This is a genomic window from Nonomuraea sp. NPDC026600 (assembly GCF_040638335.1).
Classification (GTDB): Bacteria; Actinomycetota; Actinomycetes; order Streptosporangiales; family Streptosporangiaceae; genus Nonomuraea.
In genome coordinates this window covers 1-56510 of the sequence record NZ_JBEZYD010000055.1, presented here as the reverse complement: position 1 = coordinate 56510, position 56510 = coordinate 1, and the positions used below count along the sequence as shown (strand labels likewise).

The window sequence follows — 56510 nt, the reverse complement described above, 5'->3', positions numbered from 1 at the left end:
TTCACGAATTTCGTGCTGCTCGGCTCGTTCCTCGGCATCGGCCTGGGGTTCCTGCGCGTGGGGCGGGCGCGGCGGCAGCCGTACTACTCGCCGGTCATCCTGTTCGGCCTGGTCTTCGTCGTGCTGACCTTCCCCGTGACCGTCGACCGCAACACCGAGGGCGTCCTGTACTGGACCAGCCTGTCGACCACGGGACCGCCCGCGTGGCTGATCCTGCCGGTGATCTTCTGCGCGGCGGCGCTCGTGCTCATGGGCCCGGCCGAGCTGGTCGGGCGCTGCTTTCCCGAGCTGCCCCGCCTGGAGGCCTACCGCTACGACCTGATCGGCAGCCTCTCGGGGATCGCGCTCTTCACCGCGCTGTCGTTCCTGAGCGCGCCGCCGGTGTTCTGGGGGCTGATCGCGGCCATCGCCTACGGGGTGCTGCTGGTGCCCCGGCCGCGGGTGATCTACCTGGGGCTCGTCACCGTGCCGTCGCTGGCGGTCGTGGGGCTGCTGCTGGCCGAGACGCTGACCGCCGGGGCGTTCTGGTCGCCGTACTACAAGGTCACCTACAAGCAGTTCGAGCAGCTCGGCGTGCCCGTCACCGACATCTCCGTGAACGGCATCCCGCACCAGCAGGCCGTGCCCGCCGCTGCCCGGCTGCAGTGGGAGCGCCAGTACGGCCTGCCGTACGAGCGGGCCAGCACGCCGCCCAAGAACGTGCTCATCGTCGGCGCGGGCAGCGGCACGGACGTGGCGATCGCCCTGTCCAAGGGCGCCGCCCACGTCGACGCCGTCGAGATCGACCCCAAGCTTCGCGAACTGGGCGGCTCCCTGCATCCCGACCGGCCCTACGACGACCCCCGGGTGACCACCCACGTCACCGACGGCCGCGCCTTCCTGGAACGCACCGGCGACAAGTACGACCTGATCCTGTTCGCCCTGCCCGACTCGCTCACGCTCGTGTCCGGGGCCAGCTCGCTGCGGCTGGAGAGCTACCTGTTCACCGAGGAGGCCATGCGGGCCGCCCGCGCGCACCTCAAGCCCACCGGGACCTTCTCGATGTACAACTACTACCGCGAGAGCTGGCTCGTCGACCGGCTCGCCTGGACCGTGCAGAACGCCTTCGGGCACAAGCCGTGCGTCGACGTGGTCAGCACGGCGGGCCAGCAGGCCGTGATCACGGCGGGCGCGACGCCGTCCGCGCAGCGGTGCGCGGGGGAGTGGGCGGGCGCCGCGGCCGGTACGCCGCCGCCGACCGGTGACGACCGGCCGTTCCTCTACTTGAAGGACGGCGACATCCCGTCGCTCTACCTCATCACGCTCGGCCTGATCCTCGCGGTCAGCCTGATCGCCGTCCGCGTCGTCGCCGGCCCCTACCGGCGGATGCGCCCGTACGCCGACCTGTTCCTGCTCGGGGTGGCGTTCCTGCTGCTGGAGACCAAGAGCGTGACGGGCTTCGCGCTGCTGTTCGGTACGACGTGGGTGGTCAACGCGATCGTGTTCGCCGGGGTGCTGGTCGCCGTGCTCGCCGCCGTCGAGGTCACCCGCCGCTTCCGCACCCCGCCGCTGCCGGTCATGTACGCGGTGCTGTTCGGCGGACTGCTGCTGGCCTGGCTGGTGCCCAACACCTGGCTGCTGTCGCTGCCGCTGCCCCTGCGGGCGGTCGGGGCGGTGACGGTGGCGTTCCTGCCGATCTTCGCGGCGAACGTGGTCTTCGCCAAACGCTTCTCGGACTCGGCGGACGCCACGACGTCCTTCGGCGCGAACCTGCTGGGGGCCATGGTCGGCGGCTGCCTGGAGTACCTGGCGCTGGTGATCGGCTACAAGGGCCTGCTCATCGTGGCCGGCGTCCTGTACCTGGGCGCCTTCCTCCTGCTGCCGCGCAAGGCGGCGGCAACATAACGGCGGTCAGCCGGGTTCGTCGTCGAGGCCGGGCCGGGGCTGACCGGGCCCGCGGACGGGCGGGTTCGGGCTGGCCGGCGAGATCGGCACGCTCGCGGTGGGCGCGCGGGCGGACCTGCTCGTGCTCGACGGCGACCCCCTGCGAGATCTCGGGGTGCTCGCCGAGCCCGAGCACATCCGCCACGTCGTCCAGAGCGGCCAGGTCGTCTCCGGCTGAGCTCTGAGGTCAGCCCTTCAGCCCGCTGGAGAAGCCCTTGATCACGTAGCGCTGCAGCAGCAGGAAGATCACGACGATCGGCAGCGCCCCGAGCACCAGCCCGGCGAAGACGAGACCGTGGTCGGAGACGTACTGGCCGACGAAGGCGAACACGCTCACCGGCACCGTCTCGAATCCCGATCCGCCCAGGTAGAGCAGGGGGGTGAAGAAGTCGTTCCAGATGAACACGGCGTTGAGGATCAGCACCGTGCCGGTGATCGGCCGCAACAGCGGGAAGACGACCCTGGTGAACGCGGTCAGATGCGAGGCGCCGTCGATCTGGGCGGCGTGGGCGTAGTCCCGTGGCAGCGCGCGGATGAACCCGGTGTAGAGGAACACCGTGAACGGCAGTTGGATACCCGTGTAGAACAGGATCATCCCCGCGTGCGTGCCGATCAGCCCGAGGTCGGTCACGAGCTGGTAGAGCGGGATCATCCCGAGCTGGAAGGGCAGCACGATGCCGAGCAGGAACAGCACGTACAGCCCGTAGCCGAGCCGGCTCTTGGCCCTGGCCAGGTAGTAGGCGGCGAAGGAGCCGAGGGCGATCAGCGCGACCAGGCTGACCGCGGTGATCACGGTGCTGTTCATCAGGGACGGGCCGAGCGCGGCGGCCGACCACGCCTTGGTGAAGTTGGCCGTGGTGGGCGGGGCGGGCAGCGCCAGCGGTGTCTGGGCGATCTGCGCCGGGTCCTTCAGCGACAGCGTGATCAGCGCGTACACCGGGAACAGGAATGCCACCGCCACCAGGATCATGACGATTTCCAGCAGGAACGTCCGCCTCATTGGGCCACCTCCCGGCCGCGCAGGTAATAGACCTGCACGAGCGACACCGCGGCCACGAACAGGGCGAGCACCAGGGCGATCGCCGTGCTGTAGCCGAACTTGCCGAACACGAACGCCTGCTTGTACAGCACGGTCGACAGCGTCTCGGTGGCGTAGCCGGGGCCGCCGTTGGTCGCCGCGAAGATCTGGTCGAACAGCTTGAGACCGCCGATCGTGGAGAGCATCAGGTTGATCGTCAGGGCCGGGGCGAGCAGCGGCCAGGTGACGTAGCGGAAGCGTTGCAGCGTTCCCGCGCCGTCGATCATCGCCGCCTCGTGCAGCTCACGCGGCACGCCCTCGAGCCCGGCCAGGAAGATGACCATCGAGTAGCCGGCGTACTGCCACACGACCGTGGCCGCGATCGACCACAGCGCGAGCGACGGGTCGCCCAGCCAGTCGATCTGCAGCCCGAGCAGCCCGTTGAGCCCGGCGGACGGGTCGGGGTTGTAGATGTACTTCCACAGGAAGGCCACCATGACCGGGCTGACGACGACCGGCGCGAAGAAGATCACCCGCAGCAGCGCCCTGCTCTTCAGCTTGGCGTGCACGCCGAGCGCGAGCAGCAGTCCCACGCCGTTCTGCACGACGACGATCGCCACGGTCAGCAGCAGCGTGTTGCCGATCGAGTCCATGGCCTGGTCGTCGTGCAGGAGCGCCTGGAAGTTCGCCAGCCCGACGAACGACTTGTCCGCGCCGATGCCGCTCCAGTCGGTGAAGGCGTAGAGCATGCCCGCCAGGCTCGGATAGAGCACGACGGCGGCGTACACCACCAGGGCGGGCGCCGCGAACAGCCACGAGGGCGAGAGCGCGGCGAACCGCCGCCGCGGCTTGCCGGCCGCGGCGGTGGGTCGTCCGACAGGCGTCGCTGTCGTGGTCATCTGCCGGGTCATTTGGCGTAGGCCTCGTCCATCTTCTGCAACGCCTCGTCGATCTTGATCTTGCCGGCGAGCAGGTCCTGGATGACCGCGAAGTGGACCGGCTGCACCTCGGCGTTCGGCCAGCGCTGGTCCATGAACGGCACGGCCTTGTCCTTGGTGAACGGCAGGAACGACTGCACCGCGGGGTCGATGCTGGAGGAGGCGTCCTGGGTGAGCGGGATGGCCGCGATGGCCTTGGCCCAGCGGTTGATGTTCTCCTGCTTGCCGAGGAAGTCGATGAACGCCTTGGCCTCGGCCACGTTCTTGCCCTTGGCGGCGGCGCCGAGGCCGACCACCACGCCGGCCGGGATCCATACCTGGGCCGCGTCGTCCGCGCCGGGGACCGGGAACATCGACAGGTCGTCGGGGCTGGCCGCCGCCTTGCGGAAGTCCGGCAGCACCGCGGACACCTGGATGGCCATGCCCGCCTTGCCGGTGGCCACCATCGAGATCTGCTGCTCGAAGGTGGTGCCGTTCGGCTTGTCGTTGAAGAAGCCGCGCTTCTGCAGCTCCAGGTACATCTCCATCGCGTCGCGCCAGCCGGACTTGGCGAAGCTGGTCTGGCCCGCCGCCTGCTTGTCGTCGAAGGTGGGGTCCTTGGCGTACACGGTCGAGGGGACGAGGGCGTAGGTGATGAGCTGGGTGACCCACGGCGTCTGCGCGCCCAGCGCGATCGGCGCCTTGCCGGCCTTCTTCAGCTTGTCGCAGACCGCCAGGAACTCCGTCCAGGTGGTCGGCGGCGCGTCGACGCCCGCCTCCTGGAACACCTTCTTGTTGTAGATCGCGCCGATGACCGAGGAGCCGGCCGAGTAGATGTAGGTCTTGCCGTCCTTCTGGAAGGCGGGCTTGAAACCGGTCGGGATCGTCTGGGTCCACGCCTGGTCGGACAGGTCGGCCAGCAGCCCGGCCCCGGCGATCTGGTCCATCGACATCGCGCTGCCGTTGCCCGGGTAGACCACGTGCAGGTCGGGCGAGTTGCCCGCGCCGAGCTGGGTACGCACCGAGGTCATCACCTGGTCGGTAGGGGCGAACGAGGTGGCCAGAGTGACGCCCGGCTTGGCCTGCTTGTAGGCCGCGACCAGCTCGTCCATCGGCGCCTTCTGGTCGGCCACGCCGACGAATCTCAGCTCGGTGGCGGACGCCTGCCCCTGACCGGTGGAAGCGGTGGTCTGGGGCTTGGTCGAACACGCGGTCGCCGCGGCGGCGACCGCGAGACCGCCCATCATGCGGAAGAACTGGACGCGGCTCAGCCTGGCATCGCGCAGCTCGGTCATGCTGTCTCCTCGGTCTAACTCGGAATGGGGGGTCCCCCGAGGGTGCCCGGCAGGGCAGATCTGACCGCCGGACCCGAATGCGAACGTTTTAATAACGGTCGTCGTGAAGTACGTTATATCTAACGTTAAATCGTGTGAAGTTGTGAAGGTGCGAGGAGACTACGAGTCGTTCCGCAGGGGTGTCAAGGGTGTGGGCCGCGCTACGATGCGCTGGCGTCGAAACTGGGAGAGCGCAGGTGAAGTCACGTCAGCACGCGGACAGGGGAGTCGCCAGGCGCCAGGCGATGGCGGAGCATCTCATGCGGCACGGCTCGGCCTCGGTGAGCGAGCTCGCGGAGGTCTTCCGCGTGAGTGTGATGACCGTGCACCGCGATCTCGACGAGCTCGAGCTCCAGGGCATGGTGCGCAAATACCGTGGCGGCGCCAGTGCCCAGGCGTCGAGCGTCTTCGAGAGCAACATCGCCTACCGGCTGACGGCCCAGATCGAGGAGAAGGAGGCGATCGCCCGGCATGTGGTGGGGCTGATCGAGCCGGGTAGCTCGGTCATGATCGACGACTCCACGACCGCGCTGGCCGTCGCCCGGCATCTGGCCGAGGTGGCCCCGCTGACCGTGGTGACGAACTTCCTGGAGGCGATCAAGCTGCTCGCCCCGGTGCCCGGCATCCAGCTCATGGCGCTGGGCGGCGAATACCATCCGACGCACGACTCGTTCCTGGGCGTCGGCTGCGTCGACGCGGTCGAGGCGATGAACACCGACACGGTGATCGTCTCCACCTCGGCCATCTCCGACCGGCACGCCTTCCACCAGGAGCAGGAGATCGTGCTGGTGAAGCGGGCCATGGTGGCCGCGGGAACGCGGTGCGTCCTGGCGGTCGACCACACCAAGCTCGACCGGGTGGCCCTGCACCGGGTGGCGCCGCTGGAGAAGTTCGACGTCATCGTGGTCGACGCGCAGGCGCCGGCCGAGGCCGTCAAACGCCTGCGTGAGCGGCGGTACAACGTCGAGGTGGCCGGCTAGCCCGTCTTCACGGTCCGCCTCCCCGCTGTACTTCGGCTGGGGTCCTTTGGGGGGTGAGGTGGGTGATCGTTGGGGTCCTTGGTGAGAGGGCGGCGATCGCTCATTGCGAGGCGAGCGCGGCGAAGACTTCGTCCAGGAGGTCGACCAGGTCCAGCTCGCCCTCGGAGGCGGTCCAGTGGTCGAGGGCGACGTTCAGGCAGTCGAGTGCGGCCGAAAGCCGGCGCAGCGAACCCGGCACGCCGGTCTACGTCGAGCCGTACTTCCCGGCTCGACGGCCCGAGGGGACGAGCCAGGAAGAGGCGTTCCGCTGGTTCCTGGACACCCCGGGCGTCCCGGTGCCCGCCGATCGGGTCAAGGAGCTGGCCGACACGGCCGTCCGCGCCTGATCAGCGGATGATCCGCGCCCGAGCCCGGAACAGGGCGGCCACGATCGCCTCCTCGCGGTCGGGGTCGAGGCGGACCATGGGGACGGAGCAGCTGGGGGCCTCGTTCGGCCGCCCGGTCGGTGAAGGTGTGGACGGTGCGCGCCTCCAGAGTCTCCGGCAGGAGCGCGTCGACCTCCTCCCAGGGGCGCCCGGCGAGGATCGCCTTGCCGAGTCCGGTCGCCCGTGACGGCAGGCGCCGGCCGGGCCGACTGACGATGGTGAGGGAGTGACGGGAGATGTTCGACGTGTTGCGTCATCGATCACCTCTTGACGGGTGTGGAAACACACACTTAATGTCTCGGCTACAAATATAGACGCCGTCTCCATATGTAGACAAGAGGTTTGCTGTTGATGTCCCCCGCTTCCCCGCGAGTCGCCGCCTCCCTGTCCGGGTTGCTCGCCTTCCCCGTCACGCCGTTCACGGAATCGGGGGACGTGGACCTGTCCCGCTTCAGGACGCACCTCACCGACGTGCTCGCCGCGAAGCCCGCCGCGATCTTCGTCGCCTGCGGGACCGGGGAGCTGGCGTCGTTGACGGGCACCGAGCACCAGGCGGTGGTCAGAGCCGCCGCCGAGCACGTGGCCGGGGCGGTCCCGGTGCTCGCCGGGGTCGGGGGCGGCACGCGGACGGCCGTGGAGTTCGCTCGTGCCGCGCAAGCCGCCGGGGCCGACGGCCTGCTGGCGCTCCCGCCGTACCTACAGGTCGGGCCGCCGGCCGGGCTGGTGTCGCACTACCGTGAGGTGGCCGCCGCCACGGATCTGGACGTGATCCTCTACCAGCGTGGCACGGCTGTCTTCACCCCCGCGGCGGTGGCCGAGCTCGCCGAAGTGGACAACATCGTCGCCCTGAAGGACGGGCACGGCGACATGGAGCTGCTCCAGCTCATTCAGACCGCGACCGGCGGACGGCTGCCCCTGCTGAACGGCATGCCGACCGCCGAGGTCTTCGCCCGCTCCTACGCCGGCCTCGGCGCCCGCGCCTACTCCTCGGCGACGCTGGCCTTCGTCCCGGAGGTCGCCGTCGCGTTCTTCGAGGCGTTCGAGAGCGGGGACGACGCGACCCAGCAGCTCCTGCTGCGCGAGTTCTACGCCCCCCTCACCGAACTGCGCAATACGACTCCCGGCTACGCCGTCTCCCTCGTCAAGGCCGGTCTGGACATCCGCGGCCGCTCCGCCGGGCCCGTCCGCTCGCCACTGGCGCAGGTCACCCCGGAGCACCGCGAGCAGCTCGCCCGCATCATCGACCGCGGCCTCGCCGCTCTCAGCGCGACGCCTGTCGCATAGCACGTCGCCTGCCCGCCACCCGGAGCAGGCGATCTCGGAGGAACCATGATCACCACCCCTCGCCGCCGTCAGGCGGCGTCCGCCCTCTTGGCCCTCGGCACCCTGCTGTCAGCCGGCGCCTGCTCGGTCGCGAACAGCGGCCCGGAGCCCTCGTCGTCCGGCGCGGCGAACACCGTCCGCATCGTGCTGCCCGAAGAGCCCCCGACCCTGGAGCCGTGCGACGCCTCCCTCACCGCGACCGGGCGCGTCACCCGGGCGAACATCACCGAGGCGCTCACCGAGCGTGACCCGGGCACCGGGCAGCTCCAGCCCGCGCTGGCCACAGAGTGGAAGCAGGGCGCGCCGACCGAGTGGACCTTCACCCTGCGCAAGGGCGTGAAGTTCCACGACGGCACCGCGTTCGACGCCAAGGCGGCCGCCTTCGCCATCGACCGCGCCGTCGGCTCCAAGGTCGACTGCAACGTGAACGGTTACGTCTTCGGCGGCATCAAGCTCACGGTGACGGCCGTGGACGACGTGACCCTCAAGGTGACGACGGCCAAGCCGGACCCGATCCTCCCGCTGCGGCTGTCCTTCGTCGAGATCGTGCCGGCCACCACGAGCGCGACCGGCAAGGTCCGCGAGCCCGTCGGCACCGGCCCTTACAAGATCGCCAAGTGGGACGCCGGCCGCAGCCTGCGCCTGGAGCGGTTCGCCGGGTATTGGGGCAAGGCGCCGGAGTTCGCCGCGGCGGAATACGTCTGGCGCGGCGAAGGCAGCATCCGCGCGGCCATGGTCAAGAGCGACGAGGCCGACCTCGCCGTCGGCCTCGCCCCCGAGGACGGCGCCGGCGACTCCGCCGTGCAGTTCCCCAACAACGAGACCTCCTACCTGCGCATCGACGCCGCCAAGCCGCCGCTCAACGACCTCCGCGTGCGCCAGGCGATCAACTACGCCATCGACAAGGACGGGCTCGTCGCCTCGGTCTTCGCCGGGCTCGGCAAGCCGGCGGGCCAGCTCGTTCCCGAGGGCGTGACCGGTCATAGCTCCGCCATCCAGCCCTGGCCGTACGACGCGGCGCAGGCCAAGAAGCTGATCGCGGAGGCCAAGGCGGCCGGCGTCCCCACGGACACCGCCATCACGATCATCGGCCGGAACGGGATCTACCCCAAGGCCGCCGAGGCGATGGAGGTCGTGCAGAACTCGCTGAACGAGGCCGGGCTCTCGGTGAAGATCCAGATGCTCGACGTGAACGCCTGGCTGGAGTACCTGCTGCGCCCGTTCCCCAAGGACGCCGGCCCCACCCTGCTGCAGGCCCAGCACGGCAACCAGGCCGGTGACGCGGCCTTCACCATGGGCCAGATCTACGGCAGCAAGGGCGCGCAGAGCAGCTTCGGCACCCCCGAACTGGACGACCTCATCACCGCCGGCGAGCAGGCCTCGGGCGAGGCGCGCCAGACGGCGTTCGCCAAGGCGCTGGACCACCAGAACAAGGACGTCGTACGGGACGCGGTCATGGCGCACATGACGGGCATCCTCGCGCTGTCGAAGAAGGTCACCTACAAGCCCAACGCCGCCACGAACGACGAGATGCGCCTCGCCGACATGCACCCGGCCGGCTGAAAGGAACAGGTGTGCTGACCTTCCTGCGGCGTCGCATCGCCTCCAGTGCGATCCCGCTGGTCGTCGTGATCCTGGGCGTGTTCTACCTGGCGCGCCTCACCGGCGACCCGTCGAATCTCTACCTGCCCCTCAGTGCCACTCCGGAGATGCGGGCGGACTTCGCCGCCCGGCACGGGTTCGACCAGCCGCTGCTCGTCCAGTTCGGTGACTACCTGACCCAGGTGTTCCGGATGGACTTCGGCGAGTCGCTGCGGACCGCCGAACCCGCCGCCGACGCGGTGCTGCGGGCCTTCCCCGCGACGCTGCAGCTGGCGGGCGCCACGATGATCCTGGCGATCCTCGGCGCGATCGTCGTCGGGAGCTGGGCGGCCTACCGCCCGAACTCCCTGGCCGATCGGGTCGCCAGCTTCACCTCGACGACCGCGGCCAGCATGCCGGACTTCTGGTTCGCCATCATGGGCGTCCTGGTCTTCGCCGTGGCACTCGGCTGGCTGCCCACCTCGGGCACGGAGAGCGCGGCCGCGTGGGTGCTGCCGGTGCTCACCCTGCTGATCCGGCCGTTCGGCGTGCTCGTGCAGGTGGTGCGTGGCGCGATGGTCACGGCGCTGTCCGCGCCGTACATCAAGGTCGCCCGGAGCAAGGGCGCGGGAGAGCTGCGGGTGGTCTTCGGCCACGCGTTGCGCAACGCCGCGCCGCCGGCGCTCACCGTGGCCGGCGACCTGACCGTCGGGCTGGTCAACGGGGCCGTGGTCGTCGAGACCATCTTCGGCTGGCCGGGCATCGGCAAGCTGATGATCACCTCGATCCTGCAGCGCGACTTCGCGGTGCTGCAGGCCGCGGTCCTGGTGACCGCGATCACCATCTTCGCGCTCAACATCGTCATCGACGCCTGTTACGCGCTCCTGGACTCGCGGGTCCGCCAGGGGGTGACGACATGACTTCCGTTGACACTCCTGCCGCGTCGCGGGTTACTTGGTGGCGGCTGCTGCTGCGGGACCGGTTCGCCTGCGTGGCGGTGGTGATCCTGCTCCTCGTGGCCACCTCCGCGCTCATCGGGCCGCTACTGCTCGGCGATCTGGCCGTGAAGCAGAACCTGCGGGCGGTCAACCGGCCGCCGTTCGGCCTCGACGACGGCTGGGCGTTCCTGCTCGGCAGCGACTCGCTCGGCCGCAGCCTGCTCGCCAGGCTCATCGTGGCAAGCCGCACGACGCTCTCCGTAGCCGTCCCGGCGGTCGTGGTCTCCCTCGTCGTCGGGTCGATCTGGGGGATGTGGGCGGGCTATCACCGAGGCTGGCGGGAGAACGTCTCCATGCGCGTCGCCGACGTCATCCTCAGCTTCCCCTCGCTGCTGCTGGCCGTGGTCGTGCTGTACGTCTTCTCCCCGAGCGCCGGGAACATCGTCCTGGTCCTGGCGATCGCGCGGATCCCGATCTACCTGCGCGCCGCCCGGGCGGAGTCGGCCGAGCTGCAGAGCCGGCTGTTCGTCGACGCGGCGCGCACCTTCGGAACCAAGAGCTGGGCGATCATCAGCAGGCATGTGGCACCGACCGTGCTGCCCACCCTGTTCACCGTCGCGACCCTGGACTTCTGTTTCGTGATGCTGACCGAATCGTCGCTGAGCTTCCTGGGCATCGGCATCCAGCCGCCGGACATGAGCTGGGGCCTGATGGTCGCCCAGGGGCGGCAGGTACTGCAGAGCGCCTGGTGGATCGCCGTCTTCCCGGGACTCGCCATCGTGGTGACCACCGTCTCGGCGACCGTCCTCGCCTCCTGGGCACGCCTGGCCATGGACCCCGGCCAGCGGTGGCGGCTCACCCTGCCCCGCTCGCGCCGCGAGAACCGCCGCGAAGCCCGTCACAAGAACAAGGAGGTGCGGGCGTGAGCGAGTCGAACGGGTCCCCGGTGCTGGAGGTGGATCGGCTGTCGGTCGACATCCGAACCCCTTCCGGGACGGTACGCGCCGTGCGCGAGGTCAGCTTCTCCGTCCGCTCCGGCGAGACACTGGCGCTCCTGGGCGAGTCGGGCTGCGGCAAGAGCATGACGGCGCAGGCCATCGTCGGCCTGCTCGACCCGGTGGCTCATGTGGCCGGCGGCGCCGTACGCCTGGACGGGACCGACGTCCTCACCCTGTCGCCGTCACAGCGCAGGCGACTGGCCGGTCCCGGCCTGGCCATCGTCTTCCAGGACGCGCTCACCGCGCTGAACCCGGTCCAGACGGTCGGCGCCCAGCTCGCCGAGCCGTTCAGGATCCACGAGCGACTTTCGCGCCGCGCGGCGCGAAAGCGAGCCGTCGAGCTGATGGAACGGGTGGGCATCCCCGAGGCCGGTGCCCGAGTCGGCGCCTATCCGCACCAGTTCTCCGGCGGCATGCGCCAGCGGCTGCTCATCGCGCTGGCGATGGCCCTGCACCCCAAGGTGCTGCTCGCCGACGAGCCCACCACCGCCCTCGACGTCACCGTGCAGGCCCAGATCATGGAGCTGCTGCGCGAGCTGCGCACCGAGCAGCAGACCGCGCTGATCCTGATCACCCATGACCTCGCGGTCGTGGCCGAGCAGGCCGACCAGGTAGCCGTCATGTACGCGGGCAACATCGTCGAGACCGGCCGGGTGGCGGACGTGTTCGCCCGGCCGCGCCATCCGTACACCCAAGGGCTGCTCGACTCGGTGCCGGCCGAGGTGGCCCGCGGAACCACCCTGAAGTCCATCCCGGGCAGCCCGCCCGACCTGCACTCGGTGCCCTCGGGCTGCGCCTTCCGCGCGCGCTGTCCGATGGCCCGCGACGTGTGCGCGGAGCAGCGCCCCGTCCTCGTCGAGGCCGGACCCGGGCGCCTGTCCGCCTGTCACCATTGGAGGGAGCTGACCGATGACTGAGCCCGCCACGCCGACCCTCGCCACGAAGGAGACGGCCGTTCCCCTGCTGGACGTGGCGGGGCTGAGCAAGAGCTTCCACGTGGCGCGCGGCCCCTCCGGCCGCAACCGCCTGCGCGCCCTCGACGGAGTCGACCTGCGGCTGGCACGCGGCGAGACGCTGGGCCTGGTCGGGGAGTCCGGCTGCGGCAAGTCGACCCTGGCCCGGGTGCTGCTCATGCTGGAGCGCCCGGACCAGGGCCACATCAGGTTCGAGGGCACGGACCCGTTCACGCTGCGCGGCAAGGAACTGCTCAAGTGGCGCCGCCGGGTCCAGATGGTCTTCCAGGACCCGTTCGCGTCGCTGAACGCCCGCCTGTGCGCCGAGGACATCATCGCCGAGCCATGGCGTACGCACCGTGACCTGGTGCCGGCGAAGGAACGCGGCAGGCGGGTGACCGAACTGCTGGAGATGGTCGGGCTGCGGGCGAGCGACCTTCGCCGTTACCCGCAGGAGTTCTCCGGCGGCCAGCGCCAGCGGCTGGGAATCGCCCGCGCGCTCGCCCTCGAACCCGACGTCATCGTCTGCGACGAGCCGGTGTCGGCGCTCGACCTGTCGGTCCAGGCGCAGGTGCTCAACCTCCTCACCGACCTACAGGCCAGGCTGGGCGTGTCGTACGTGTTCATCTCCCATGACCTGTCCGTCGTCCGCCACGTCGCCGACCGGGTCTCGGTCATGTACCTCGGCAGGATCGTCGAGACGGGCCCGACGAAGCAGGTGTTCGATCAGCCACGGCACCCCTACACCGCCGCGCTGATGTCGGCGGCACCGGTGCTCGACGTCACCCCGGGAGCGCGGCGCGACCGGATCCTGCTCAAGGGCGAGGTGCCCTCCCCGCTCGACCCGCCGTCGGGGTGCCGGTTCCGTACCCGCTGCTGGAAGGCGCAGGACATCTGCGCCCAGCAGGCGCCGCCCCTGGAGCCGTCGGGCGACGAACCGCAGCACGCGGCCGCCTGCCACTTCCCCCTGGAGGAGACGGCCGCCCGGTGAAGTGCCCAGGATGCGCCGCCAAGCGCCGGCGCATCCTGGACGCACGGTCACCGGGAACCCTCGCTCGTGGCGCCCGTCGCGCTGTGTGAGGGGTCCTGTCACACCCCCGAACAGCGTTCCCCGGCACAGCTCGCCTTCCCGCGCGGCGGGCGGCGACGGCACAGTGGACGCCACAACGGCAAGGACCAGGGGGAGGCCCTCGTGCGAGCAACCTTGATGTACGGCGCCGGCGACGTGCGCGTGGAGAACGTGCCCGACCCGGTGCTGCGGGAACCGGCCGACGCCGTGGTGCGGGTGCTGCGCTCGTGCGTCTGCGGCAGCGATTTGTGGCCGTACGGCGCGATGCCGGCCGCGGAGCAGGGCCGCCGCATGGGGCACGGCGTCGGGGCGACCGGTTGCCTAATATCCGTTTAACGGAGTATGTTGATCGCCGTTGCCGAGAAGGTAATGGAAGTCAGGGCTCGGCCTGCCAAAGGCTGCCGGCTTTCCTCGCTCTTGTCGCGGCCATTGTGCCGCGCGGGTCGCGCATGTGCGCGTCCGCCTGATCTGGAGATTTCATGCGTCGTGTCACGTGGTTGCTTTCGCTTGCCCTCCTGTCGGGGTGCGCCGCCGAACCGGCCGCCGCTCCCGTTTCGCCGAAGAGGTCGGCGGATCCGCGGCCCAGGATGGAGCAGATCAAGGCCGACTGCATGAAGCAGCGCGGCTTCAAATACCTCGCTTACATCAAGCCGGCGAGGCCGGAGCCCGATCAGAGCACGTACGAGGCCATGAAGACCTACCGCCAGAAGTACGGTTTCGGGGTTTTCGCCCAGTACGTCTACCCGCAGGATCCTTTGAGCGGCAGCATCGAAACTGCCCGGAAGGAGGTCGCCGATGACCCGAACATGGCACTCGTCGGCAAGCTGAACGACTCTCAGCTCGATTTCTACAACAAGGCGAAGAATAACTGCGCTGTCAAGGCCACCAAGGAGGTCCTCCACAAGGAGGTGGACTCGGTAATGGACGGACTCAACCTCATGAGAGATGCCAAGGAGGAGTTGGAGGCCGCCGAGATCGATGGCGATCCCGAGCTGATCTCCCTCGCCTCCGGCTTGGCCGACTGCCTCGTCGGCAAGGGGCGGCGGGTGCCCTCGACCAAGCCGATGGCGCTGGCCGAGAGAGGGTTTACCGCTTTCTGGGACCTGACAGATACGTTGCGCGACAAGAAGTCCGAAGGTCAGCCGCTGGAAATCACTCCGGCGCAGGCCAGGCCGTACCTGGATCGGGAGGTCAAGGAGGCGCTGGAGGACCTGGAGTGCGGCAAGGGCTTCTACACCCGCTACGCCCCGAAGCACGCCTCGATCGAAGCCCGGGTGTGGGGAGAATACGGTCCGTTGCTCGGACGCTGATTCGGACGAAGGCACCCCCTTTTGTGCTCACCGTAGAGCTGCGGCTACGTTTACGGAAACGTCTCACTTCTACGTATCAGTAGCGCTCCACAACGTCACGCCTTCACGGGCCGCCTCCCCGCCGTACTTCGGCTGGGGTCCGTTGGGGGGTGATCGTTGGGGTCCTTGGTGAGAGGGCGGCGATCGCTCATCGCGAGGCGAGCGCGGCGAAGGTTTCGTCCAGGAGGTCGACCAGGTCCAGCTCGCCCTCGGAGGCGGTCCAGTGGTCGAGGGCGACGTTCAGGCAGTCGAGCGCGGCGGCGGCCCGTACGGACTGGGCCAGGGTCACGGGCCGCGGTGAGTCGCCGCGTGCGGCGAGGGCCTGGGCCAGGGCGGGGCACCAGCCGTGCTGCTTCTCCAACTGGCGCGAGCACAGGGCGGGGGTGCCCCGGACGAGGTGGGTAAGCGCCAGCGCGCCGCCTCGGTCCTGGTGGTAGTGCTCGATGACCGTGTCGAGCGCGCGCCGCAGCGCCGTCCAGTCGTCCTCGTCGGCGGGGCGGGCACGCAGCGCGTCGGCGACCCGTTCGGCCTGGGCGTCGAAAGCGCCGAGGACGGCTTCCTCCTTGCTGCCGAAGTAACGCAGGAACGTGCTGCGCGACACCCCGGCGGCCGCGGCCAGGTCGTTCACGGTGACCCGGTCGAAGCCCTCGCGGCGGAACAGGTCGAAGGCCACCTGGGCCAGCTCGACCCGGACGGCGGCCCGTGCGATGTCTCTCGTGCTCGTACGCGCTGCTCCGCTCATCCCGCGATTCTACCTCTCACCTGACCCCGGATCGCAGTAGTGAAGCACAGGCGCTAGTCTGACACTGAGTTCCACAATCGACCCTTCGGCTCATGAACTGGAGACCCGACACCATGACCCAGACTCTCGGCCTCATCGGCAGCGGCATGATCGGCGGCGCGCTGGCCCGCCTCGCCGTCGCCGCCGGCCTGAACGTCGTCCTGAGCAACTCCCGCGGCCCCGAGACCCTCGCCGAGCTGGTCGCCGAACTCGGCGAGCACGCCCGGGCGGCCACGGCGGCCGAAGCCGCGCAGGCGGGTGACCTGGTGGTGGCGACCGTCCCGCTGAAGGCCTACGACCGGCTGCCCGCCACGGTCCTGGCGGGCAAGACCGTCATCGACACGATGAACTACTACCCGGACCGCGACGGCCACCTCGCCGACCTGGACGCCGGGACACTGACCTCCAGTGCCCTGGTGCAGCGGCATCTGGCCGGCTCCCACGTGGTCAAGGCGTTCAACAACATCGACTTCCACCGCCTGTTCACCCTCGCCCGCCCCGCCGGCGCCTCCGACCGTGCCGCCCTGCCCATCGCCGGCGACGATGAGGCCGCCAAGGCGCGGGTGGCGCGGCTGCTGGACGCCCTCGGCTACGACGCGGTGGACATCGGCGCGCTCGCCGAAAGCTGGCGCAGCGAACCCGGTACGCCGGTCTACGTCGAGCCGTACTTCCCGGCTCGACGGCCCGAGGGGACGAGCCAGGAAGAGGCGTTCCGCTGGTTCCTGGACACCCCGGGCGTCCCGGTGCCCGCCGATCGGGTCAAGGAGCTGGCCGACACGGCCGTCCGCGCCTGATCAGCGGATGATCTACCCACTGAACTGACGGTCGGCATGCTGTTCAGGTTTGCGCGATACGGCCGGCGTGACAGGGCCGCAGCGGCTGGTCGCGGCCCTGCTGGGGTTCGCTCGCATCGCGCCTCGCCCCGTCGTGAGGTGGCCTTCGACATCACCGGCAGGGGTGACAACTGTTACGATTCACCCCGGAGCTGGACGGGACGCCTGGGGGGTTGATGGCAGCCAGGCCGCGCCGGATCACCTCGATCGATGTGGCCCGGGAGGCCGGGGTCTCGCAGACCACGGTCAGTTACGTGCTCAACAACGTGCCGCACCAGAAGATCTCCGAGGAGACGCGGCGCCGGATCTTCGCGGCGGTCGACAAGCTCGACTACGCCCCCTCCGCCGCCGCGCGCACCCTGCGCCGGGGTCGCAGTGACCTCGTGCTGGTCGTCCTGTCCGACGTACCGCTCGGCGCCACGCTGGCCCAGATCGTCGAGCACCTCACCGACGACCTCGAACGGCACGGCCTGACCGCGATCACCCGCCGCGAACGCCGGCTGCCCGTGACGGCGCTGGCCCGCGAGCTCGAACCGATGGCCATCGTCTCGTTCACCCCCATCTCCGCGGAGGATCAGGCGAGCCTGCGGGCGGCCGGTATCCGGGTCGTCAGTACCCGGCTCGACGGTGGCGGGGAGAACATCCTGACCGTCCCCCAGACCGAGATCGGCCGCCTGCAGGCCGGACACCTGGCCGCCACCGGCCGCCGTCGCCTCGGCTACGCGGCGCCGGACGACCCACGCGTACGCGAGTTCTACGACCTGCGGCTCGACGGCGTCCGCCAAGCCTGTGCCGAGCTGGGGCTGGAGCCGCCGGACGTACGAGACGTCCCGCTCGACACGGCCACGGCCGCCGGGGTGGCGCGGGCCTGGCACGCCGCGGGCGTCGACGGCGTCTGCGCCTACAACGACGAGACCGCGTTCGCGCTGCTGGCCGGGATGCGGTCCGCGGGCCTGACCGCTCCCGGCGACCTCGCGGTGATCGGCGTGGACGACATCCCGCTGGCGCCCTTCGCCGTGCCGCCCCTGACCACGGTCAACCAGCACACCCAGACCGTGGCCGGGCACCTGACGGAGATGATCCTGCGGGCGGACGGCGCGCGCTCGCCGCAGTCCCCGCGGACCGAGACCGCGAGCCTGGTGATCCGCGAGTCCGCCTGACCCGGGTGCGGCTCGGGGCACCGAACGGTAGCCGTTGTGGACGGTGCGCTCAGGCTGCCGCGGCTTGGAGCGCGGCCAGGAGTCTGGCGAGAGGGAGGTGGGCCGCCGACGTCTCCCGAACGGCCGCCTGAATCGTCCGTACGGGCTGCGGCCCGCGCACCCGGCGAACCACGACGCCGGAATGGCGGTTGGCCAGCCCCATCCTCGGGATCAGGCAGACCCCCAGGCCGGCGGCGACGAAACCCTGTGCCGTGAGGTAATCGTCGCTTTCGACGACGACCTGCGGGGCGAAGCCGGCCGCCGCGCAGCCGGCCAGCAGGACGTCCAGGCAGGGCCCGGGCGACTCGCTACCCACCCACGACTCGCCCGCCAACTCGCCCAGCTCTATGATCTGCCTGCCCGCCAGCCGGTGTCCTCTGGGCAGGACGGCGCGGTACGGGTCGTCGAGCAGGTGGACCAGGCGGATGCCCGCGTGGACGCGGTCGCGGGGAGCGACCACGATGGCCAGGTCGGCCTCGCCCCCCGCCACCTCCGGCAGCGGGTCGCCGGGGTCGGTCACCCGCAGATCGACCCGTACACCAGGGTGTTCCCGGCGGAAGCGGGCCAAGGCGGGCGCCATCAAGGTCGCGCCCGCGGTGGCGAAGTAGCGGATCGCCAGCCGTCCCGTCCGCCCGGCCCGCAGGTCGGCCAGCGTCGCCTCGGCCTCCGCCAGTTGCCGGCCGATGACGGCGGCGTGCTCGCTGAGCAGCCGCCCGGCCGCCGTGGGCCGGACACCGCGGCCGGCGCGCTCCAGCAACACCATTCCTGCCTCCTTCTCCAGCACGGCCACCTGCTGGCTGACCGCGGAGGGGGTGTAGCCCAGGTTGGCGGCCGCCGCGGTGACCGATCCGCTGGTGACGACCTCGCGCAGGAGTTGCATCCGTCGCACATCAAGCATGTAGCCAAGCTTAAAGGTTCGCCACAAAGCTTCACTTGTCCTGCGAGGTCATCTTCAGGCAGCCTTCCTCGTGGAAAGGGGGCGAACAGTGACCAGGGGATCGTCGGCGCGGATGGCCGTACTCGCATTGCTGTGGGGATCGGCCTTCCTGTGGATCAAGCTCGCGCTGGACAACGGGCTGACCCCGGCGCAGATCACCGTCATCCGCGCCGCGCTCGGCGCGGCCGTCCTGCTCGGCCTGGCCTGCCTGGCCCGGCAGCGCCTGCCACGCGACCGCACGACCTGGGGACACCTCGTCGTGGCCGCCTTCTTCTGCAACGCACTGCCGTTCTTCCTGTACGCCGTCGGAGAGCAGAGCGTCGACTCGGGAGTGGCCGGGGTGCTGAACGCGACCACCCCGTTGTGGTCCCTGCTGATCGGCCTGATCATCGGCACCGAGCGCGGGCTCCACCGGCTGCGGCTGGCCGGGCTGCTGATCGGGTTCGCCGGCACGTTGCTGATCTTCGCGCCCTGGCACGAGAGCGGCCTGCTGAGCTGGGGAGCACTCGCCCTGCTCGGGGCGTCGGCCAGTTACGCCGTCGCGTTCGCGTACATGGGTCGCAAACTGACCGGGCAGGGCACCGAACCGCTCGCCCTGTCCGCGGCCCAGCTCATCACCGCGACCGGGCTGAGCGCCCTGGCTCTGCCCGCGACCGACATGGCCCCGACGAGTCCCAACTCGACCGCGGTGTTCGCCGTCGTCGTGCTCGGCATCTTCAGCACCGGGATCACCTTCTACCTCAGCTACCGGCTCGTCGCCGACGAAGGCGCCACCAGCGCGGCCACGGTCGGCTACCTCCTGCCGATCGTCTCCATCGCGCTGGGGACGATCGTCCTGGACGAAAGACTCGACCTCCGCGTCCTGACCGGAATGCTGGTCGTCCTGGCCGGTGTGGGCCTGGTCCAGAGACACAAACGCCCCACCGTCGCAGAGGACGTACCAGTCAAGTGATCACGAGCTCCCCGTGGCGGATGCCCGACTTCCGCATCCTGTTCACCGCGACGGCGCTCAGCCAGCTCGCCACCAACATCGGCTACGTCGCCATCCCGCTCATCGCCGTGACCGCCCTCCACGCGGGACCCGGCCAGGCGGGGGCACTGGCCGCGTCGAGCACCGCCGCCTTCCTCCTCATCGGCCTACCGGCGGGGGCGTGGGTGGACAGGATGCGCCACCGCCGCGTGCTGATCCTGGCCGACCTGGCCCGGGCCGGGCTGCTCGCCTCCATCCCCCTCGCCTGGTGGCTGGACGCTCTCACGTTCGGGCAGCTGTACGCCGTCGTCCTGCTGACCGGCTGCGCCACCGTCTTCTTCGACGTCGGCTCCCAGAGCGTGCTGCCGCAACTGGTCGGCCGGGACGGCCTCGTGCAGGCCAATGCCGCCGTGATGACCCTGATCGCGGCCGGCAACGTGGCCGGGCGGGGCGCGGGCGGTGGGCTCGTCCAACTGCTCACCGCGCCCGTGGCAGTGGCGTGCGCGGCGGCCGGCTACCTGGCGTCGGCCCTGCGGCTCTCCGCCATACGCCGCACCGCGGGCGCGCCCGCCGCCGAACGGCCCACCCGGCTGGGCCCCCAGATCGCGGAAGGACTGCGGCACGTCCTCGGCAACGCCGAACTACGCGCCCTGGCTCTCACCGGGACCCTGACCAACCTCGGCTCGCAGATCGTCAACACGGTGCTGCCCATCCTGTTCGTCAACGAGCTAGGACTTACGCCGGGTGCGCTCGGGCTGTTCTGGGCGGCTGGCGGAGCCGGTCTGCTGCTCGGCGCCCGGTGCGCGCGCCCCATCGCCGCGCGTCTCGGCCACGGCCGCACGCTCGGTCTGGCCGGCCTGCTGCTGGCGCCGGCGGGGCTGCTGGTGCCGCTCATCGACCGCGGCCCATGGCTGTGGCTGGCCGGGGCCGGCTGGCTGCTGGCCATGACCAAGACGGGCATGGACAACGTCCTCGGTGTCAGCATGCGTCAGCGGATGACGCCCGACGGCCTGCTCGGCCGCATGAATGCCACCTTCCGCTTCCTGCTCACCGGCGCGCTGGCGGTCGGCGCCGCGGTGGCGGGCCTGATCGGTGAACTGAGCACCGTGCGCGTCACCCTCTGGGTGGGTGGGGTGTTACTGGCGATCGCCTTCCTGCCCGTTTTCTTCTCCCCGCTCCGCGCCCGCCGCGAACTGCCGGCCGGGATCCCGGCCGCGAGCAGCTGATCGCGCGTGAGTAGCGGCGTGGACCCGCTGGGCGCCGGTTGGGGGGCCGCGGCGGTCGCGGTGTAAATCGTTTCAATGGCCTCTTGCGCTCGCCTCAGGGCGGCGACTACGTTTGCGGAAACGTCTTACTTCTACGTATAAGTGATGAAATGAAAGACGTCCGCAACGTCGTGGTCGGTGCTTTCGCGTAGTCCTCCGAGCTCAGGGAACCCCTCATGAACCTGGAAAGCCTTGTCGCCGCGCTCTCCCTGGAGCAGAAGGTGAGGCTGCTCACCGGCGCCGATTTCTGGTCGCTCCACCCCGAACCGGCCGTGGGTCTGCGCCGGTTGGTCGTCTCGGACGGACCGGCCGGCGTCCGTGGCGAGATCTGGGACGAGCGCGACACCTCCGTCAACGTGCCCTCGCCCACCGCGCTCGCCGCCACCTGGGACGAGGCCCGTGTCGAGGCGATCGGCCGCCTGCTGGCGGCCGAGGCGCGGCGCAAGGGCGTGGACGTCCTGCTCGCCCCCACGGTCAACCTGCACAGGTCCCCGTACGGCGGGCGCCACTTCGAGTGCTTCAGCGAGGACCCGCTGCTGACCGCCAGGATCGGCGTCGCGTACGTGCGGGGCGTGCAGAGCGGGGGAGTGGGCGCGACGGTCAAGCACTTCGTCGCCAACGACTCCGAGACCCAGCGGATGACTCTCGACGCCCGGGTGGACGAACGGACGCTCCGCGAGCTCTATCTGGCCCCCTTCGAGGCCATTGTCCAGGAGGGCGAGGTGTGGGCGGTGATGGCCGCCTACAACGGGGTGAACGGCGCGACCATGACCGAGAACCCACTGCTGCGTGACGTCCTGCGCGACGAGTGGGGGTTCGACGGGGTCGTGATGTCCGACTGGTTCGCCACCGGTTCCACGGAGGCGGCCGCCAACGCCGCGCTCGACCTGGTGATGCCCGGGCCGTCGGGTCCATGGGGTGAGGCGCTGGTGGCGTCGGTGCGGGCGGGCGCGGTGCCGGAGGCGGCGGTTGACGAAAAGGTGCGGCGAATCCTCCGCCTGGCCGCCCGCGTCGGCGCCCTGGACGACACCCCCGACCCTGCCACCACCACCGGCAGCGGTCCCGCCGCGCTCGATTCCGCCCAGGTCACCGGCTTCGCGGGGGCTCCAAGAGGCGGGGAAGCGTACACGGAAGAGCGGGTCGCGGCGGAGGTGCGCGCGGCTGCGGCGGCCGGGTTCGTGCTGGTCCGTAACGAGGGCGGGGTACTGCCGCTCGACCCCGCCGGGTCGCGGCGGGTGGCCGTCCTGGGGCCCAACGCGGAGGTGGCCAGGACCCTCGGGGGTGGGAGCGCCACCGTGTTCCCGCCGTACACGGTCTCCCCGCTGGACGGTCTGCGGGCCGCGGCCGGTGACGGCGTCGAGGTGACACACGCCATCGGCGTCGTCGCGCACACCCGCACGCCGATCGCGCGGCCTCCCTGGCTCGCCCTGCCCGATGGATCGGGCGGTGGCACCGACGGGCCGGGCCACTGCGCTGAGGTGCGCTACCTCGACGGCGACGGGTCCGTGCTCGCCGTGGAGCCGCGCGACGGAGGCGCGTTCAACTGGGTGATGGGCTCCTTCCCCGAGGCCGTCGCGCGCGAGCGGCTCGCCGCGATCGAGGTCCGCGCCCTGATCAGGGCCACGGAAGCGGGTACGTACCTGGTCGGCTCCTCGGGGCTCGGCCGTCACCGGCTCATCGTCGCGGGGCGAGAGGTCTACGACGTCGTGCTCACGCTGCCGCCGGGCGCCGACATCGTCGAGGGCATGCTGACGCCGCCGCAGCGGACCCACCCCGTACGGCTGGCGGCGGGCGAGAGCGTCGAGGTCACGCTCGTGCACGACCTCGTCCGTGAGGAAGGCCTGCTGCCCGGCCCCACCCTTCAGCTCAACCTGGAGCCGCCGCACGGCACGGACGAGGAGGAGATCGAGCGGGCCGTCGCGCTGGCCCGCGATGCCGACGTCGCCGTGGTGGTCGTGGGCACCAACGAGGAGGTCGAGAGCGAGGGGTTCGACCGGACGAGCCTGGCCCTGCCGGGACGGCAGGACGAGCTCGTCCGCCGCGTCGCCGCCGCGAACCCGCGCACCATCGTCGTGGTCAACTCCGGCGCCCCCGTCCTACTGCCCTGGCACGACGAGGTGGCCGCGGTCCTGCTCACCTGGTTCCCGGGGCAGGAGTACGGCAACGCGCTGGCCGACGTGCTGTTCGGAGGAGTGGAGCCCGGCGGGCGGCTGCCCACCTCGTGGCCGCTCCGGGAGGGGGACCACGCCGCCACGCAGCCGGTCGACGGCGTGCTCGCCTACGACGAGGGGCCGGCGATCGGCTACCGCGGCGAGGTCGAGGCCCTCTACCCCTTCGGTCATGGCCTCGGCTACACGACCTGGGAGTACGGCCCCGCGAAGGTTCGCCAAGACGGTGCGACGGCCGAGGTCACCGTCCTGGTGCGGAACACCGGTGACCGGCCCGGACGCGAGGTCGTGCAGGTGTACGCGAGCCGCCCCCACAGTGCCGTCGAGCGTTCGCCGCGCTGGCTGGCCGGGTTCGCCACGGTCGACGCCGCGTCGGGCGAGGAGGTCGCGGTGACGGTGACCGTCCGGCGGCGGGCCGTCGAGCACTGGGACGTCGCGGCGGGCGGCTGGGCCGTCGAGCCGGGCACCTTCCGGCTGGAGGTCGGCTCCTCCTCGGACGCGAAGACCCTCTCCGAGGCGCCGGGCCTCATTTTCGAGCCTCGGCGATCGTGATCAGGAAGAGGTCGTCGGAGCGGTCAGGCCGACCAGATCGGCGCTCACCTGCCAGAGCCGTGCCGCGGCCGCCTCGTCGTAGCTGCGCTGGGAGGATCTCTTGGGCTTGCCGTTGGCGAAGTAGCGGCCCGTCACCTGCTCGAGCTCGGGAGCGGACGCCACGTGGATCGACGTGGCGGCGCCCCGGGCCGGGGTTTTCATGAAGGGCCGGATGAACGGGACGACCAGTCGCTGGAAGAGGGCGGGATCCTCGGCTCCCCAAGAGGTGTTCACCATGCCGGGATGCAGCGCGTTGGCGGTGACGGAGGTGGCCCGCAGTCGCCTGGCCAGTTCGTAGCTGAACAGGACGTTGGCGAGCTTGGATTGGTTGTAGGCGGTTCCGCCGGAGTAGGACTGTTCGCCCTGGAGGTCGGCGAAGTCGATTCGTCCCAGAGACTGCACGTTGGAGGCGACCGTGACCACGCGGGCGGGGGCGCTCCGCTTCAGCCGGTCGAGGAGCAGGTTGGTGAGCAGGAACGGCGCGAGATGGTTGACGGCGAAGGTGTGTTCGAGCCCGTCGGCGGTGACGTGCCGGGTGTGCCAGTAGCCTCCGGCGTTGTTGATCAGCACATCGATCCGGGAAAGGCTCTGGAGTAACTCCGCGGCCAGCCGCCGCACCTCCGACTGGGCGGACAGGTCCGCGACGAACGCGTCCACCTGCCCGCCGCCGGCCGCGCGGATTTCGCGAGCCGCGCCCTCGGTGCGCCCGCGGTCCCGGCCCACGATGGCCAGCCGCGCGCCCATCGTGGCCAGACCCAGGGCGGTCGCCTTGCCGATGCCTCCGGTGGCGCCGGTGACCAGCACGGTCCTGCCCGCCATCGGCCCGCTGTGGATCTGTTCCATGTTCGTGCCTTTCTCCTGATCGCCACCGCTCTCGTACTTAGTATGAACGCTACAGTACTAAGTACGAAAATGCTATCGATCGGGAGCGAAATGCCGCTCGCGGGCCGGAGCGACGAGGCATTCCAACTGGCCCGACGCGCTCACGCCACCGGCTGAGTGCGGGCGGCGTGGGAGGTGGCCACCTCGACGAGGCGCGGCGCGAGAGCGGCCGCCTGGGCGCGGATCTCCGGTACGGCGGTCGTCTCGTACAGAGTCCCCCGCAGCAGGGGGCCCAAGGCGAAGAGGCGTCCGCTCGGCTGCCCGGCCACGTCCAGCACCGCGCCGTCCGGAGTGGCGTCGAGGCCGAGCCGGAGCGGGTCGGGCCGGGCCGTCCCGGCGGTGATGAGGTTCGCGAGGAACGGATCGGTGGTGACGTCAGCGCTGGGCCCCGTGGCATTGACCAGCCAGCCGACATCGAGGTCGGTCATGGTGCCGTCCAGATCGGCACGGACGCGCAGGCCATCGGCGGCGGGCTTGGCTTCGACCAGGCTGCCACGCAGCAGCCGCAGCCGGCCGCGGGCGCGCAGGTCGGCGATGGCGGCAGCGGAGGCGGGCGGGATGCGATGCCGGTGAATCTCCCAGTAGCGCGCCACCCGCCGCAGGGTCACGCTGAGGGCCACGTCCACCATGGTCAGCCCGGTGCCGAGCACCAGCACGGCTGCGCCGTCGCCGATGCCGGTCAGCGCGCCGCCCGCCCATGGGTCGGTGACGTAGCGAGGGTGCGCGGTCAGGCCGGGCACGGGTGCCGGGCTCCGGTTGCCGAGGGCCAGGACGACCGCGTCGGCGTCGACGCGCCGGCCGTCCGCCAGCCGTACAGCGTGATCGTTGTCCAAGGCGACGGCCGTGGCGGTGACGCGGTGGAGCGGGCGGGCGGGCGGATCCTCCGCGGCGGTGAGCACCTCGCGCAGGTAGCGGCCGTAGAGGGCTCGTGGCAGATAGCCGGAGCCGTTCACGTCCACGCCCGCATTGCGGGCCCAGGTCAGCAGATGATCCGGCTCGCCGTCGAAGGCGCTCATTCTGTCGGCGCGGGTGTTGAGCAGGTGATGCGGGTCGGTGGTGGCGTATGCCTGGCCGAGGGCGTGCCGGCCGTGCTGGTCGAGCAGGGTGACGGCCATCGGCGTCCCAGAGGTGCGGGCGAGTCGCAGGAGGTGGATCGCGGTCAGAGCGCCGCTCGCGCCGCCTCCGACGACCGCGACCGATGGTGTACGCATAAGCCTACTATACCTACAGGATATACAGGATATATGGCGGAGACGCGGATCAGCCGGACGGCTCTGTAGCGGTGGGGTCAGAGGCGTCGACCCAGGTGAGCACGGTGAACGGCACGTCGCTTGAGGGATGGTGGACGCGCCGGGAGGTGATCCGGTACGCGATGCTCAGGCAGGGCGGCCCGACGGGTACCGGCACGATGCCGATGTCCTGGTGGATGCGGGTGAGCATGCCGTCGCAGGGTCCCCCGACGCAGATGGCGTTCGGCCTGGGTTTCATCCCGGGCCGAACCTTAAGGCGGGCGCCTTGTCTGTCACCTGGCAGTCCTCCGGAACCGTGGCTAGTCTCTTTGAGACTACTCAGTGCCTGCTGATCTTCGCCGTCGGCCCTATCCTGGGTATGTGGACTCTCGTGGGTTGTCGCTCACCGAATGGGTCGTGCTCGCGCTGGTCGCAGAGGGATCCACACACGGCTTCGCCGTCTCCCGGCTCACCGCGCCCACCGGCCCTGTCGGCACGATCTGGCAGGTGCCGCGGCCTCGTGTCTATCGCGCGCTCGACCGGCTCGCCGAGCTGTCGCTGATCGAGCCGTCAGGGACGGAGCCGGGCCGGGGCGGCCCGCAACGTACATTGTTCACCGTCACCGCATCGGGGCGATCCGCCGTGGACGAGTGGCTGATGCGGCCTGTGGAGCGCATCCGCGATATCCGCACCGAGTTCCTGGTCAAGCTCGCCCTGCTCGAACGGATCACGACGGACTCACGGCCGCTGCTGGAAGCGCAGGCGGAGCGGATCAAGCCGATCATCGCCGGCCTGCGCGAGCAACGTGACCAGGCACGCGGGTTCGAGCACGCCGTGGCCTCCTGGAGATATGAGACGGCCGAAGCGGCCCTGCGCCTGATGCGGACGGCCGGACGGTGAGCGGGGGCCGCCGTGAGGCGATGGGACGGCGGATGCGCGCGAGCAACCCGAGTTCCTGGGCTATCGGGCACCTGTGAAGGCGTTGATGCCGCGCAGGGTCATGCGCTCCGTACGGTGTGATCGGCCGCGTACACCCAGGCGCGCAGACCTGATGCCAGCGGGACGAGGGCGCGCTGGTAGTCGTCGACCTCGTAGTCGTCGGCTGCGGCGAGCTCGTCGGTGCTGAGGTGAAGCGCGGTGCCCTCGATGATGTCGGCGGGATCGCCGGTGGCGCGCAGGATCGGGTGATGCGTGGCACCGCTGACCGCGATGACCCGCGGGTCGGTGATCTCCACGGTGGACAGCCGATAGCCGGGCAACTCATCGGGAGTGCCCGTGACCTCACGGCCGAACAGCGACAGTTGCACGTCCCGCTGGCGCAGCGTGCCGTAGGAGAACAGGACGACAGGATGATCCACCATGTGACCATCATTCCAGAGCCGTGATCACCGGCGTTCCCGCCCTGCCGAGTGGTTCGCCGCCTGACCGGTCGCGAAGAGACGCAGGGGTGGACGCGGCCGGCGTTTGACCGGTAGCGCCCACCCCTTTTCCCGGTCCGCGTTTCCCAAAACAGCCCGGGAGTTCATCGGCTACAACTGGGTGCAGACCGCCTTCACCTCGGTGTAGGCCGCCAGCACCTCGTGGCCCATCTCCCGGCCCCACCCGGACTGTTTGTAGCCGCCGAAGGGCAGGGCCGCGTCGAAGACGTTGTAGCAGTTGATCCAGACGGTGCCGGCGCGGATCTTGCCGGCCAGCGCGTGCGCCTTGGAGATGTCGCGGGTCCAGATGCCGGCGCCGAGCCCGTAGGTGGTGTCGTTGGCCTCGGCGGCGATCTCGTCCAGGTCGGAGAAGGGCGAGGCGACCACCACCGGTCCGAAGATCTCCTCGCGGACGACCTTCATCCGCGGGTGGGCGCCGATGAGCACGGTGGGCTGGACGAAGAAGCCCTGCTGCCCGTGCCGACCGCCGCCGACCACGGTGTGGGCTCCCTCATCACGTCCGGAGTCCAGGTAGCCGGTCACCCGGCGCAGCTGCTCGTCGGAGACCAGTGGCCCCATCTGTGTGTCGGGTTCCAGCCCGGAGCCGAGCTTGATGCCGCGGGCGATGTCGGCGACCCCTTCGACCACCTGGTCGAACCGGTTCTCGTGGACGAACAGCCGCGATCCGGCCACGCAGCACTGGCCGTGGTTGAAGAAGATGGCGTTGGCCGCGCCCTGGATGGCGAGGTCGGGATCGGCGTCGTCGAAGACGATGTTGGGGCTCTTGCCGCCGAGCTCCAGGCTGACCTTCTTCAGATTGCCCGTGGCGGCGTGCACGATCAGCTTGCCGACCTCGGTGGAGCCGGTGAAGGCCACCTTGTCCACGCCGTCGTGGGCGGCCAGCGCGGCCCCGGCCGTCTCGCCGTACCCGGGCAGGACGTTGACCACGCCGTCGGGCACCCCGGCCTCGGCGATCAGCTCGGCCAGCCGCAACGCCGACAGCGGTGTCTGCTCGGCCGGCTTGAGGATCACGGTGTTGCCGGTGGCCAGCGCCGGGCCGAGCTTCCAGGCGGCCATCAGCAGGGGGAAGTTCCACGGGATGATCTGGGCGATCACCCCGATCGGCTCGCGCAGGGTGTAGGCGTGGAAGGCCGCCCCCGGCAGGTACGGCACCGACAGCGAGATCGTGTTGCCCTCGATCTTGGTCGCCCACCCGGCCATGTAGTGGAACAGGTCCGCGGCCAGCGGCACGTCGGCCACCCGGGCGACCGCCAGCGGCTTGCCGTTGTCCAGCGATTCGAGCTGGGCCAGTTCCTCGAGGTGTTCCAGGATCAGGTCGCCGATCCGCCAGATGATCCGGCCCCGCTCTGAGGCCGTCATGCGCGACCACGGGCCCTCGAACGCCTGGCGGGCGGCGCGTACCGCCCGGTCGACGTCCTCGGCATCGGCTTCGGCCACCTGGGCCAGCATCTGACCGGTGGCGGGGTTGGGGGTGGCGAAGGTCTTGCCGGAGGCGGCGTCGACCCATCTGCCATCGATGAAGAGCTGGCGCGGCGTCGAGATGAAGTCCTCGACGCTCTTTTCCAAGGTAACCGTCATCGGCGTCGGCTTCCTGTCGTCCGAGGCGCGTCGGTCCGTACGTGGTGTTCGGGGCGTCCGGACGGCGCAGTAGTACCAATGAGACTACGTACCGCGCGAGAAGACAAGAGCCGCATAATCATACGCAGTACGCATCAACCCATCCTCCTGGCATATGCCATAGACAAGAGGACAAAGGCTTGCAGATGAGCGGTACGGCCGCCCGGCTCGCCCCGCGTCTCAGTCCTTCACCGCCAGGATCAGGTCGGAGGCCTTGACCACCACGATCGCCTCGCTGCCCGCCGAGAGGCCCAATTCCCGCGCGGCCTCCACGGTGATCGAGGCCACCAGTCGCACCCCGTTCGCGTCCAGCTCCACATTGGCCGTCGCCTCACCATGAGTGATGGCGGTGACCCGCGCCGGAATCTTGTTACGCGCGCTCAACCGCATGACACTCTCCCTTGATCGACATCATTCCTCGCCTGCTCTCCTTCCCTCCCTTCGTGCGAATCACGGTCATGGCGAAACCGGCCTCTTCCCATGAGTGGCCTCTTGGGCGGTCTTACCGCGCGCTGATCACTCCGCTCGTCCACGCCTCGCCATCCATGCGGACACGATGCCGAGGACCCGGGTGGTCTGGGGCGCTGGGCATGGACAGGGCGTGCGCGATGACATCCGCACCGTGGGGACCGGCTGCTGACCTCGTCCGTACGACCTGGCGTCTCTAGTACACGTCGCGGACGTAGCGCTTGTCGGCGGCGAGCTTCTTGACGTACGCGGCGGCGTCGTCCTCGGTCAGTCCGCCATGGGCGGCGGCGATCTCACGCAGGGTGTGGTCGACGTCCTTGGCCATCCGGCCGGCGTCTCCGCAGACGTAGAAATGGGCCCCGTCCTGAAGCCAGGACCAGAGCCGGGCACCATGTTCGCGCATCCGGTCCTGGACGTAGACCTTGGCGCGCTGGTCACGGGAGAAGGCTAGATCCAGCCGGGACAGGGTGCCCTCTTGCTGGAATCCGGCGAGTTCGTCCTGGTAGTAGAAGTCGGTGGCGCGGTGCTGCTCGCCGAAGAACAGCCAGTTGCGTCCGTGATCACCACGGGTACGGCGTTCGTCGAGGAAGCCGAGGAAGGGCGCGATGCCCGTGCCGGGGCCGACCATCACCATCGGTGCGGCGGGGTCGGCGGGGGGCCGGAAATGGGGTGAATGCTGGACGAACACCGGCACGAAGCTGTCGACCGGGGCGTCGGCGAGGTGGGCCGAACAGGCGCCGTTGCGTCGGCTGCCGTGCTGGTTGTCGAATCGGATCACCGACACCGTCAGACGGATCTCGCGAGGGCTGGTGAGCGGGCTGGAGGAGATCGAGTAGAGGCGGGGCTGCAGGCGCTTGAGGATGTCGGCCCATTCCTGGGCGGTGCCGCGGACGGGGAACTCGGCGATGACGTCGATGGCCTGCCGTCCCCAGATCCACTGCGCCAGTTCGTTCTTGTTGTCCGGGCGCAGGAGTTTCTTGAGATGACGGTCCTGGGTGCGCTCGGCGACGAACCGCAGCAGATCAGGGGTGATTCTGGTGATGTCCCGTTGGTGGTGCAGGGCCTCGCCGAGCGGCATCGGGCCGTCGGCGGCGGTGACGGCGGCGGCCGGGTCCAGGCCGGTGACGGCCAGCCACTCCGCGACGAGGTCGGGGTGGTTGACCGGCCAGACGCCCAGCGCGTCACCGGCCTCGTACGGCAGGGTGGCGTCGCCGGTGTCGAAGACGAACTGCCGTACCTCCTTGGCCGCTCCGGGCAGGCTGAGGAGCCGGTTGCCCGACAGCCGCGCGGTGAGCGGCGCGTTCTTGCTGTACCGGGCCGGGCCCGCCGCGCCGCCCGGGACGGTCACGGTCCCGGCGGAGACAGGGCTCCCGGCGGTGGCAGGGCTCCCGGTCATGTCCCCGGCCGTGCCCGCGATGGTGTCCGCGCCGGTCGGCGCCGGGGGTGTGGCAAGTGCCCGGAGTACCTGGTCGAGCCACTGCCGGGCGGGTTGCTCGTCGTCCGGTTCGCAGTCCACGCGAGGGACCAGGCGTACGGCGCCGAGTTCTCCCATGCGCTGGTCGAGACGGCGGCCGTGCGCGCAGAAGTCGTCGTAGCTGGAGTCGCCGAAGGCCAGGACCGAGTAGCGGATGCCGTCCAGGCGGGGTGCTTCGGGTGCGGTGAGTGACTCCCAGAAGACCGTGCCGTTGTCGGGGGCGTCGCCGTCACCGAAGGTGCTGGTGATGATGAGCAGGTCCGCGCCGTGCGGGAGGGCGGCCGGTGTGCACTCGGCCATGCTGAGGATGGTCGGGGCCCGTTCGGTCTCGCTCAGGTGGCGGGCGGTGGCGAGGGCGAAGTCTTCGGCGTTGCCGGTCTGGGAGGCCCACAGGACGACCAGTTCGCGTTCTTCGCGGTCGGGGGCCCGCCGCGCCCGCGCCGGGTCGGAGGTCCCGGCCCGGCCCGCCGGTGTCCGGGAGAACATCCCGGCCAGGGTGCCGTTGATCCACAACGCGTGGTCCGGGGCGAAGGGTGCGAACTCCGGCAGCACCGGCACGGTGGCGCCGTCGGACGGTGGCGCCGCGCCGAGCCCGGCCAGGAAGCCGGCCAGGTAACGGCGCTCGTGGTCGGCGAGCACGGGCGGGGAGGCGTCCGCGAGTCCGAGCAGCCGGGCCAGGTCCGCCACGGCGCCGCCGCCCGGCGGGGTATCGGCCCACGGCGTGGCGGGGCGTTCGGCCAGGTCGTCGCTGCCGCCTGTGGTGCTGGGCGCGGCCGCGACCCGGGTGAGGGAGACCGCGCACACCTTGAACTCGGGCTGGAAGGAGATGGGGTCGACCGCGTCGTTGGTCACGGCGTTGATGCTGAGGTACTCGCCGAACAGGTCGTTCCAGTGGAAGGGCGCGAAGCAGTCACCGGGCCGCACCCGGTCGGTGACGACGGCCGGAAGCACTGCCTGCCCGCGCCGGGAGGCGACCCGCACCGCGTCGCCTTCGCCGATGCCGAGGGTGCCGGCGTCGCGCGGATGGATCTCCACGAAGGGCCCGGGGTTGAGCTTGTTGAGCTTGGCGACCTTGCCGGTCTTGGTCATGGTGTGCCACTGGTGCTGGAGCCGGCCGGTGTTCAGGACGAAGGGGAAGTCGTCGTCGGGCAGCTCCGCCGCCGGCAGATGCGGGCGGGGGAAGAACACCGCCCGGCCGCTCGCGGTCGGGAAGGACAGCCGGGGCGGGCTACCACCCGGGCCCTCGGCGAGGTCCTGGCTGACGCCGTCGTTGAGGTAGCGGATCGGGTTGCGGTCGCCGCCATCGGCGGAGGCGCTGGGCCACTGCACCGGCGTGGCACGCAGCCGGTCGTAGGTCACGCCGCGCAGGTCGTAGCCGGTCTTCGGGTTCCAGGCCCGCTTGATCTCCTCGAAGATCTCCTCGGCGCTGCCGTAGTCGAAGGCGTCGGCGAAGCCCATCTCGCAGGCGACGCGGGCGATGATCTGCCAGTCCGGCAGGGCCTGGCCGGGTGGGTCCACGGCCGGTCGCAGCAGGGTCAGGTTGCGCTCCGAATTGATCATCACTCCTTCGCCCTCGGCCCACAGGGCGGCGGGGAGCACCACGTCGGCGTAGGCGTTGGTCTCGGTCTCGGCGAAGGCGTCCTGGGTGACGACGAACTCGGCGGCCTCCAGCCCTTGGATGACGCTCTTGCGGTTGGCGACCGACGCGACCGGGTTGGTGCAGATGATCCAGCACGCCTTGATCTCGCCGTCGGCCATACGGGAGAACATCTCGATGGTGCCCTTGCCGACGTCGGTGCGCAGCGTCCCCGGCGCGATCCCCCACAGGTTCTCGACGAAGCGGCGATCCTCTTCCACCAGCACCGAGCGCTGCCCAGGCAGGCCCGGGCCCATGTAGCCCATCTCGCGCCCGCCCATGGCGTTGGGCTGGCCGGTGAGAGAGAACGGGCCGCTGCCCGGGCGGCAGATCGCGCCGGTGGCCAGGTGCAGGTTGCACAGCGCGTTGGTGTTCCAGGTGCCGTGCGTGCTCTGGTTCAGACCCATCGTCCAGCAGCTCATCCACTCGCCGGCCGCGCCGATCAGCTGGGCGGCGCGGCGGATGTCGGCTTCCGGGACGCCGGTGATCTCGGCGACCTTCGCGGGCGGGTAGTCCCGCAGGAACGGTGGCATCGCCTCCCAGCCCTCGGTGAACTCCGCGATGAAGTCCTCGTCGACGTGCCCGTTCTCGACCAGCAGGTGCAGCAGCCCGTTGAGCAGGGCCAGGTCGGTGCCCGGCCTGATCTGCAGGTGGAGGCCGGCTTTGGCGGCGGTGGCGGTACGCCGGGGATCGACCACGATGAGCGTGGCGCCCGCCTTCACCCGCTCCATCAGCCGCAGGAACAGGATCGGGTGGCAGTCGGCCATGTTGGCGCCGATGACGAAGAAGACGTCCGCGTGCTCGAAGTCCTCATACGAACCGGGCGGGCCGTCCGAGCCCAGCGACAGCTTGTACCCGGTGCCCGCGCTGGCCATGCACAGCCGGGAGTTGGACTCGATCTGGTTGGTCCGCACGAACCCCTTGGCCAGCTTGTTGGCCAGGTATTGTGCCTCCAGCGTCATCTGGCCCGACACGTAGAAGGCCAGAGCGTCCGGGCCGTGCTCGTCCAGGATCCCGCGCAGCCGCCGCGCGGTCGCCGTGATCGCGGCGTCCATGTCGGCGGGCGCGGGTACGGCTCCGCGATCCGCCCGCGCCAGAGCAGTGGTCAGCCGGCCCGGGGCGGCGAGCAGGTCGGCGCTGGTCGCGCCCTTCGTGCACAGTCGGCCGAAATTGGCGGGGTGGGACTTGTCGCCGGAGGCCTTGACGACCCTGCGCCGCCCGGCCGCGTCCTGAGCGACCTCGAGCACCATCCCACAGCCGACACCGCAGTAGGAACAGACCGTCTTCACGGTCGAGATGGCGCTACGCGGGTCGGTCGCCGTCACCTGATCCCCTTCTGGTCACCGCCCCGGGCGGCGGTGGGCACCTCACGCACCGCACCCTAAGAAGGCCCTGTTACGCGGTTGTCACAACCGCCTCCCTCGCGTGGTTACATCCGCCCCACACGTGCAGCATCACGTTCATACCGGGTATCCCGTATCACGCCATGACCTGTTACAGCGCGAAATCAGAGCTCGGCGTCATCGACCCCTCGAGCGGCCATCCCAGCAAGACCCCGATACCGGAGTGCTACGCGGGTATGCGGCGGCTGAGCAGGGCCAGCAGGCCGATCATGATCAGCCCGAGCGCGGTCAGCCCGGCCCGGTCGGCAAGGGTTTCGGCGTTGGCCACCACCCCGAAAGCGGTGTGCGCCACCAGCGCCCCGCCGGCCAGGGCGAGGCTGTGCCGGTCCGTCCACCCGGAGCCCGTCGTCCAGCGGCGTACCAGCCATCCCGCGAGCACCGCGAGGATTGCCGCGACCAGCATCGGCACCGCCACCCAGCCGCCCTGGGTGAAGGCGGGCTGCGTGGCCCCGCCGAAGGGGAACAGCAACGCGAGGTAGCCGAACGCGACGATGCCCCCGAAGACCCCCACAGTCCACGAACCGGGCGCCGCACTCGTACCGGCGGCCGGAGCGGATGCGTTTGGGGCGGCGGGAACGAAGCGCAGTGCCGCTGCCGCGAGCAGCGCCACAACCGCCAGGCAGCCCACCACCACCGCTACCGGAGCTTGGTAGCCGGGGTCGATGAAGCCCGCCACACTCCACCGCAGCAGGGCCCCGCCCAGCACGAACACCACCCCGGCCACCACCAGCCCCGTCCCCTTCAGGTACGGCCGGTCGCGCAGGCTGGGAAACATCAGGTCGGCCAGCAGGATCGGCAGCGCCACACTGAACACGGCGTGGTAGGGCAGGTTGAGTTCGGCGACGATCGGGGTGATCACCGCGAGTAGCAGCGCGGCCCACCGGCCGCGCCCGCTGGGGTCAGATGTGGTCATGCCGCCACGGTGCCGCGCGCCGGGCAACCGCCGCTGCTACCCGAAGACCGGTCCGTGGCCACTTCGGTCCTCTTCCGTCGCCCACCTCGGTTATCTGCTGGCTGTTACTTCCAGACTTTGGTCGCTTACGCACGGGTCGCCGGCGGGCTAGCATCTGCGGTCATGTTCGTGGCCAGCGCGGAGGACGTACGGCCCGGTTGGATTCGGTCGCGGCGTGACTGGGCGGTCGGGGCGGGCGGTTTCGTGCTCGCGCTCGCCGGGGCGGTCGCGGTCGTCTGGGGAGATCTGACGGGTGGCACACCAGGCTGGTACCTGGTGGCCGACGTGGCGGGTGGTGCGCTGGCCTGTGCGGGCTTGTGGGTGTGCCGCAGGTGGCCGGTGGCCATGGGGCTGGCCGTCATCGCGCTGTCAGTGCCCGCGGCGGCCGCCTCGGTGGCGGCCGGGATCGCCGCGCTGATCGCGGCCCTGTATCGACGGCCGCCCGCCGCGATCGCCGTGGGAGCCGCGGGGGTGGTGGCGACGCTGGTCAGGTTCGCCTGGCGGCCGCCGGGGCTGGCGCCCTATCCGGTGTGGGCGCTGGTGGGCGTGCTGTTCGGGGTCGCGCTGACCGGCTGGGGCATGCTGGCGCGTACTCGACGGGAACTGGTGTTCTCGCTGGCCGAGCGGGCTCGGCGGGCCGAAGCCGACCAGCGGCTGCGTGCCGAAGAGGCGCGCCGGGCGGAGCGGATCGGCATCGCGCGGGAGATGCACGATGTGCTCGCGCACCGGCTGTCGCTGCTGGCGGTGCACGCCGGGGCGCTGGAGTTCAACGCGGGGGCGACGCCGGGCGATGTCGCGGCGGCCGCGGGGGTGATCCGGTCGAGCGCGCACCTGGCGTTGGAGGAGCTGCGTGCGGTCATCTCGGTACTCCGTGACGCGCCGCCGTCTGATGACGGCTCGTTGACGCGTGGCCGGCCGGATCTTGTGCCGCTCGTGGAGGAGTCCCGGCGGGCTGGGATGCGGGTCGAGCTGTGCGACCACGGGCTGCGGTTGGCGGATCTGCCGGACGCCACCGGCCGTGCCGCCTACCGCATCGTCCAGGAAGGTCTCACCAACGCTCGCAAGCACGCGTCCGGCCTGCCGGTCACGGTCCTCCTGTCCGGTACGGCGGGCGCCGAGCTGAGGGTCGAGGTACGCAACCCGTCGCCTGGCCAGACGGCATCCGGAACGGACACCGAGCCAGGCGGTGGGATCGGAGGACTCGTGCCCGGGGCCGATCTCGGGCTGACGGGGGCCGGGGCGGGGTTGGCAGGGCTGGCGGAGCGGGCGGTGCTGGCGGGTGGGCGGTTGGAGTGCGGGCCCGTGGTGGGCGGCGGGTTCCGGCTGGTGGCATGGCTACCATGGCCGGTGTGAGTGACTCGCCGCCGATCCGGGTGCTGATCGTCGATGATGACGCGCTCGTCCGTGCCGGTCTGACGCTGATGCTCAAAGGGGCGGCCGATCTCCTCGTGGTGGGGGCGGTGGCCGATGGTGGTGAGGTGCAGGCCGCGGTCGACCAGTACGCGCCCGATGTGGTGCTGATGGACATCCGGATGTCCGGGCTCGATGGCATCGAGGCGACTCGGCGACTGCGCGGTCGGCCCGGTGCGCCCGAGGTGATCGTGCTCACCACGTTCGACGCCGACGAGCACGTCTTCCGGGCGTTGCGGTCGGGGGCCAGTGGGTTCCTGCTCAAGGACACCCCGCCGGAGGGGATCGTCGATGCCATCCGCCGGGTCGTGGGCGGCGAGCCGATACTGTCGCCGAGCGTCACCCGGCGGTTGATCGCGCACCTGGTGCCCGAGGAGGAGAGTCGCCGTCGTGCTGACGCCCGGATGGTGCTGGCGCGGCTCAGTGAGCGTGAGCATGAGGTGGCGCTGGCGGTCGGCCAGGGTAAGCCGAACGCGGTCATCGCCGCCGAGCTGCACATGAGCGTCGGCACCGTCAAGGGCTACATCTCCCGCATCCTCACCAAGGCGGCCCTGGACAATCGGGTCCAGCTCGCCCTGGTCGTCCACGACGCGGAGAGCTCGTCATGAGGGACGTCGAGAGCTCGTCATGAGGGCTGTGTGGAGGCTCGCAAGGTGAGTTCGATGGGGTGGATCCGTTCGGTCCCCGCCGGGCTCGTACCCCTCAGCAGGTCGAACAGCAGTTCCGCGCACCGTACCCCCGCCTCCCTGGGCCGCAGGTCGATGGCGGTGATGGGTGGGTCGGCCTGGAGCATCGCGGGGCTGTCGACGCAGGACGCGAGCAGCAGGTCGCGGCCCTCCTCGCGAAGGAGCGGCAGCAGGTCCGTGGCCGATCCGGCGGGACCGCAGACCAGCGCGTCGACGCGCGGCTCCAGCGCGAGCAGGTCGCGGGCGGCCTGGTGGACCTCGCCCGCCGAGCAGTCGAAGGGGACCGTGCGGACCAGCGGGTCCACGCCGTGGCGGGTGCACCAGTCGCGGAAGCCCCGGTGTACGGAGGCGGCCCAGTCGCTCATGTCGCCGGCCACGATGAGCGCGGGACGGGTCGCGCCGGAGGCCCGCAGGTGGTCCATGAGCCGGCCCAGCATCTCGGCGTGTTCGGAGCGCACCACGCCGTCGGCCCGCCCGGTGCCGGTGAAGCGTTCGCAGGTGACCGTGGGCAGGCCGGTGTCCATGAGCTTGGCCACGATCGGGTCGTCGCCGAGGGGGTCGCCGAGGACGAGGCCGTCGACGCGCGGGGTGCGGCGGCCCGAGGTGATCAGCGTGACGTCGTAGTCGTTGTCGGCCGCCCCCCGCACGACCCCGAACACGAACGACATGTAGTAGGACGAGCGGGTGAGCACCTCGGGCACGTGCAGGCCGATGGTGCCGGTGCTCGCGCGGCGCAGGTGCCTGGCCGACCCGTTGGGTACGTAGCCGAGCGCGTCGGCCGCCTCCATCACCCGGGCCCTGGTCTCTTCCGACACCCTGCCGGAACCCCTGAGCGCGTCGGACGCGGTCGTCTTGGAAACCCCTGCCGTCTTGGCGACCGTGAGGATAGTGGCCGGCTCGTCTGCGCGCACGCCCCGATGTTAGCGCCACCGTTGTTCTGTTTCCGCCACGTATCGACCTGGCCAAAGGTCTTGTCCTCGCCCTGACACGGAAGTATGTTGACCCGCATGCCGGAACGTTCCGGCAGTGCGATGAGCAGTGCAATGAGCAGGGCAGCGAAAGGGGCGAAAGCCGGATGGCAGCTGGACGGCGGGTTCTCGGCGTCGGGGAGCGGTCTCATCCGCTCGACCCGCTCAGCGCGCAGGAGATCGAGGACGTCAAGCGGATCATGACGGACGACGGCGTGCTGGCCGTCACCGGCCGGGTGGCCTACCTCGGGATCGAGGAGCCCCCGAAGGAAGTCGTGCTCGGCGCGGCCCCCACGGCCCGGCGGGCCCGCGCCCTTGTGCTCGATCTGGCGAGCGAGCAGGCCCAGGACGTCGTCGTCTCGATCACCGAGGGACGGGTGGCGGAGCGCCGGCCGATCGACCCGATCACCGACGGCCAGGTTCCCATGCTGGACGAGGAGCACGAGCTGGTCCGGCAGGTGCTCGGCGCCGACGCCGGGTGGGCCGAGGCGCTGGCCACGCGTGGCCTGGACGACACGGCTCTGGTGTGGCTCGCCGCGCTGTCGGCGGGCAGCTATGGTCTGCCGGGCGAGGAAGGCAGGCGGATCGCCCGCGTCCTGGCCCACCTGCGGCCCACTGAGGAGAGCCTGCCCTGGGCGCACCCGATCGACGGCCTGGTGGCCTTCGTCGACCTGCTCAAGGGCGCGGTGATCGAGATCGTCGACACCGGCGCGCAGCCCATCCCCGCCGAGGCGGGCGACTACCACCTGGAGCGCGAGCACCGCACCAGCCAGCGGCCCATCCACATCACCCAGCCGGAGGGCCCCAGCTTCGGCATCGACGGCAACCTCGTCACCTGGGAGAAGTGGAACGTCCGCCTCGGCTACGACATGCGCGAGGGCCTGGTCCTGCACCAGATCGGCTTCGACGGCCGGCCGATCGTCTACCGGGCGTCGGTGGCCGAGATGCTGGTGCCGTACGGCGACCCGAGCCCGATCCGGTTCTGGCAGAACTACTTCGACACCGGCGAATACCAGCTCGGTAAGCTGGCCAACTCGCTGGAGCTGGGCTGCGACTGCCTGGGCGAGATCACCTACTTCGACGTCATCGTCACCGGCGGTGACGGCTCGCCCCAGGTGCTGCCGAACGCGATCTGCATGCACGAGGAGGACTACGGCGTGCTGTGGAAGCACACCGACCCGGCCAACGGCTCCCGCGAGACCCGCAGGCAGCGGCGGCTGGTCATCTCCTTCTTCGTCACCGTCGGCAACTACGACTACGGCTTCTACTGGTACCTCTACCTGGACGGCACCATCGAGCTGGAGGTCAAGGCCACCGGCATCGTGTTCACCGGCGCCTATGACGAGCGGGCCGCACCGTACGGCTCGCAGGTGGCGCCGGGGCTGGCCGCGCCGTACCACCAGCACCTGTTCTCCGCGCGGCTGGACATGATGGTCGACGGCCCGGCCAACGCGGTGGACGAGGTGGAGGTCGTCCGCCTGCCCATGGACGAGGGCAACCCGTACGGCAACGCCTTCGGCCGCAAGGTCACCCGCCTGCGCACCGAATCGGAGGGGCGGCGCGACGCGGACCTCGCCACGGGCCGGACCTGGCACGTGGTCAACCCGGCGGTGACCAACCGCCTGGGCGAGCCCGTCGGCTACGCGCTGTACCCCGAGGGCCTGCCCACCCTGCTCGCCCACGAGGACTCCTCGATCCGCGCCAGGGCGGAGTTCGCCACCAGCCACCTCTGGGTCACCAGGTACCATCCCCGGGAGCGGTATCCGGCCGGTGACCTGGTCAACCAGCATCCCGGTGGCGCCGGTCTGCCCGCGTACACGGCGGCGGACCGCGACATCGACGGCCAGGACATCGTGCTGTGGCACACGTTCGGGCTGACCCATTTCCCCCGTACCGAGGACTGGCCGATCATGCCCGTCGACACGTGCGGATTCACCCTGAAGCCCGCCGGCTTCTTCGACCGCAACCCCACGCTCGACGTCCCGCCGAGCAGCCAGGGCTCCTGTCACTAGAGATGAGGCGTCATGCGATACAGACTGGCCGGTAGCGTCGCGGCACTCGCGTTGGCCACTTCCGCCTGCGGCGGCGGGACGGCGGCGGCCCCGCCGGGCACCGCCGCGACCGGCTCGACGGCCGCCCCCGGCTTCCTGGCCGTGGCCGACGACAAGCTGCCCGCGGGCGGCGCGCTCAACGTCGCGGTGCACATCGACAGCGGCGCGGCGACCGGGCTCGACCCGCAACTCGCCGACGTGGCCACCTCCTGGCAGCTCATGTCGCTGGTCTACGAGACGCTGGTCACCGTGGGGCCCGACTTCACCCCGCAGCCGCGGCTCGCCGAGAGCTGGGAGAACCCGACCCCGACCGAGTACGTGTTCCACCTGCGCAAGGGCGTCGCCTTCTCCAACGGCAGGGAGATGACCGCCGACGACGTGGTGGGCAGCCTGAAGCGGCTGCTGGCCGCCAAGTCGGTGTGGCGGGGGCAGCTCGGCCCGGTCGAGAAGGTGGCCAAGGTCGACGCGGCCACGGTCAAGGTCACGCTGGCCAAGCCGTACACGCCGTTCCTGGCGGCGCTGGCCAACGTGCCCGCCGCGATCCTGCCGATGAAGGAGATCGAGGCCAAGACGCTCGACCCGGCCAAGGAGATGCTCGGCACCGGGCCGTTCAAGGTGCAGGCGCACCGCCAGGACGTGTCCTGGAATTTCGCCCGCAACGAGCATTACTGGGACAAGGGGAAGCCGGCCGCCGACAGCCTGACCGTCACGATCGCGCCCGAGGAGGCGGCCCGCGTGGCCGCCGTGCAGAACGGCAGCTCCGCCCTGGCCGCGCTGGGCAACGTCGACTCCGCCGCGATGCTGGCCGGAGCCGCGAACGTCCAGGTCGCCACCCAGGCCACCACCGACTTCTACTACCTGATGCTCAACTCCAAGAACCCCAAGTTCGCCGACCCCCGGGTCCGCCAGGCCCTGAACATGGCCCTGGACCGCAAGCAGATGGCCGAAGTGGCGCTCGGCGGCCAGGGCAGGCCCACCGGCGTCACACCCGCAGGCCTGCCCGGCGCCTGCGACCCGGCCACGCTGCCCTCGGCCACCGCGGGCGGCGCCGCGAAGGCCAAGGAGCTGCTGGCCCAGGCGGGCGTCGCGAACCTGTCGTTCACGCTCAGCATCTACTCCACCGAGCCGGCCCCCGCCGTCGCCCAGGTGATCCAGCAGAACCTCCAGCAGGCCGGCGTCGCCGTCAAGATCGAGCAGATGGACGAGGCGAGCTGGTCGGGCAAGGTGTACGGCAAGGTGCCCGCGACGTTCGACGCCGCGCTGTCGTGGTTCGCCGGGTACGCCGACCCCGGCATGGTCACCACCTGGTGGAACCCCGACGTGGCCGGCTTCAACGTGGGCTTCATGCAGGCCGACAAGGACCTCAACAAGCTGATCGCCGCCGCGACCGAGACCCCGTCGGGCGCCGAGCGCGACAAGGCGCTGGCCGCGGTGTGCGCCAAGGTGGACACCGACGCGCAGATGATCCCGCTGGTCACCCGCCCGGCCACGGTCGCCTACCGCGCCGACGCGGTCAGCCCGAGCCTGTACGCCACCGAGGGCTACGGCAACCTGCTCCGGCTGGTCGCCGACGCCCGGGTCAAGAAGGGCTGACGATGCGGCTCCTGCTGTGGTGGGCGGGCCGGGCGCTGAGCTCGGCCGTCACCCTCCTCGGCATCTCCGTCCTGATCTTCGCGGCGCTCCGGCTGATGCCGGGCGGGTTCGCCGAGACGATCCTGGGCCCGTTCGCCACCCCTGAGCAGAAGGCCGAGCTGGCCGCCAGGTACGGGCTCGACCAGTCGGTGTTCGCGCAGTACGGGCACTGGATGGCGGCGGTCGGCACCGGGGACTTCGGCACCTCGATGATCAGCGGGCAGCCGGTCGCGGGCGAGCTGTGGACCAGGCTTCCGGTGACCGCCCAGCTCACCCTGCTCGCCGTCGGCGCCGCCCTCCTGACGGGGGTGCCGCTCGGCGTGCTGACCGCGCTGCGCGCCCGCCCCGGAGGCGGCGGCGCCGCCGGGCGGCTGCTCAGCGGGCTGGGCGTGAGCGTCCCCGAGTTCGCGCTGGGCAGCCTGGTGGTGTTCGTGGTCTCCCGGTACGGCCTGCAGACCAGCGGCTATCTGCTGCCCGCCGCGGTGCTGTCGATCTTCGCCATCTCGGCGACGGCCAGGACGACCCGTGACGCCGTGCTGAACGTACTGGTCGAGCCGCACGTCACGGCCGCCGTCGCCCGGGGCGAGACGCCGTGGTTCATCGTCAGGCACCACATCCTGCGCAACGCCGCGGGACCCGTGCTGACGCTCACCGCGACGATCACCGCCTACCTCCTGGGTGGCGCGCTGATCGTGGAGTACCTGTTCAACCTGCCGGGCATCGGCTCGTACATCGTCCAGGCCGTGGGACGCAGGGACTACGCGGTCGTGCAGGCGGGCGTGCTGCTGGCGGCCACCGTGTTCATCGTCATGAACGTCCTGATCGACCTGCTGGTCGGCCTGGTCGACCCGAGGCTCGGGAGGCGCGCGTGAACAGGACCACGCGGGTGAAGGCGCGGCGGCTTGATCCGCTGTCGCTGACCGGCCTGGGCTGCCTGCTGCTGCTCGTACTGGTCGCGCTCGGCTCGCTGGTGCACGCCGGCGGGGACCCCGACGCGATCGTCGGGCCGAGGCTGCGGCCGCCGGGGCCGGGCTGGTGGCTGGGCACCGACAACCTGGGCCGCTCGATGCTGCCGCGCGTCATGGAGGGCGTCGGCACCACGCTGCTGCTCTCCTCGGCCGCCGTCCTGGTGACCGCCGCGCTCAGCGCGGGCTTCGGCATCCTCGCCGGATACCGCGGCGGCTACCTGAACGAGCTGGTCATGCGGGTGGTGGAGCTGCTCTACTCCTTCCCGGCCATCGTCCTGGCGATCCTGGTGGCGGCGGTCGCCGGGCCCGGCCAGCTCGCGGCGGTGGCCAGCATCGTGCTGGTCACGATCCCGCTGATGATCCGGCTGGTACGAGCCGCCGCCGTCGCCGTGGCCGAACGCGACTACGTGACCGCCGCGGCCATCAGCGGCGCGGGACTGCCCCGGATCCTCGGCCGCCACATCCTGCCGAACGTGGCCGGCACCATCGCGGTGCAGGGCACCTACGCGTTGTCGGTCGGCATCTCGGTCGAGGGCGGTCTCAGCTTCCTCGGCTTCGGCGTGCAGCCGCCGCAGGCGTCGCTCGGGGTGCTGATCCGCCAGGGTGGCACCTACATGATGGCGGCCCCCTGGCTGATCATCGGGCCCGGCGTCGTGCTGGTGCTCGCCATCCTGTCCATCAACGTGCTGGGCGACGGGCTGCGCGACCGGTTCGAGCCGAGGGAGACGAGGGCACTGATATGAGCGCGCTGCTCGAAGTGGACGGCCTGGAGGTCGACTACGGAACGGCCCGCGCCCTCGACGGCGCCGACCTGCGGGTGGCGGCGGGCGAGGCCGTCGGGGTCGTGGGCGAGAGCGGGTCCGGCAAGTCCACGCTCGGCGCGGCGATCGGCCGCCTGCTGCCCCGCCAGGCGGTGGTCACCGCGGGCACGGTGCGCGTGGCCGGCGAGCCGGTACTGGACCTGCCGCCCGCCGCGCTGCGGCGGCTGCGCGGGCAGCGGCTCGGCTTCGTCTTCCAGGACCCGATCGCCTCCCTCGACCCGACCATGCGGGTCGGCAAGCAGCTCAAGCTCGTCCTACGAGCACAAAGCCGCGACGGTCGTGACGGCGGTCGAGGCGGTCGCCGAGGTCGGGTTGACGGGGATGTGGCTTTTCACCTGGGGCGGGTCAAGCTCGACGACCCGCGCGTGGCGGCCGCCTACCCGCACCAGTTGTCCGGCGGCATGGCCCAGCGGGTGGCGATCGCGCTGGCCATGGCCGCCTCGCCCGAGCTGCTGGTCGCCGACGAGCCGACCGCCTCGCTCGACAGCCAGGTGCGCGAGGAGGTGCTGAACGTGGTGTTCTCGCTGGCCCGCGAGGAGGGCACGAGCATCGTCTGGCTCAGCCACGACCTGCCGGCCGTCGCCCGCAGATGCGACCGCGTGGCGGTCATGTACGCCGGGCGCGTCGTGGAGAGCGGCCCCGCCGCCGAGGTGCTCGGCAACCCCGTCCACCCCTACACCGCCGCCCTGGCCAGATCGGCCCCCGCAGCGGCCACCCCCGGGGTGCGGCTGGAGCCGGTGCCCGGCCGCCCGCCGGTCCTGACCGGCCCCTCGGCCGGCTGCGCGTTCGCGCCCCGCTGCCCCTTCTCCGAGGACCGCTGCACCACCGAGCGCCCCGAACCGGTCCGCGTCGGCGCCCAGGACGTGCTCTGCCACCGGGCCGCCGAGCTGGAGGTGATCGCGTGATCCTCGATCTCACCGACGTCACGGTCTCCTTCACCACGGGCCCGCCGCTGCGCCGCACCCGGCTGGACGCCATGCGCGGCGTCTCGCTCCGCGTCGCCGAAGGCGAGACGCTCGGCCTGGTGGGCGAGTCGGGCTCGGGCAAGACGACCACCAGCCGGGTGGCGCTCGGGCTGCAGCGGCCCACCTCCGGCACGGTCAGGTTCGACGGCCGCCCCTTCCCCCGGCGGCGCAAGGACCTGGCCGGACGGATGCAGGCCGTGCTCCAGCACCCGCACTGGTCGCTGAACCCGAGGATGCGCATCGGCCAGAGCGTCGCCGAGCCGCTGGCCGTCCTGGGGAAGGACGCCGGTTCGCGGGTCCCCGAGGCGCTCGAACAGGTCGGCCTGGAGCCCGGCTTCGCCGACCGCTACCCGCACGAACTGTCCGGTGGCCAGCGGCAGCGGGTGTCCATCGCCCGCGCGCTGATCACCCGGCCGGGCTTCATCGTCTTCGACGAGGCCGTCAGCGCCCTGGACGTCTCCGTTCAGGTGCAGATACTCAACCTGCTCAAGGACCTCCAGGCGGAGTACGGCTTCGCCGCGCTGTTCATCTCCCACGACCTCGGCGCCGTCCGCTACGTGGCCGACCGGATCGCCGTCATGCGCGGCGGCGAGGTCGTCGAGACCGCCGACGCGGTCACCTTCTACTCCGCACCCGAACATCCGTACTCACGACAACTCCTGGAGTCCCTGTGACCCTCGCTCCCGTGTCGGCCTTCGCCGCCGGCGTGCCCGGTAACTCCGACCTCACGCTGACCCCGCAGCCCAGCCCGGGACGCGGCTCGGTCGCCTTCGACCTGCCCGGCGTGTACGTCGGCACCGCGGAGTACGGCGAGGGCCCCACCGGCTGCACCGTCGTGCACGTCCCCGCGGGCGCGCGGACCGCCGTGGACGCCCGCGGCGGGGCGGTCGGCCTGAGCGGCGGCTACGACTACAACCACGCCATCTGCCTGACGGGCGGCTCGGTGTACGGGATGTCGGCGATCGCCGGGGTCAGCGAGGAACTGCTGGCCGGCCGGAGCAACCGGACCAAGTGGGATGAACTGCAACTCGTCTCGGGTGCGGTGATCTATGACTTCTCCACCCGGGACAACGCCGTACACCCCGACGGGCGACTGGGCCGCGCCGCGCTGCGCGCCGCCGTCGAGGGCGAGTTCCCCGTGGGCAGGTGCGGCGCCGGCCGCAGCGCCAGCGCGGGCAAGGTCGAGTTCGACAGGGCGGAGTTCGCCGGGCAGGGCGCCGCCTTCGGCACCTTCGGGGCGGTCAAGGTCCTGGTGGCGACGGTGGTCAACTCCGTGGGCGTGGTCGTCGGCCGCGACGGGACGATCCTGCGCGGCAACTACCACGCCGGCGAGGACGCCAGGCGCCATCCGAGCGTGGACTACGCGATCGCCTCGGACGCTCCGGCCGTCATGGGCAACACCACACTGACGGTCATGATCACGAACGTACGGCTGGCCGACGTCGAGCTCACCCAGCTCAGCCGCCAGGTGCACGGCTCCATGAACCGCGGCATCCAGCCGTTCCACACCCAGAACGACGGCGACGTGCTGTTCGCGCTGACCACCGACGAGGTCGAGCTGGGCGGGCTCAAGCCGGCCGGGCTGGGCGCGCTGGCGTCGGAGATCGCCTGGGACGCCATCCTGAGCAGCGTGGAGTAGGCGGGATGTACAGCTTCCCGCGTTTCGCGGCACCAGGTCCCGCGCACGTGGCGCGGCTGGTACGGGAGAACCCGTTCGCGCTGGTGATCACCGCGACCGGCGGCGTACCCGTGGCCACCCACGTGCCCGTCATCGTGGAGAGCGGCGGCGAGTCCACGTTCGTGGGCGCGACGCTGCTCGGCCACATGGCCAGAGTCAACCCGCACTGGCGGGCCTGGGACCCGGCTGCCACCGCTGATGGGTCCGCGCCCAAAACGCCCGAGCCCAAAACGCCCGCGTCAAAGGCGCCCGAGGTGCTCGTGGTCTTCTCCAGCGCGCACGGCTACGTCTCGCCGACCAGCTACGCGGTCGACCCCGCAGTGCCGACCTGGGACTACGCGGCCGTCCACCTGACCGGCCTGATCGAGCCGTACCCCGACCCCTTGGACGTCGTGCGGCGCACGGTGGAGGCGATGGAGTCGCCGCGGACGCCGAGCTGGCGGCCCAGCCCGGCCTCCGAGGAGGTCTTCGCCAGGATCGTGTCCGGCGTGGCGGCCTTCCGCGTACGGGTCACGGCCGAGCAGAGCGTGTTCAAGCTGAGCCAGGACAAGGACGACGAGCAGCGCCACCGGGTCCACCGCGACGCGGGCGCCGCCGTTGCCGCACTGATGGACGAGGTGGACCCCAGATGACGTTTCCCTCCTATACCTCCTCCTGCCTCGACGCGGCGGGACGCGGCAGGCAGTTCGGCGCCCGCTGGCGCGAGGCCGTACACGCCAATCTCGACGGCTATCTGCGGCTGTTCGAGGTGAGCGGTGCTGACCAGGGGCGGGTCAGAGAGCTGGGCGAGCAGGCGCTCGACAGCACCGCCGCGTGGGCGCCGGAGCTCGCCGAGGAGATCGGCGGCATCGCGGCGGGGTGCGGCCTGGAGCCCTGGCAGGTCGCCGTCGTCAACGCGCGCACCGAGATCCTGGCCGCGCTGCGCCACGACGGGGAGGGCGAGTGCTCCACCGCCGTCGTGCTCGGCGGCGGGCTGCCGCCGCGCACGACGCAGACCTGGGACTGGCACGACCACCTGCGCGACGCGCCGCTGCTGTGGGCGTACGAGCCGCGCGAGGGACACAAGGTACGGACCTTCACCGAGTTCGGGGTGCTGGCCAAGATCGGCGTGAACAGCGCGGGACTGGGCGCGCACTTCAACATCCTGCGCCACGAGTCGGACCACGCCGACGCCGGCGTGCCCGTGCACGTGGTCGCCCGCCGGATCCTGGACGAGGCCGCCACCCTGGAGCAGGCCACCGAGATCGCCAGGTCGGCCAAGACGTCGGCGTCCACCGTGATCACCGTGGTCACCGAGGAGGGCGCCAGGTCGCTGGAGATCTGCCCGGACGGCGTCGCGGTCGTCGAGGCGGACGCCGCCGGCGTACTGCTGCACGCCAACCACTTCCTGGACGGCGCGCTGAGCGCGGGGGAGCGGCTGGGCACCGAGCGGCCGGGCACCTACGCCAGGCTCGAACACCTGGAGGAGCGGACCGGCGAACTGGGCGACCCGGACGCCACAGCCAGGGCGCGGGCGATGACCTGCCACGCGCCGGTGGCGCCCGTGTGCGCGCACGCCGACCCCGCGCTGCCGCTCGACCAGCGCTGGGAGACGCTCGCGGTGATCAGCCTGGACGTGGCCGCGGCCGAGATGCGGGTGCACAAGGGCAGGCTCTGCCAGGTCACCGGTTCGACCTGGCAGACCTTCTGAACCCGTCAGTGGAACGCGGGCACCCCGGTCAGCGCCTTGCCCACCACCAGCGTGTGGATCTCCGAGGTGCCCTCGTAGGTCAGCACGGACTCCAGGTTGACCGCGTGCCTGATCACCGGGTACTCCAGGGTGATGCCGCTCGCGCCGAGCAGCGTGCGGCACGTCCTGGCGATGTCGATCGCCTCGCGCACGTTGTTCAGCTTGCCGACGCTCACCTGCTCGGGGGTCAGCTCGCCCCGCTCCTTCAGCCGCCCGAGATGCACCGCCAGCAACAGGCCCTTGCCCAGCTCCAGCGTCATGTCGGCGAGCTTCTCCTGGGTGAGCTGGAAAGAGGCGAGCGGCCGGGCGAAGATCTCCCGCTCGGCCGCGTAGGCGAGCGCCGTCTCCAGGCAGTCGAGCGCCGCGCCCATCGCGCCGAACACGATGCCGAACCGGGCCTCGTTCAGGCAGCCGAGGGGCCCGGACAGGCCGCGCGCGCCGGGCAGCATCGCCTCCTGCGGGAGCCGCACGCCGTCCAGCACCAGCTCGCTCGTCACGCTCGCGCGCAGGGAGACCTTCCGCTTGAGATCGTGTACGGCGAAGCCGGGCATGCCCGCGGGCACCAGGAAGCCGCGGATGCCCTCCTCGGCCCGCGCCCAGACCACGGCCACGTCCGACACCGAGCCGTTGGTGATCCACATCTTGGTGCCGTTCAGCACCCAGTCGGAGCCGTCGCGCTTGGCCGTCGTCCGCATGCCCGCCGGGTCGGAGCCGAAGTCGGGCTCGGTGAGGCCGAAGCAGCCGATGCGCTCACCGGCCGCCATCGCGGGCAGCCACTCCTGCTTCTGCTCCTCGCTGCCGTACTTCCAGATCGCGTACATGGCCAGCGAACCCTGCACCGAGACCAGGCTGCGCAGGCCGGAGTCGGCCGCCTCCAGCTCCAGGCAGGCCAGGCCGTAGGCGACGGCGCCGAGGCCCGCGCAGCCGTACCCGTCCAGGTGCATGCCGAGGACGCCGACGGACCCGAGCGAGCGGGCCAGCTCGCGGGCGGGCAGCGCGCCCGCCTCGAACCAGTCCGCGACGTACGGCCGGATCTCCCGGTCGCACACCTGGCGGACGGTCTGGCGGATGTCGCGTTCCTCGTCGGTGAGCAGAGCGTCGATGGCGAAGAGGGCGGAGGGGTGCATTTCTACGCTCCCTGTATTTTGGATCCAATATTGATTATCCAATATGACACAGTTAAGGTGCGTTGACCATGGACATCCTGAACCTCGTGGACGGCCGCTGGATCGAGGGATCCGGTGCGGAGTTCACCGACACCAACCCCGCCCGGCCGGAGGAGGTCGTCGCCCGCGGCCACGCCGCCTCATCCGAGCAGGTGGAGCAGGCGATCCGCGCGGCCCGCGCCGCCGCCCCCACCTGGCGGGCCACCCCGCACCACGAACGCGCGGCCGTGCTCGCCGCGGCCGCCACCCTGATCGACGACGCCGCCGAGGAGTGGGGCCGCGAGCTGAGCCGCGAAGAGGGCAAGACCCTGCCCGAAGGCGTGGCGGAGGTACGCGGCGCGGCCAGGATCCTGCGCTACTACGCCGCCGAGGCCGACCGGGAGAGCGGCGAGATCTACGCCTCCCCGCGCCGCGGCGAGAACCTCCTCGTCATGCGCAAGCCGGTCGGCGTGGCCGGGGTGATCACCCCGTTCAACTTCCCGATCGCCATCCCCGCCTGGAAGCTGGCGCCCGCCCTCACCTACGGCAACACGGTCGTGTGGAAGCCGTCCTCGCTCGTCCCGCTGCTCGCCACCCGCCTGGCCGGCGCGCTCGTCGACGCGGGCCTGCCCGCGGGCGTGCTCAACCTCGTGTACGGCGAGGGCGACGCGGGCGCGGCGATCATCGGCCACCCCGGCGTGGACGTGGTCTCCTTCACCGGGTCCACCGAAGTGGGCCGGGCCGTCATCGCGCGCTGCGGCGAGCTGGCCAAGCCGGTGCAGACCGAGATGGGCGGCAAGAACGCCGCCGTCGTCCTGGCCGACGCCGACCTCGACCACGCGGCCGAGCAGGTGTGCCTGGGCGCGTTCCGGTCCACCGGGCAGAAGTGCACGGCGACCTCCCGGCTGGTGGTCGAGGAGTCCGTCGCCGACGAACTGCTGCGCAAGGTGGCCGCCAAGGCGGAGGCGCTGGTCGTCGGCGACCCGCTCGGCGCCGGGGTGGACATGGGCCCGCTGGTCAGCGCCGCGGCCAGGGACCGGGTGTCGGCGGGCGTGCGCGACGCGCTCGGGCAGGGCGCCACCGTGCTGGCGGGCGCCCGTCCGTACACCGGCGGCGGCGATCTCGCGGCCGGCTGGTTCACGCCGCCGACCGTGCTCGCGCTGCCGGGCACCGACGTGGACCTGTGGAGCAGGGAGCTGTTCGGCCCCGTCGTGGGCGCCGTGCGGGCGTCGGGCCCCGAGGAGGCGCTGCGGCTGGCCAACCACAGTGAGCACGGCCTGTCGGCGGCGATCTTCACCAGGGACCTCGGCGTGGCCCTCCAGGCCGTCGAACACCTGGAGGTCGGCGTGCTGCACGTCAACTCCGAGTCGGCGGGCACCTTCCCCTGGGTGCCGTTCGGCGGGCGCAAGCTCAGCGGCTTCGGGCCCAGGGAGCAGGGGCGCGCGGCCCGCGAGTTCTTCACCCAGACCGTGACCGTCTACCTCGGCGCCCCGGCATGAGCGGCTCCCTGTCCGGGCTGCTGGTCGCCGACTTCAGCCGGGTGCTGGCCGGCCCGTACGCGACCATGCTGCTGGCCGACCTCGGCGCCGACGTCGTCAAGGTGGAACGCCCCGGCGCCGGCGACGACACGCGCTCGTGGGGACCGCCGCACGCCGGGGGAGTGGCCACCTACTTCCTGGCCGTCAACCGCAACAAGCGCTCGATCGCCCTCGACCTGCGCGACCCCGCCGACCTGGAGGTGGCCCGCGCGCTGGCCGCCCGCGCCGACGTGCTCGTCGAGAACTTCAAACCGGGCACCATGGACCGGCTGGGCGTCGGCTACTCCTCCTTGAGCGCCGCCAACCCCGGGCTGGTCTACTGCTCGATCACCGGGTTCGGCGCGGGCAAGGGCGCGGAACTGCCGGGGTACGACCTCATCGCGCAGGCCGTCGGCGGGCTGATGAGCGTGACGGGCGAGCCGGACGGTCCCGGCACGAAGGCGGGCGTGGCCCTCGTCGACGTGATCACCGGACTGCACGCGGGACTCGGCGTGCTGGCCGCGCTGCGCCACCGCGACGCCACCGGGCAGGGACAGCGGGTGTCGGTGTCGCTGCTGTCGTCTCTGCTGTCGGCCCTGACCAACCACGCCTCCGGGTACGCCGCCGCCGGCGTGGTGCCGAAGGCCATGGGGAACCGGCATCCGAGCATCGTGCCGTACGAGGTGTTCCAGGCCGCCGACCGGCCGATCGTCATCGCGGCCGGGAACGACCGGCAGTTCCGCGCCCTGTGCGAGGTGCTGGGCCGGGCCGACCTGGCGGAGGACGTGCGCTTCGCCGCCAACACCGGCCGGGTCGCCTGCCGGGAGGAGCTCGTGGGCGAGCTCGACCGGGCCCTGGCGGCGCGCACCGCCGACGAGTGGTTCGCCGCGCTCACCCCGGCCGGGGTGCCGTGCGGGCCGATCAACACCCTGGACGCGGCCTTCGCCTTCGCCGCGGAACTCGGGCTGGAGCCACTGGCCGGTGATCAGGTGGCCAACCCCATCGGCCTGGGCGCGACGCCGCCCGAGTACCGCCTCCCGCCGCCCTCGCTCGGGCAGGACGCGGACTGGGTCCGTGAGATATTGGGGCAATGACCTCGGTAGAAGGGCACCGCAGGCCGCCCACGGCCCAGCAGTTCGTCCTGGAGGAGCTCAGGCGGGCGATCACCACGGGCCGCCTGCGCCCAGGCGACCCGATCAGGCAGGAGGCGCTGGCCGAGGAGTTCGACGTCAGCCGGGTCCCGTTGCGCGAGGCGCTGAAGACCCTGGAGGGCGAGGGGCTGGTCACCTACAAGGCGCACCGCGGCTACTGCGTGCAGCGGCTGTCGCTCGACGACCTGCGCGAGGTATACCTGATCCGCGAACTGCTCGAGGCCGAGGCGGTCCGCCGCGCGGTCGAGCACCTCACCGACGCCGGCCTGGAGGCGGCCGAACGCGCGCAGGCCGAGGTCGAGCGGGCCGCGGCGGCGGGCGACGTGCTGGAGATGGCCGAGGCCAACCGCCGCTTCCACATGACCATCTTCGAGTGGTCGGAGTTGCCGCGGCTGGTCCGGCTGATCAGAACGCTGTGGGACTCCACCGACGCCTACCGGTCCCTGTACTACGGCGAGGAGCCCAACCGGCAGCGGGTCATCGAGGAGCACCGCGCCACACTCGACCTCCTGCGCCGCCGCGACGCGGAGGCCGTGGTGCTCGTGCTGGCCGCGCATCGCGCCCACGCGGTGACCGCCATAGAGGCGCGGTTGTCCCCTGGTACGGTCGGCTGACCGGCGGGTTCGGCGCGGCGGACTTCTGATCCGACGGTCGCAGGTTCGAATCCTGCAGGGCGCGCTTTGATCATGGTCTGACCTGTGGTGATGCGGGATCGGATGCGTTCTAGAATTTTCGTCTAGCGTTTGTGTGCTCCGTGCGTGCTCGCCCGCACCAACCCCGCACACACCATGATCCATTCACCGTGCGCCTCACCACACCCCGCCTCATCAACCTCTCTCGGCGGCTTCATCCGACCGCACGAGATCGACATAGCCAGCGCGCGATCGGAGCAGACGGCGGGAGGAAGAACACCCCGAGGTCCCCCCGCCCGATGATCTTCCAGTCATCTCGCGTGCCCCATCAGCAGAGCGCTCCACATGGCATCTGCCGCATGGAAGGACCAGCGATCACTCTCATGAATGACGCTCTTCCCGTCTCGGAGAGCCGTCCGGCGGATGAACCGCAACCCGCCGAGCGTGATCAGTTCGTAGAAGACCTCATCGCAGTCGCAGGTCCACTGCATAACCCGGCCGTCCGGCTCACCCCCGCGTGGAGCGTTCCACGCCAGCTCCTCGCAGTGCGACTGCACGGCTGACACATGCGGCGCCGTGCAATAAGGGGGAAACCGCCAGTGACCGACCACCCAGCTCACCCCTTCACCCCACGCTCTCTGCGCGCGACCCCCGCCGCCACGCCTTCCCCTGCGCAGACAGGCACGACCTGACCCGTGAACGTCTCCGCCCAGACCGCGCACTGCCCCGCACCCAGCAAGCGCACGCCCCACCTGAGCGAGACCTGCTCGACCAGCCACAGACCCCGCCCATGACAGTCATCACCACCGGACTCACGCGCCTGAGGAACCGTGTCCGCCCCGTCATCGGTCACCTCAACGCGGACGACCTCGGCATCAACGGCGACGACATCCACCGTCACCACCCCGCCATGAAGCCCGGAGGCGGTATGGAGCAGCGAATTGGTGACCAACTCGCTGATGATCAGCAGCGCATTCTCCATGTCCCGATGCCCTGCCGCCGTCAGCATCTCCTCGACGCAGTGACGAGCCACCGCCACCGAATGCGCCACCCCCGGCAACACGAATTCACCAAGAAAGCGCTCGTTCACAACGCCACCCCCGTCCCCAACGCCGCTTGCTGGAACGCCGCACGGCGAGCAGCCCGTTCAGGCTCCGCAGCCACGTGACAGGCGTAGAGCGCCCGCTTTCGCGAACTGTCCCAACCCACGCGCCACCAAAACCACGAACCGTCGCACCACACGACCAAGCCCACCCAGGCCGACACCACGGCCAAGCCATAACCAGCATGGACATCAGCCCTGATCGAGTAGACCTCCCCTAGGACGCGTCGCAGCTCTTGAGCAGCGGTCATCGCCGGAGGCGATACGGCCACCTTGTGCATTCCGTATGTAGCCACGGCACTACCTTTCGGACACGTGATGCCGATGCGGACGTAAGCACATGAACACGAAAAGTCATGGTCCCTGGTCATGGGTGCCTAACGGTCTCGATCGCGTCACCCATCCTGTACGTTGACAGTCAAATTCGCAATGTCAATCTTTGACTGTTCCGATTAATGAGTGAATGTCCGACGCCGATAGATGGCTCACAGTCACAAGCGATAGCGTGGGAGTGCCATGATCAGCGACAGACACAGTCCTACGGTTCGCCGACGCCGTCTCTCAGCAGAGTTGCGCCGTCTCCGAGACCAGGCCCAGATGACCTCCACCGAAGTCGCCGAGACTTTGGAATGGTCGCGGGGGAAACTGAGCCGCATTGAGAACGCTCAGTGGCAGCGCCCCAATCCGCGTGACGTTCAAGACTTGCTTGACGTGTACAGAATCACTGACGTCGAGCAGCGAAACGCGCTCATCACTCTCGCCAGGGAATCCCGCCAGCAGGGTTGGTGGACCGCCTACAAAGATGTCCTCGCAGGTAGCTACATCGACCTGGAAGCTGAGGCGTCTGTCCTCCGCACCTTTGAACCGCTTGTGATCCCGGGGCTTCTCCAGACCGCCGACTACGCGGAGCGGACCATGCGGGCCGCTCTTCTGCGTGATCCTGAGGAGATTCCCCGCAGGGTGGCGCTACGCATGAACCGCCAAAGTATCCTGACCAAGGATCGACACCCGGCATTTCATGCGATCATCGATGAGGCCGCGCTGATACGCCCGATGGGCTCTGCCGCCATCCAACGCGCCCAGCTACAGAAGCTTGTCGAAGTCGGCTCGCTGGAGCACGTCACACTTCAGATCATGCCACTAAGCAGTGGGATGCACCCTGGCCTTGCCGGCCAGTTCGTGATCATGGACTTCCCGGACGATCCCCCAATCGTCTATATCGAGACAGGAACTGACGGCTTGTATCTGGAGAAGCTCGACGAGCTTGCCCGTTATACACTGGTTTTTCAGCACCTTTGCACAACGGCGCTCGCCCCGGAAGCATCGGTTGCCTACCTGTCCGACATGATCAGCAAGCTTAAGTGAGGCAACTTCCCATGGATCCCGTTTGGCGGAAGAGTTCACGAAGCCAAGGATCGACCGACAATTGCGTTGAGATCGCCCCAATCGGGGACATGATTGGCATCAGGGACTCTAAGGATCGACAAGGCCCCAAGCTGATCTTCACAAGGTCCGAGTGGGATGCCTTTGTGCAAGGAATCAAGGCCGGAGAGTTCGACTACATAGCGTAACTCTCGCGGGCCACCCTGAAAGCCGAGGTTTAACCATGGCCTCCGGTACTACATTCAGAGATCTTGAGATTTTGGCCTGCGACGCGGTGTAGTTGATTCATCGTCGGTGTGTGACCTGTTCTCTCACCTACGATCTGGTCGTGTCCTGGGATGCGGAGCTGACCGCGTTGACCGAGTGGGTCGCTGGGCCGATGTTCACCCGGCCTGAGCCGCGCGTGACCTTTCCTGACCTGGTTCGGAGCCTGCTGGCCGATGTGCCGCGGAAGAATTGCTGGCAGTTGGCCAATCACATCGGGCACGTCAAGGCTTACCGGTTCGAGCATCTGCTGAACGGCGCCAAGTGGGACGCCGATGCCCTGCGCGATGAGGTGCGTTCCTATGTGCTGGGCCACCTGGGCCGGCCGGACGGGGTACTGATCGCCGATGACACCAGCGCGATCAAGAAGGGCGACTAATGCCGATCTCGGCATTAGTCGCCTTATGACGAGCACGTCGTAATGCCGATGAGGCTTGTGTTGCTGCATGTCACGTGTGGTGTCACTTCGCGATACTCGTAATAATTCTTGCCGATTTGGGCGTAACTATCGCCGGGGTGGGGCGTCTTGTCAGTGGGGGTGTCCTCGACAAGACGGAGGCGTTCATGGGGCGGATTGTGGTGGAAGGGCCGCTGGCCTCGTTCGCGGATGGGCTGCGCGGCTACTTGGCTGTCGGGGGGTATGCGCTCGATACGGTACGTGATCACGTCCATTTACTCGCCGAGCTGAGTGATTGGCTGTCGGCTCGGGACATGACGGTCGGAGATCTGACCGAGTCGGTCGCCGAAGAGTTCCTGCGGGCCCGTCGTGCTACCGGTCTCCGGATCGGTGTGACGGAGCGGGCGCTGGCACCCACGTTGAGGTATCTGCGGAGCCTGCAGGCCGTGCCGCAGCCCAGTTCTCGGGCGCCGGTGACCTTCCAGGAGGTCGCGCTGGAGCAGTACCGGCGTCATCTGGCAGGCGAACGGGGGGCGACCGAGGGCACGATCAAGCACTCGCTGCCCGTCCAGGCCGCGTACCTGCACCGCGAAATACCAGCTGCCGTGATCGTCGTCCACCGGCAGACGCGGGCACGTCACGCCTCGCTGACGTCCCGTTGCCGCATCCACACAGCCGCATCGCCTGCTGACCTGCACACGAGTCTTTGCCATCGGTCTCACCTCCACCCCTACGGTGTGCGACGACAGACGCGCCAGCTAGAGCTCGGACTCGATCAGGGGTGACCCCAGGTCAAGTGTCCGGAGAACGGGGAAGCTCACGCGCTGGCCGGCACGCCGGGGATGGGCAAGACCAACACCTTGCGACGGTCGCAGGCGCAGCCCTGATTGCGCAGGGAAACCCCAGATCACAGTGCGAAACCGTGTTTTCGAGCGGGACAGGCTGGAGTTCGCGCCGCCACGCGAAACCCTCACATGGTCGTGACCTGGGCGGATTTGATTATCGGCAGGCACATCTCTAATGATCATGAAAACTGGGCGAACACAGTTGAGCCACATGCGAGACACACCCGCATCGCTTGGGATGCAATATCGCCATCAACCTGCTCATCCCATGACCTCTCAAGGACCGCCCTCATGCCCTCCTGGCTCGGCCCCCTCGACGTCGCTGACAAGGTCGCGTCCGTCCTCAGCCTGCTCGTCGCGGTGATCGCACTCATCGTCAGCATCCACTTCGCGCGCAAGGCCACTGGAACGCGCGCCCTCAGTGACCCTTTTTCATCCTCAGGCGGCCTGAGCAACGCGGTGGTTCTGGAGGACGGCGATGGCCTTGCAGAGGTGGCCGGCCTTGCTCGGACTG

The 56510-nt window shown here is 70.3% G+C and carries 52 protein-coding genes and 2 pseudogenes (1 of these 54 running past the window's edge); 37 read left to right on the top strand and 17 right to left on the bottom strand.

Translation table 11 applies throughout. The features are described 5' to 3' along the window. Together AB0F17_RS60510 and AB0F17_RS60505 are read left to right on the top strand one after the other, a co-directional pair. On the top strand, positions 1 to 1884 hold the 3' portion of the coding sequence (locus tag AB0F17_RS60510) for a spermidine synthase (protein ID WP_358044727.1). 153 nt of this gene lie to the left of the window's left edge; 1884 of the gene's 2037 nt are visible here — the last part of the coding sequence; its start codon lies off the left edge, out of view; it ends in the stop codon at positions 1882 to 1884. A gap of 67 nt (positions 1885 to 1951) precedes the next feature. Beyond that, positions 1952 to 2101, top strand: a pseudogene (locus AB0F17_RS60505) (amidohydrolase family protein); the annotation flags it as partial. A gap of 9 nt (positions 2102 to 2110) precedes the next feature. On the opposite strand, the gene AB0F17_RS60500 reads toward AB0F17_RS60505, so the two are convergent. The 3 genes from AB0F17_RS60500 to AB0F17_RS60490 are packed head-to-tail and all read right to left on the bottom strand — an operon-like array spanning position 2111 to position 5153. Then, the gene (locus AB0F17_RS60500; RefSeq protein WP_358044724.1) at positions 2111 to 2923 is read right to left on the bottom strand and encodes a carbohydrate ABC transporter permease; all 813 of its coding nucleotides are present in this window, start codon (positions 2921 to 2923) and stop codon (positions 2111 to 2113) included. After that, the gene (locus AB0F17_RS60495; RefSeq protein ID WP_358044721.1) at positions 2920 to 3840 is read right to left on the bottom strand and encodes a sugar ABC transporter permease; all 921 of its coding nucleotides are present in this window, start codon (positions 3838 to 3840) and stop codon (positions 2920 to 2922) included. The genes AB0F17_RS60500 and AB0F17_RS60495 overlap by 4 nt, the downstream gene beginning before the upstream one ends. 8 nt (positions 3841 to 3848) lie before the next feature. Continuing rightward, entirely contained in the window at positions 3849 to 5153 is a 1305-nt protein-coding gene (locus AB0F17_RS60490) for an extracellular solute-binding protein (protein WP_358044718.1), read from the bottom strand. 236 nt (positions 5154 to 5389) lie between these two features. Between AB0F17_RS60490 and AB0F17_RS60485 the strand changes: the two genes are divergently transcribed. Next, a complete protein-coding gene (locus AB0F17_RS60485) occupies positions 5390 to 6172 on the top strand; it encodes a DeoR/GlpR family DNA-binding transcription regulator (RefSeq protein ID WP_358044715.1) in 783 nt (260 codons plus the stop codon). A 62-nt stretch (positions 6173 to 6234) separates the two neighbouring features. Continuing rightward, complete coding sequence (locus tag AB0F17_RS60480; protein WP_358044712.1) at positions 6235 to 6558, top strand: hypothetical protein; 324 nt, start codon at positions 6235 to 6237, stop codon at positions 6556 to 6558. Here the strand turns inward: AB0F17_RS60480 and AB0F17_RS60475 are convergent. Beyond that, the gene (locus tag AB0F17_RS60475) at positions 6524 to 6814 is read right to left on the bottom strand and encodes an IclR family transcriptional regulator C-terminal domain-containing protein (RefSeq protein ID WP_358044762.1); all 291 of its coding nucleotides are present in this window, start codon (positions 6812 to 6814) and stop codon (positions 6524 to 6526) included. The two genes, AB0F17_RS60480 and AB0F17_RS60475, sit on opposite strands and share 35 nt — an antisense overlap. 134 nt (positions 6815 to 6948) lie before the next feature. On the opposite strand from AB0F17_RS60475, the gene AB0F17_RS60470 reads away from it, so the two are divergent. From AB0F17_RS60470 to AB0F17_RS60435, 8 genes and pseudogenes are all read left to right on the top strand, one after another. Then, the gene (locus AB0F17_RS60470) at positions 6949 to 7881 is read left to right on the top strand and encodes a 5-dehydro-4-deoxyglucarate dehydratase (RefSeq protein WP_358044709.1); all 933 of its coding nucleotides are present in this window, start codon (positions 6949 to 6951) and stop codon (positions 7879 to 7881) included. A 45-nt stretch (positions 7882 to 7926) separates the two neighbouring features. Beyond that, positions 7927 to 9483 carry an ABC transporter substrate-binding protein gene (locus tag AB0F17_RS60465; protein ID WP_358044706.1) on the top strand — a complete coding sequence of 519 codons (1557 nt, stop codon included), beginning with the start codon at positions 7927 to 7929 and terminating at the stop codon, positions 9481 to 9483. A gap of 11 nt (positions 9484 to 9494) precedes the next feature. Next, a complete protein-coding gene (locus AB0F17_RS60460) occupies positions 9495 to 10421 on the top strand; it encodes an ABC transporter permease (RefSeq protein ID WP_358044703.1) in 927 nt (308 codons plus the stop codon). Continuing rightward, positions 10418 to 11365 (top strand): ABC transporter permease, encoded by a 948-nt coding sequence (locus AB0F17_RS60455; RefSeq protein ID WP_358044700.1) that lies wholly within the window; start codon positions 10418 to 10420, stop codon positions 11363 to 11365. The genes AB0F17_RS60460 and AB0F17_RS60455 overlap by 4 nt, the downstream gene beginning before the upstream one ends. Then, positions 11362 to 12354 carry an ABC transporter ATP-binding protein gene (locus AB0F17_RS60450; protein ID WP_358044697.1) on the top strand — a complete coding sequence of 331 codons (993 nt, stop codon included), beginning with the start codon at positions 11362 to 11364 and terminating at the stop codon, positions 12352 to 12354. Before AB0F17_RS60455 ends, AB0F17_RS60450 begins: the two co-directional genes overlap by 4 nt. Beyond that, complete coding sequence (locus tag AB0F17_RS60445) at positions 12347 to 13381, top strand: dipeptide ABC transporter ATP-binding protein (RefSeq protein ID WP_358044694.1); 1035 nt, start codon at positions 12347 to 12349, stop codon at positions 13379 to 13381. The genes AB0F17_RS60450 and AB0F17_RS60445 overlap by 8 nt, the downstream gene beginning before the upstream one ends. Positions 13382 to 13582: 201 nt before the next feature. Beyond that, positions 13583 to 13759 (top strand): annotated as a pseudogene (locus AB0F17_RS60440) (IMP dehydrogenase); the annotation flags it as partial. A gap of 179 nt (positions 13760 to 13938) precedes the next feature. Then, positions 13939 to 14769, top strand: coding sequence for a hypothetical protein (locus AB0F17_RS60435; protein ID WP_358044691.1), 831 nt, complete (start codon positions 13939 to 13941; stop codon positions 14767 to 14769). 187 nt (positions 14770 to 14956) lie between these two features. On the opposite strand, the gene AB0F17_RS60430 is transcribed toward AB0F17_RS60435, so the two are convergent. Next, positions 14957 to 15550: a TetR family transcriptional regulator gene (locus AB0F17_RS60430; protein ID WP_358044688.1), complete on the bottom strand. Its 594-nt coding sequence runs from the start codon at positions 15548 to 15550 to the stop codon at positions 14957 to 14959. Positions 15551 to 15642: 92 nt separating this feature from the next. Between AB0F17_RS60430 and AB0F17_RS60425 the strand changes: the two genes are divergently transcribed. Both AB0F17_RS60425 and AB0F17_RS60420 read left to right on the top strand, forming a co-directional pair. Then, a complete protein-coding gene (locus AB0F17_RS60425) occupies positions 15643 to 16383 on the top strand; it encodes an NAD(P)-binding domain-containing protein (protein ID WP_358044685.1) in 741 nt (246 codons plus the stop codon). A gap of 215 nt (positions 16384 to 16598) precedes the next feature. Further along, a complete protein-coding gene (locus AB0F17_RS60420) occupies positions 16599 to 17582 on the top strand; it encodes a LacI family DNA-binding transcriptional regulator (protein WP_358044682.1) in 984 nt (327 codons plus the stop codon). 49 nt (positions 17583 to 17631) lie between these two features. On the opposite strand, the gene AB0F17_RS60415 is transcribed toward AB0F17_RS60420, so the two are convergent. Beyond that, positions 17632 to 18519 carry a LysR substrate-binding domain-containing protein gene (locus tag AB0F17_RS60415; RefSeq protein WP_358044679.1) on the bottom strand — a complete coding sequence of 296 codons (888 nt, stop codon included), beginning with the start codon at positions 18517 to 18519 and terminating at the stop codon, positions 17632 to 17634. A gap of 88 nt (positions 18520 to 18607) precedes the next feature. Here AB0F17_RS60415 and AB0F17_RS60410 point away from each other — a divergent pair, with 88 nt between their 5' ends. From AB0F17_RS60410 to AB0F17_RS60400, 3 genes are all read left to right on the top strand, one after another. Continuing rightward, entirely contained in the window at positions 18608 to 19510 is a 903-nt protein-coding gene (locus tag AB0F17_RS60410; protein ID WP_358044676.1) for a DMT family transporter, read from the top strand. Beyond that, positions 19507 to 20754: an MFS transporter gene (locus tag AB0F17_RS60405; RefSeq protein ID WP_358044674.1), complete on the top strand. Its 1248-nt coding sequence runs from the start codon at positions 19507 to 19509 to the stop codon at positions 20752 to 20754. Before AB0F17_RS60410 ends, AB0F17_RS60405 begins: the two co-directional genes overlap by 4 nt. 215 nt (positions 20755 to 20969) lie before the next feature. Then, positions 20970 to 23513, top strand: a complete 2544-nt coding sequence (locus tag AB0F17_RS60400; RefSeq protein ID WP_358044671.1) for a glycoside hydrolase family 3 C-terminal domain-containing protein — start codon at positions 20970 to 20972, stop codon at positions 23511 to 23513. Here AB0F17_RS60400 and AB0F17_RS60395 read toward each other — a convergent pair whose 3' ends face one another. The 3 genes from AB0F17_RS60395 to AB0F17_RS60385 form a co-directional block, all read right to left on the bottom strand. Continuing rightward, positions 23514 to 24395, bottom strand: a complete 882-nt coding sequence (locus tag AB0F17_RS60395; protein ID WP_358044668.1) for an SDR family oxidoreductase — start codon at positions 24393 to 24395, stop codon at positions 23514 to 23516. A 140-nt stretch (positions 24396 to 24535) separates the two neighbouring features. Further along, complete coding sequence (locus AB0F17_RS60390; RefSeq protein WP_358044666.1) at positions 24536 to 25645, bottom strand: FAD/NAD(P)-binding protein; 1110 nt, start codon at positions 25643 to 25645, stop codon at positions 24536 to 24538. Between the two features lie 49 nt (positions 25646 to 25694). Then, positions 25695 to 25922 (bottom strand): hypothetical protein, encoded by a 228-nt coding sequence (locus tag AB0F17_RS60385; protein ID WP_358044663.1) that lies wholly within the window; start codon positions 25920 to 25922, stop codon positions 25695 to 25697. Positions 25923 to 26044: 122 nt separating this feature from the next. Between AB0F17_RS60385 and AB0F17_RS60380 the strand changes: the two genes are divergently transcribed. After that, positions 26045 to 26563, top strand: a complete 519-nt coding sequence (locus tag AB0F17_RS60380; protein WP_358044660.1) for a PadR family transcriptional regulator — start codon at positions 26045 to 26047, stop codon at positions 26561 to 26563. Positions 26564 to 26661: 98 nt separating this feature from the next. Here AB0F17_RS60380 and AB0F17_RS60375 read toward each other — a convergent pair whose 3' ends face one another. From AB0F17_RS60375 to AB0F17_RS60355, 5 genes are all read right to left on the bottom strand, one after another. Beyond that, positions 26662 to 27024: a gamma-glutamylcyclotransferase family protein gene (locus AB0F17_RS60375; RefSeq protein WP_358044657.1), complete on the bottom strand. Its 363-nt coding sequence runs from the start codon at positions 27022 to 27024 to the stop codon at positions 26662 to 26664. Positions 27025 to 27192: 168 nt separating this feature from the next. Further along, positions 27193 to 28680: an aldehyde dehydrogenase family protein gene (locus tag AB0F17_RS60370; RefSeq protein WP_358044655.1), complete on the bottom strand. Its 1488-nt coding sequence runs from the start codon at positions 28678 to 28680 to the stop codon at positions 27193 to 27195. 219 nt (positions 28681 to 28899) lie between these two features. Continuing rightward, positions 28900 to 29109, bottom strand: coding sequence for a TOBE domain-containing protein (locus AB0F17_RS60365; protein WP_358044652.1), 210 nt, complete (start codon positions 29107 to 29109; stop codon positions 28900 to 28902). A gap of 274 nt (positions 29110 to 29383) precedes the next feature. Further along, positions 29384 to 33622 carry a bifunctional nitrate reductase/sulfite reductase flavoprotein subunit alpha gene (locus tag AB0F17_RS60360; RefSeq protein ID WP_358044649.1) on the bottom strand — a complete coding sequence of 1413 codons (4239 nt, stop codon included), beginning with the start codon at positions 33620 to 33622 and terminating at the stop codon, positions 29384 to 29386. A 244-nt stretch (positions 33623 to 33866) separates the two neighbouring features. Then, positions 33867 to 34613 carry a hypothetical protein gene (locus AB0F17_RS60355; protein ID WP_358044646.1) on the bottom strand — a complete coding sequence of 249 codons (747 nt, stop codon included), beginning with the start codon at positions 34611 to 34613 and terminating at the stop codon, positions 33867 to 33869. 162 nt (positions 34614 to 34775) lie between these two features. Between AB0F17_RS60355 and AB0F17_RS60350 the strand changes: the two genes are divergently transcribed. Then, complete coding sequence (locus AB0F17_RS60350; RefSeq protein WP_358044643.1) at positions 34776 to 36005, top strand: histidine kinase; 1230 nt, start codon at positions 34776 to 34778, stop codon at positions 36003 to 36005. Further along, positions 35993 to 36670 carry a response regulator transcription factor gene (locus tag AB0F17_RS60345; RefSeq protein WP_358044640.1) on the top strand — a complete coding sequence of 226 codons (678 nt, stop codon included), beginning with the start codon at positions 35993 to 35995 and terminating at the stop codon, positions 36668 to 36670. The genes AB0F17_RS60350 and AB0F17_RS60345 overlap by 13 nt, the downstream gene beginning before the upstream one ends. Before the next feature lie 17 nt (positions 36671 to 36687). Here the strand turns inward: AB0F17_RS60345 and AB0F17_RS60340 are convergent, their stop codons facing one another. Next, positions 36688 to 37659: a LacI family DNA-binding transcriptional regulator gene (locus AB0F17_RS60340; protein WP_358044638.1), complete on the bottom strand. Its 972-nt coding sequence runs from the start codon at positions 37657 to 37659 to the stop codon at positions 36688 to 36690. A gap of 164 nt (positions 37660 to 37823) precedes the next feature. Between AB0F17_RS60340 and AB0F17_RS60335 the strand changes: the two genes are divergently transcribed. The 9 genes from AB0F17_RS60335 to AB0F17_RS60295 are packed head-to-tail and all read left to right on the top strand — an operon-like array spanning position 37824 to position 47521. Then, positions 37824 to 39728 (top strand): primary-amine oxidase, encoded by a 1905-nt coding sequence (locus AB0F17_RS60335; protein ID WP_358044635.1) that lies wholly within the window; start codon positions 37824 to 37826, stop codon positions 39726 to 39728. Positions 39729 to 39740: 12 nt separating this feature from the next. Beyond that, a complete protein-coding gene (locus AB0F17_RS60330) occupies positions 39741 to 41360 on the top strand; it encodes an ABC transporter substrate-binding protein (protein ID WP_358044632.1) in 1620 nt (539 codons plus the stop codon). Between the two features lie 2 nt (positions 41361 to 41362). Then, a complete protein-coding gene (locus AB0F17_RS60325) occupies positions 41363 to 42271 on the top strand; it encodes an ABC transporter permease (RefSeq protein ID WP_358044629.1) in 909 nt (302 codons plus the stop codon). Then, positions 42268 to 43110: an ABC transporter permease gene (locus tag AB0F17_RS60320; protein WP_358044626.1), complete on the top strand. Its 843-nt coding sequence runs from the start codon at positions 42268 to 42270 to the stop codon at positions 43108 to 43110. Before AB0F17_RS60325 ends, AB0F17_RS60320 begins: the two co-directional genes overlap by 4 nt. Next, positions 43107 to 44093: an ABC transporter ATP-binding protein gene (locus AB0F17_RS60315; RefSeq protein ID WP_358044623.1), complete on the top strand. Its 987-nt coding sequence runs from the start codon at positions 43107 to 43109 to the stop codon at positions 44091 to 44093. The genes AB0F17_RS60320 and AB0F17_RS60315 overlap by 4 nt, the downstream gene beginning before the upstream one ends. Further along, on the top strand, positions 44090 to 44827 hold the full coding sequence (locus tag AB0F17_RS60310) for an ATP-binding cassette domain-containing protein (protein ID WP_358044620.1): 738 nt from the start codon (positions 44090 to 44092) through the stop codon (positions 44825 to 44827). The genes AB0F17_RS60315 and AB0F17_RS60310 overlap by 4 nt, the downstream gene beginning before the upstream one ends. Further along, positions 44824 to 45792, top strand: coding sequence for a P1 family peptidase (locus tag AB0F17_RS60305; protein WP_358044617.1), 969 nt, complete (start codon positions 44824 to 44826; stop codon positions 45790 to 45792). Before AB0F17_RS60310 ends, AB0F17_RS60305 begins: the two co-directional genes overlap by 4 nt. Positions 45793 to 45797: 5 nt before the next feature. Then, positions 45798 to 46463: an FMN-binding negative transcriptional regulator gene (locus AB0F17_RS60300; RefSeq protein ID WP_358044614.1), complete on the top strand. Its 666-nt coding sequence runs from the start codon at positions 45798 to 45800 to the stop codon at positions 46461 to 46463. Beyond that, positions 46460 to 47521: a C45 family peptidase gene (locus AB0F17_RS60295; protein ID WP_358044612.1), complete on the top strand. Its 1062-nt coding sequence runs from the start codon at positions 46460 to 46462 to the stop codon at positions 47519 to 47521. Before AB0F17_RS60300 ends, AB0F17_RS60295 begins: the two co-directional genes overlap by 4 nt. 5 nt (positions 47522 to 47526) lie before the next feature. On the opposite strand, the gene AB0F17_RS60290 is transcribed toward AB0F17_RS60295, so the two are convergent. Continuing rightward, positions 47527 to 48687, bottom strand: coding sequence for an acyl-CoA dehydrogenase family protein (locus AB0F17_RS60290; protein ID WP_358044609.1), 1161 nt, complete (start codon positions 48685 to 48687; stop codon positions 47527 to 47529). Positions 48688 to 48755: 68 nt separating this feature from the next. Here AB0F17_RS60290 and AB0F17_RS60285 point away from each other — a divergent pair, with 68 nt between their 5' ends. From AB0F17_RS60285 to AB0F17_RS60275, 3 genes are read left to right on the top strand one after another with little or no spacing between them, the layout of a single operon-like run. Beyond that, positions 48756 to 50204: an aldehyde dehydrogenase family protein gene (locus tag AB0F17_RS60285; protein ID WP_358044606.1), complete on the top strand. Its 1449-nt coding sequence runs from the start codon at positions 48756 to 48758 to the stop codon at positions 50202 to 50204. Then, positions 50201 to 51316: a CoA transferase gene (locus AB0F17_RS60280; RefSeq protein ID WP_358044603.1), complete on the top strand. Its 1116-nt coding sequence runs from the start codon at positions 50201 to 50203 to the stop codon at positions 51314 to 51316. The genes AB0F17_RS60285 and AB0F17_RS60280 overlap by 4 nt, the downstream gene beginning before the upstream one ends. Then, complete coding sequence (locus tag AB0F17_RS60275; RefSeq protein ID WP_358044600.1) at positions 51313 to 51987, top strand: GntR family transcriptional regulator; 675 nt, start codon at positions 51313 to 51315, stop codon at positions 51985 to 51987. The genes AB0F17_RS60280 and AB0F17_RS60275 overlap by 4 nt, the downstream gene beginning before the upstream one ends. Before the next feature lie 634 nt (positions 51988 to 52621). On the opposite strand, the gene AB0F17_RS60270 is transcribed toward AB0F17_RS60275, so the two are convergent. Further along, entirely contained in the window at positions 52622 to 53095 is a 474-nt protein-coding gene (locus tag AB0F17_RS60270) for an ATP-binding protein (protein WP_358044597.1), read from the bottom strand. Between the two features lie 528 nt (positions 53096 to 53623). Here AB0F17_RS60270 and AB0F17_RS60265 point away from each other — a divergent pair. The 5 genes from AB0F17_RS60265 to AB0F17_RS60245 all read left to right on the top strand — a co-directional run. After that, positions 53624 to 54472 (top strand): helix-turn-helix transcriptional regulator, encoded by an 849-nt coding sequence (locus tag AB0F17_RS60265; protein WP_358044594.1) that lies wholly within the window; start codon positions 53624 to 53626, stop codon positions 54470 to 54472. An 11-nt stretch (positions 54473 to 54483) separates the two neighbouring features. Continuing rightward, positions 54484 to 54678, top strand: coding sequence for a DUF397 domain-containing protein (locus AB0F17_RS60260; RefSeq protein WP_358044592.1), 195 nt, complete (start codon positions 54484 to 54486; stop codon positions 54676 to 54678). A gap of 110 nt (positions 54679 to 54788) precedes the next feature. Then, entirely contained in the window at positions 54789 to 55133 is a 345-nt protein-coding gene (locus AB0F17_RS60255) for a transposase (RefSeq protein ID WP_358044589.1), read from the top strand. Between the two features lie 137 nt (positions 55134 to 55270). Next, a complete protein-coding gene (locus AB0F17_RS60250) occupies positions 55271 to 55936 on the top strand; it encodes a hypothetical protein (protein WP_358044586.1) in 666 nt (221 codons plus the stop codon). Positions 55937 to 56287: 351 nt separating this feature from the next. Beyond that, positions 56288 to 56510: hypothetical protein (locus AB0F17_RS60245; protein ID WP_358044583.1), on the top strand; the 223-nt coding region annotated here is incomplete at its 3' end.

Bases quoted from the DNA above. Each gene is read 5' to 3' on its own strand.
- AB0F17_RS60500 (WP_358044724.1), bottom strand. From the start codon at position 2,923: ATGAGGCGGACGTTCCTGCTGGAAATCGTCATGATCCTGGTGGCGGTG.
- AB0F17_RS60495 (WP_358044721.1), bottom strand. From the start codon at position 3,840: ATGACCACGACAGCGACGCCTGTCGGACGACCCACCGCCGCGGCCGGC.
- AB0F17_RS60490 (WP_358044718.1), bottom strand. From the start codon at position 5,153: ATGACCGAGCTGCGCGATGCCAGGCTGAGCCGCGTCCAGTTCTTCCGC.
- AB0F17_RS60470 (WP_358044709.1), top strand. From the start codon at position 6,949: ATGTCCCCCGCTTCCCCGCGAGTCGCCGCCTCCCTGTCCGGGTTGCTC.
- AB0F17_RS60465 (WP_358044706.1), top strand. From the start codon at position 7,927: ATGATCACCACCCCTCGCCGCCGTCAGGCGGCGTCCGCCCTCTTGGCC.
- AB0F17_RS60455 (WP_358044700.1), top strand. From the start codon at position 10,418: ATGACTTCCGTTGACACTCCTGCCGCGTCGCGGGTTACTTGGTGGCGG.
- AB0F17_RS60445 (WP_358044694.1), top strand. From the start codon at position 12,347: ATGACTGAGCCCGCCACGCCGACCCTCGCCACGAAGGAGACGGCCGTT.
- AB0F17_RS60435 (WP_358044691.1), top strand. From the start codon at position 13,939: ATGCGTCGTGTCACGTGGTTGCTTTCGCTTGCCCTCCTGTCGGGGTGC.
- AB0F17_RS60430 (WP_358044688.1), bottom strand. From the start codon at position 15,550: ATGAGCGGAGCAGCGCGTACGAGCACGAGAGACATCGCACGGGCCGCC.
- AB0F17_RS60425 (WP_358044685.1), top strand. From the start codon at position 15,643: ATGAACTGGAGACCCGACACCATGACCCAGACTCTCGGCCTCATCGGC.
- AB0F17_RS60420 (WP_358044682.1), top strand. From the start codon at position 16,599: ATGGCAGCCAGGCCGCGCCGGATCACCTCGATCGATGTGGCCCGGGAG.
- AB0F17_RS60415 (WP_358044679.1), bottom strand. From the start codon at position 18,519: ATGCTTGATGTGCGACGGATGCAACTCCTGCGCGAGGTCGTCACCAGC.
- AB0F17_RS60400 (WP_358044671.1), top strand. From the start codon at position 20,970: ATGAACCTGGAAAGCCTTGTCGCCGCGCTCTCCCTGGAGCAGAAGGTG.
- AB0F17_RS60395 (WP_358044668.1), bottom strand. From the start codon at position 24,395: ATGGAACAGATCCACAGCGGGCCGATGGCGGGCAGGACCGTGCTGGTC.
- AB0F17_RS60390 (WP_358044666.1), bottom strand. From the start codon at position 25,645: ATGCGTACACCATCGGTCGCGGTCGTCGGAGGCGGCGCGAGCGGCGCT.
- AB0F17_RS60385 (WP_358044663.1), bottom strand. From the start codon at position 25,922: ATGAAACCCAGGCCGAACGCCATCTGCGTCGGGGGACCCTGCGACGGC.
- AB0F17_RS60375 (WP_358044657.1), bottom strand. From the start codon at position 27,024: ATGGTGGATCATCCTGTCGTCCTGTTCTCCTACGGCACGCTGCGCCAG.
- AB0F17_RS60370 (WP_358044655.1), bottom strand. From the start codon at position 28,680: ATGACGGTTACCTTGGAAAAGAGCGTCGAGGACTTCATCTCGACGCCG.
- AB0F17_RS60365 (WP_358044652.1), bottom strand. From the start codon at position 29,109: ATGCGGTTGAGCGCGCGTAACAAGATTCCGGCGCGGGTCACCGCCATC.
- AB0F17_RS60355 (WP_358044646.1), bottom strand. From the start codon at position 34,613: ATGACCACATCTGACCCCAGCGGGCGCGGCCGGTGGGCCGCGCTGCTA.
- AB0F17_RS60350 (WP_358044643.1), top strand. From the start codon at position 34,776: ATGTTCGTGGCCAGCGCGGAGGACGTACGGCCCGGTTGGATTCGGTCG.
- AB0F17_RS60345 (WP_358044640.1), top strand. From the start codon at position 35,993: ATGGCCGGTGTGAGTGACTCGCCGCCGATCCGGGTGCTGATCGTCGAT.
- AB0F17_RS60335 (WP_358044635.1), top strand. From the start codon at position 37,824: ATGGCAGCTGGACGGCGGGTTCTCGGCGTCGGGGAGCGGTCTCATCCG.
- AB0F17_RS60330 (WP_358044632.1), top strand. From the start codon at position 39,741: ATGCGATACAGACTGGCCGGTAGCGTCGCGGCACTCGCGTTGGCCACT.
- AB0F17_RS60325 (WP_358044629.1), top strand. From the start codon at position 41,363: ATGCGGCTCCTGCTGTGGTGGGCGGGCCGGGCGCTGAGCTCGGCCGTC.
- AB0F17_RS60315 (WP_358044623.1), top strand. From the start codon at position 43,107: ATGAGCGCGCTGCTCGAAGTGGACGGCCTGGAGGTCGACTACGGAACG.
- AB0F17_RS60300 (WP_358044614.1), top strand. From the start codon at position 45,798: ATGTACAGCTTCCCGCGTTTCGCGGCACCAGGTCCCGCGCACGTGGCG.
- AB0F17_RS60295 (WP_358044612.1), top strand. From the start codon at position 46,460: ATGACGTTTCCCTCCTATACCTCCTCCTGCCTCGACGCGGCGGGACGC.
- AB0F17_RS60290 (WP_358044609.1), bottom strand. From the start codon at position 48,687: ATGCACCCCTCCGCCCTCTTCGCCATCGACGCTCTGCTCACCGACGAG.
- AB0F17_RS60285 (WP_358044606.1), top strand. From the start codon at position 48,756: ATGGACATCCTGAACCTCGTGGACGGCCGCTGGATCGAGGGATCCGGT.
- AB0F17_RS60280 (WP_358044603.1), top strand. From the start codon at position 50,201: ATGAGCGGCTCCCTGTCCGGGCTGCTGGTCGCCGACTTCAGCCGGGTG.
- AB0F17_RS60275 (WP_358044600.1), top strand. From the start codon at position 51,313: ATGACCTCGGTAGAAGGGCACCGCAGGCCGCCCACGGCCCAGCAGTTC.
- AB0F17_RS60265 (WP_358044594.1), top strand. From the start codon at position 53,624: ATGATCAGCGACAGACACAGTCCTACGGTTCGCCGACGCCGTCTCTCA.
- AB0F17_RS60260 (WP_358044592.1), top strand. From the start codon at position 54,484: ATGGATCCCGTTTGGCGGAAGAGTTCACGAAGCCAAGGATCGACCGAC.